Below are 44,713 nucleotides of genomic sequence, written 5' to 3'. Positions count from 1 at the left end.
TTTTCCGGTCGGTTTTGCTTCGTAAACAAATTTGATCATGAATTCGTATGCACTTCAATTCTTTTCTCGTCCTTATTGAGCAAACCTTAAAAACATAACTGCTCAATTAAATGACAGGATTCCTCAGCGCCTGCGCGGGGAGGACAGTTTAATATACAAAGGTTCCTGAAAATCGTTTCAGGGAGCTAAGCGTCGGCAAACCCACTGTCCTCCCTGCTGTCTGAAGTGTAGACGATCATGTAATCGGTTATCTCTCCCCTGCCAGAACTCAAACTCATCAGGAAGTACCAGATAACCACCCCAATTGCGAGGACGGATAACAGGCTCCTGACTATGCTTTGCCAGCAAATCATTAAACGCTTTTTCAAGCTGCATGCGTTCAGTGATTTCCGCGCTTTGTGGTGAAACCACGGCGCTTATCCGGCTGGCAAGAGGACGGCTGTTAAAATACTCATCAGACTGTTCGGGGGAATTTCTTTTAACCCGTCCGCGAATACGGACCTGGCGCACTAGCTGCGGCCAGAAAAAATTCAAGGCTGCATAAGGGGTTCGATTTAATTGCATCGCTTTCGCGCTGTCATAGTTGGTATAAAATAAAAAAGAATCCTGTTCCAGCCCTTTTAGCAGGACCACTCTTGAGTCAGGTAATCCGTTTTCATCCGTAGTGGACAGCACCATCGCAGTCGGATCACTGATTTCTATCTGTAAAACTTCTTCAAACCAGCGCTGGAAAAGCTCGAAAGGATCTGTCTCCACACGCTCATCTAAGGTCAAATTGCCGTATTCACGGCGAATTTCGGCCAACTTGTTAGGATTCATTTTCGTATTCACTCTAAAACCGTTTAGGAATTATAAACTAGTTTCTTTGAAATTCTATCGAGCCTTTATATTGACCTATATAAATAAAAAAGCATTTTAAGGTTTACTTAATGTTCAACATATATTATGTAGAATATAAATACTGCATAGAGATGAAGCCGTGCTCGATAAGCTAAAAGCCATTTTAGATATATTCTCTAATCCTGTCTTGGAATTTACTGACAAACAGCTAAAAACCCTCGAGTCTTTTAAAGAGAAGCAAGTGGCGGCGTTTCTTCGTGCCCAGCGAGAGCTCATCTGCAAGACGCTGGCAGAAGGCTATGACTTCCCTGCCGGTGATAATCCTAAAGTTTCCATTCGATTTAATGAGAGTTTAAACAGCCATTACTTATCGAACATGTACACAGTGGGCGTTCCTTTCCCTAAATCCTATTTACCGATTTTGCTTGAGCAGGATGCTGATATCAATCAAATGCTAATTGAACCTGGAAAAATTTATTTCTCTATCCAGGATGGCAAGATTGAGTATACTGTAATTGCCCCCCCGGCACAGAAAGTTAGCGCAAGACTAGATCCGCTGAACCTGGGAATCACTCTGAATGACCCTCTGACTATAGAAAATCTGCAAGCGAACTTACCGCTGATTATGCAAGCCACACACAAGGCAGGCCATACGGTTCTGAATTACAGCAGTGAACCGCGGGAAGTGGTACAGATAAAAGATTTGATTAATGCCCTATACCACGGAGAACAGGCATTCCTTGATTTGGAAAGTTTGAATATCAGAGGGGTATATCACCTTGATATCGTTGACGTAAATAAAAAACCGGTCACTGGCAAAATTTATTTGCGAAACCCGTTAGACAGCTTCTCTATTGCAGCATTTCCTCAGGAAGGCGATCTCAGCGCCAATACGCTTTATTTAAAAGAGGAAGGCGAAGAAAACAAAACCCTTCGTTATTCCTTTATTCATCCGATAACTAAACAGCTGTTTGAGGGCAATTTCAGCGCTGATGAATTGAAAACCATGCTGGGTGAAGAAGAAACTCCCCAATTTCTGAGTGCATTGCGAGCAGGAGACTTCTCCACGCTTGAGCTATTCAAGAAGAAACTGGGCAGCTATTTACTCAAAGCCGGTGAATTACCTCTGATTTACTATGTAATCAACACCCGTAATCAACGATTAATTGTCGATAAAATTCCTCTTGAAGAATTAAATAAAATTTTCAGCGAGGAAGAGATTAATCGCCTTTGTTTTGCTCTTGAAGAACATGAAATTGAAAACCTGCAACTGCTAAAAGATGGCATCGTTTCAATAGCCAAAGAAAGACAACAGATAGTTGAAGCACAGGAGCAACGCCAGTTAGATATTCAAAAACTGCTGAATAGTACAATTGATCATGCCTATACGGCCTGCTATCTGGCAACTCACCTTGACTCTGATTTGGTAGAAATGTTTTCCCGCGAATTCACAGTGGGAGAACAACTGCTTTCGGGTATCCAAAACTATGCCGACTCACCGGAAAGAGGGGTAAAGCTGCTTGAACAGGCTAGCCAATTTGCCCGAAATCATGCCTATACTGCCGGTTATGTTGCCGGAGTAGCAGTTGATCAGCTGCAACCCAAAGGCGGAAAAACCGACTACAACTTTTTGACCCATTTATCTGCCAAGTTGCCTGAATATCTGCAGGAATTTACCAAACAGATTAAATCGCATTCTCAGGAACTGATGCAAGCGCTTATCGAGAAAGGCGTTCCTCTGGATCCCAAGGCCATTGAAACCTTACAAGAGATGCAGAGCCTTGATAAAAAAGCAATCGAATCGTTACAGGCCAGTGCCCTGGCAATGCTTAATTCAATTACTCTGCTGCAGGATAATCGACTTTTTTTACCCTTGCAGGTGATTCATTATATTAAAATCCTGCGTAATGTCGTGACCTTGACATCCAGTATTCTTGCGCAATCAATGAATATGAACGAGGCCACTCAGCGAGCAGTCTGTGCCCAGTTATCCAAGCTCAAATATGATCTGCTCCCGCAGCTTTTTGCGCTTGCCGATAAAATAGAAGATCAGTTCCTGTTACAACCAGGCTCTTTATCTGATCCCATAAACACGCAAATCAAGGCACTTTACAGCGCTATTATTGAACACACTGGCAAGCTCGTTAAATTTTCAGAACAGGCGCCGGAACTATCTACTGTAGAAGACAGCAAGCTTCTCGAATTACGAATTCAGGGAACGAGAGCACGAATAGATCATAGCCGACAAAAACTGTATGCCGCTCAGGATGCGAAGGAAGCGTTTCTGAAATTTTACGGGATCATTCAGTCTCCTCAATATCGAGGCATACGCATAATGGACCTGCCTCTGCCCGTGAGAGAGCTTCTGACCAGCTATTTTATGCGTTTCAGGCATTCTGTCGAGCAATACGATGTCAATTTGGCTAACGCGATTGTCTATGGACTGAATGGGGGCGACACAAGCACATTTCAGACAATTAAAGAATATTACGATGGCTGGTGGAAAAAATATGAAGGCGTCGACTGGATTGCCAATCTGCTCAACCATGCAGGCAACATTGGCAGTTTAATTGAGCGAGAATTAAATACACAGAATTTCCACCTCCACTCCAATATCGCTCTGATCGAGTCCATTTATACTAAAGCTGATTTAAGACTCTACCCCTTTGACCCGAGCCGCCAGGTATTGACTTTCGATGAACAAAAAGCGCTGGATATCAGCAAGGAAGCAGCCCCTGCGTATGGGATAAAGACGGACGATAAATGGGGCACGGTCATATCAAAGCCAGAGAATCTGAATGCAAAACAGTGTCTTTCGCTGATGACATACTACGCGGGGATAGAAGACAGATTGCTGAGTGCGAATGCCGCCTATAAAAACTTTATGCTTTCACTGGCCCGCTATAGCACCCTGCCAGGCAATAATGAGGAAGAGAAGTCCGCTTTAGTAGAAGCCAAAACTGAACTGAGGAACTGGTACAACATTTTTCAGCCTTATTTCTGCGTCGCTTTCTCTGATCCAAGAATTCAATTTATAGACAAGGAAAACATTGACTGGCTGAACTCCGATGAGCTGACAATTCCCGACTCAGGTTTTGAGTTTTTGCAGCAACATGAATCGGATATGCATATCTGCTTTGCTGACGCAGCATCCGTTTGCAGAAAACGGGCGCAGTCATATGCCGGACTGACTCATGCAAAACGAAATAAAGAAGTAGTCGATGAAGCGCAATATTCTCTTGTTAAAACGATCCAGGCAAACAGTTTAACTGAGGCACTCAAACTGTATTTTGATAACCAGCGCCATGGTTACACCCATAATTTGACTATGCCTGAGCCAGTAAAGGCAATTCTTGAGCGACTGAAGCTTAAAACCCTGTCCGCACTTCCATTAGGCCCTCTGGTTAAGGGGCGATTTGAACAGCAGATTACCCTTTTATTTAATCTGGATGAGCAGCTGAAATCTTACCCGCTCAGCGCAGAGCAAAAAGCGGCATGCAATCAGTTATTGGCCAAAATCTGTAATCAGTACATACAGCTACTCGAAGCAAGTCTTGCCGCCGACTATCATAAAAACTATTTATCTGTTAAAGAAAAATTGCAGCAGCTGCAAGAAGAACTCATTCCTCAGTTATTGAGCTTGACTGATGAACTGGAGATCCATGCAAAAGCAGAACTGCAAACCTTCACAAAACCACTGCTTGATAATCTGAATGCCTTCCATAATGAAATCATGCCGGTTGTTAGCGGTCGATATCCCGCTCTGGACAATAACCCTCCATTGCATGTGGTTTCGGCTTCAGCAGTGAAAGCACGTCTTGCCCCTGTTTACCAGCGAATCGAGGCTTGTCATTATAACTCCAGCCTGATTGGTCAGGCACAGGATGCACTTGAAGAGTTTTATTTAATCCTTGAGGATGAAGAATTTAAAGACAAACGAATTATTGATTTGTCTGCCGAAACCAAGGAATTATTGAAAAAGCAGTTTGCTTATTTCCGCCCATTTCTCCTGGCGATAAATCCTAACCTGGAAGCCAGCATTGTCAATGGACTTAACTCACAAGGCCGCTCTGTTTTTTATGGCGTGATGAAGCACTGGGATTATCATGTGTATGGTAATCAGACCAATGATTGGGTTGTTCATGTATTAGCTAATAAAGAAAACCTTGCCAAGGCATTACAAGACGCGTCCAACAGGCAGACAGAGCATTACAATGCAGGTTTGAACCTCATTGAGAGCATTGAGAAACAAACAATAACTTTATTAAATCCTGCAGCAAAAGTTAACAATGATCTTATCCTCTTTAATGAATTGGAAGTATTGGGAATTCCAGAAGAAAAATACCAGGCTTACAAACCTAAAAAAGAGGCCTACTGTCGACAAATTACGACCCCTCGCAGGCTTAAGGCAACTCAGGCTCAGCAACTATATGCCTATTATTTAAGCGAACACACCCGTGTAGAACGGGCGGCTACGGCCTTTGAAAATTTTATCCAGCTTCTGGAAGCCTCTCCCGCCGCCTCACTGCTTGAGCTGTCTGAAGCAGATAAACAGGTCGCCAGACAATACTATAACCAATTCCAGCCCTATTTTATGGTGTTCATGGCAGAGGCCTTGCCAAGACAATTGTTTGAACGTCTGGACCAGGATATTGTAGATAATTTAAATGCGGGCTTATTGAATCACAACCCTAATCCAAACAGCATTAGTACAGACTTTTTCAAAGACTCAAGCGCCGCATTTCAGCAGACTTTACGAAAAACCGAGACCCTTTGCCTGCAGCAGCAACTGACTTACCGTAACCTCGGCTTTGATAAACTGGCAGACGCTTTAGCGGCAAACCTTGACTTAGGCGCTGGTCTTTCTGCTCCCGAGTTAACGCTTAAACCACTTGATCAACCGCTATCCAATGCTTTGGCCGCTATTCCAGCTGAGCCTTTAAATTATGGTCATGCCGGAAACCAGGCTATCTATTACGAAATGACTGATAAAGGTCTTGCATATTCGGTTGTTACCGCCACGGGCGAATCGATTAGCGATATTCTCAGCGAAAATGATTTACCTGATTTAAGCAGCCCGGTTTCTGAGCATATTCCTTTCCTGGACTTTGAAAACATCAAAACCCTGGCAGTAACCCCATCCACACTCAGCCAATTGGAACAGGCTTTTTCAATTCTTCAAAAAGCTAAACAGGAGTGGGACAGTTACCCGGTTCCCAGAGAACTTAAAGACGCGGCATCTAAACTGGCTTATAAGTTAACTCGCCAGTCCTTTTATACTCTTCGAGAGTTACTGCAAAATGAGGCCTCAAACCCTCAGTTTATTCGTCATAAGCTGTTGGTAATGAAAGAGGAGAATATTCCTCAGTTGCTGGGTATTGCCGATCAGATTGAGCTTAAAGCCCAATTGGTTCATGGCAAATTAGGCAATCGACTGGAGGAAAGTTTAGAATCCCTGTACCTGGGACTTGTTAAAGAAACTGAGAAGTTCTTCCCAGTGGTTGCTGACAGCCCTGAATTACTCGAGGGGTCCGCAGCTGCCTTTGATAAGCGAAGTCAAGGCCCGAGAGAACGTCAGCAAATAGCTCAGCAAAACTTAAACAAAATAGAGCGTGCACAAGCCGCATTTGAAGCCTTTTATCAGATTATTGAAGACGAGGAGTTGCAGGGTAAACGCTTAATTGACCTGCCCTCCCCGACCAAACTCATATTAAAACAGCATTTCGTATACTTCCGAAGCTATGTGCTCGAAGCCGCTCCCGAACTGGAAGACGCGATCGTTAATGGACTTAATGGTGAAGGTCGTGCGACCTTGTATGGTTTCAAAGCCCTTTATGACCGCTATGTTCACAATTATCAGAATATGGATTGGGTTGCCAATGTACGGAGTAACAAAGAGATCATTGCTAAAGGTATCGCCAGAGACAATGCCTCACAACAGCATATGATGGATCAAAATCGGTCCCTGGAGGAAGAGCTTGCCAGTAAAGCTGAAATCTTCCTGCATCCTGTCAGCATTGAACAGGATTTGGTTCTGTTTAATGAAGCGAAGGCGATTCATTTATCCCCTCAGGCAAGCAGCGAGGCAGATATCCAGGCGATGGATTATGGTAAACAGATTGGCAAACTGGAGAATTTATCCTTCGAGCAATCAGAGGCCCTGCACGCTTACTACTCACTCCGAAAAAACGATCTGCAGAAAGCCGAACTGTATTTTGAACAGTTCACCAATATCCTGCAAGGAGCAAAAACTGAGTTTGTCTGCGATATGTCCGCAGAAGAAAAACTTAATGCTCGCCGCTATTATTATCAATTCCGCCCTTACTTTCTAGCAGCCACGGCAGCAAAATCCAGCGTGGAAAATATGAAAAAACTGGATGCGGCCATTATTGAGAATCTGAATCCTGAATCGGAGCATGGGTTCAGTATAAAAGTAAGGACAAACGACTTTTCAAACAACGCGGCCTGGTTCAAAAAAGTGCTCGCCAGCCTGGATGAAATCTGCGATGGCAAAACGCGGCAATATCAGCAATTAAGCAATAACAAGCTTGAGGAAAGGCTGGACGACAAAATCAGTTATCCTGCGGGCGCTCCAATTGCTGAATTAAAGCTGAGAACAGACATTCAGACTGAAGTTCGTTCCGATTTTGCAGAAGCGTTAGCCAGTCCTTTCCTCCATGACGAGTTAAGAACCCTTTCTTCAAAAATCATGGCGGTTATCGCCAGCCGTGGTCATGCGCCCGCTAAAGTGCAGCCTAATCTGGTTTATGGCAACCGGTCAAGCTATGTGTTTAAACATGATTACTATGCGCAAAAAATTGGTGATTTCCGCGAATCTCTAATGAAGTTGACGCAATTTTTAAATATTTCTGTGAAAACAGAATTGCATCTTGGTACTCAGGAACGCAATAAGCTGCCCTTCCCGGAGCTGGAAGATCCACACAAAGTGCTGGCGCAAAGCCATCAGGTTCTTCATATCAAACAATTGTTTAATGCATTATATCATGTAGAACAAATTATTAAGCAATTACAAAAACTGGATAACAGCAGCACAAAGTTATTGTATGTTTTCTATCTTTTACAGGCTTATGGGCATGTCTCCGAGCTTTTAGAGTTGTGCAAGGCCTTAGCAGCAGATCCCCATCTTTCCATACTGGCCAATGAATTACTCGCCAAAGCCCAGGATATGAAACGCGTGGTGATGGAGCAAAGCGAACCTTATCTGTCAGATGCTAGTAACGTCGACCCAGAGGAAGTCCCCGGAGAAGTACGTTACAACGCGATTTGGTACACACTGCAGGCCTTTTTCATGGTCCCTGCGCAAATTAAGTCAGCACTGGAAGGTCAACCGAATCTTTCTGAGGCCCAGCTTTTAAGCATACAAACCAACACTAAGAAAGTTGTTATCCATATTGAGCGAATTATTGCCAACTCCGACTCTTATTTCAGGCTATTGCTGGAAACACCGGTTATGTACCGGCTCTTCCAGGAACTGCGCGTCAGGCTTGCCGAATTTACTCAGACCACCAATAACTTTACTATTGATCATCTTGAAGAAATCAATACGGTCATCTTCGCCAAAATTCTTCTGGAAACCGATAAATGGGAAGACAAACTCAACCTGGCTCCGGGCACGCTGACAGGCCCGATGAAAGTAATTCTCGATGAGCTTTACAAGGGAATGCTTGAGCCATTAGATCTGGTTTCAGAAAAACACATGCGTCTGGTACACAATTTTTCGCCCATTGTCCAACGTAAAGACGCGGCGTACCTAAGACTTGACGAAGCGGAAAACCAGATAGAGCCAATCAAAAGCAAAATGAAGCCGCTCACGACGTTAATGGGCGCTATGGATCATTATCTGAATCTGGTCAATCAATTGAACTTTATTCAATCTCAGAATAAAGACGCTAAGGATGAGACTGAAGAAAATCCGGCATTGGATAAAATTAACAAAGGAATTGAGAAAGCAAAAACCAGTGTCTTGCAGTCGTATGCAGAGGCTTACCCTTTATTGGAAGAACATCATAAGCAGTTGCCCTTACCTAAAGAAATCAGTGCTGAAAACAAACTGATTGATCAGTTAATTCATAACTCTGAACTTAAAACCGCAGTAAAACTCGCGAATATCAGGGAGCGAGTACGCAGCACCTACAGTTATTACCTTGGAAATCTCTCCACAGCCGAATTAGCAATCAAGTCTGCAGAAGAAAAAATAGCTTATCTTGAGCAGCTCCAAACCTCCCAGGTTCAGGAAAACAGCAATTTCAGACGACAATATACGGAAAATACCTTTGATAAGCGGGTGGAACTGATTATTAACAGGCAAGTGGGCCTGCATATGGTTGATCAGGAATATAAGGCGAAGCTGAAAGAGCATTTGATGTCGTTCAAAAATGATTTTGTTGAGCGGGCTCTGAATGAACAGGACATTAAAAGGAAAATCCGTAAAGAGCTGATGAATAAAGCCCGTCAGTTTCAAACCGAACATTTTGCTGAATACCAGCAACTGGACAAGGTGAAAGCGGCAATTAATGCATTTAAACTCTATTTCGATCATGCCAGTGACGCATTGCAAAAACAGAAATCTTTATATGAAAGTCAGAAAACGCTGACTGCCAAGCAGATTGAAATTAAAAAGCTGGAAACCATTGCCGATGACATCTCAATCCCCATCACCCAACGCCTGGAGAATTTAAAATCAGACGTGGAAAGTCCTGTCTTTAAAACCATCATCACAGCCAGACAACATTTGGATATGTTTAGCCTGGCTTGGGTGAAACGATGCTTTTTCGATCTGCTTGAAGCTCTGCACCTTTATAAACCGGCGCATCTTAGAAAGTATGATCAACTGCATTCCGCAGCCCATACCCCATTTTCCAAAATGGAAAATCCCAATGGTTATGGTCAGAATCCTCATGGCTTATTCAACAAAAAGCAGCATGCTCCTGTAGTTGATGATCCAGTAAACGCACCGCCACTCATCAACCCGCTAACATAACAGGCTGCCATTAGCTTTTTCAAAATGCATTCCAGAGACAGGCGCTTTGGAATGCACACCGCCGGATTAAGAATACAGTAAAGAAAGTAGCTCATTGAGAAAATAATGCTATGATAGTCAGTCTAAAACGGAATCAAAACCAGTCATGTCCTTATTGATTAAAGCTATCATTTTCTTTGGAGCCCTTATGACCAGCACTTCCACTCCGGCCTTAACCATTGTTCACATTGAAGAAGAGGCTTATCAGCCCGTGCTTGGCACTCGTGCCAAGGCGGTTAGTTTCCCCTTATCTGATGAGGATATTAATCTGATTGCTGCGATGAAATCGAAGCTTTACAGCCTTGGAGGGGTTGGTTTGGCGGCGCCGCAGGTCAATCATGCGCGACAGATTATTGCTCTGTATATTCCTGAAAGTGCTGCTCTATTGCGTGACAATGTCGTCACTTATCCCATGCATATTATGATTAATCCTGATTATCAGGCAGTGGGTGATGAGAAGACCGCTGATTTCGAAGCCTGTTATTCAGTGAACAGCAAGGCAGGCAAGGTTCCTCGTTTTAATAAAATTCGGGTCACTTATTATGATGAACAGGGCAGGCAACATGAGCAAATGGCTGAAGGCTTTTATGCCAGAGTGCTTCAGCATGAAATTGATCATTTAAATGGCATTTTAATTATTGATCGTCTGACGCCTGATTGCGTGCAGGGAACTTACGCCGAGATGATGCAGCTAAGACGGGCATCCTTATCGCCTGAAAAGCAGAAACTCTTTGATGAGTTGCTGGAGCAGAAAAAGCAGCCAAACAATTCTCAGGAAACAGATCCGGATTGAGCAATCCGAATCTGTATTCATTCAATCAATCAAAAGAAAAGGGCATCAGCTCTTTTTCCAATTCATCATCGCTGTTATCTTTCTTTTCGGAGCCATAATTTAACTGGTTCCCTGGGTTTTTAAGTGCGTCTGTCAAACTGATAAACTGATACCCATTATCACGGTACATCTTAATGATATCGGGCAAGGCATAACTGTTAAGCAAATTGGCATGAAGCAACAGAATCTGTTTAACCGGTTTACCCTCTGCCTGCTTTTCTGCTCTCAGGGTTTGTTTCCAGATATAGGCAAGATAGCGCGGTTTTAGTTTGTTCACATAACTTTCCCGCATTCGATAAGGCACTCTGTAAAGCTGCTCATTAAACTGAAAATCTTTGCTATCGATGGTGACCGGGGCAATGGTGTAATGATGTTCCTGAAGATAGGCTAATACCTTCGGCTTTGAGTTCTTATTTCCCATTGCCAGATAAGGATAGCGGAAATATTTGGGTTCGGTCATAATCGGCTCAAGCTTTTTATCCGCCTTATCAAGATCGGCAATATACTTGTCCGCGTTCATACTATTTAAGTTGTAATGAGAATAGGTGTGATTTCCCAACATAAAACCGGCATTGCGAAACTCTTCCAGAAACTCCCATTGCCCCTTGGCGATAGCACCCGCGATAATAAATCCGGTTGCAGGTACTTTATTATCCACCAGAGCCTGAACAATTCGATGGAATCGCTCGGTTGAGCGCTGCTGATTGCCCGGGGTATTCATACTCGAGCCGACCAGAGGCAAATCATCAATGGTGATTGCCACCTCTTTGGTTTCTGCAATACAGCTTGAAGAAATTAATAAACAACACAGAAAATTAAATAGTCTCATGATAATCCATTATCAACCGAGGAAGTTTTCAGTGTAGCAGATTTTCGAGTTGTTTCTATAGAGGAGGACTTTTTAAATTTTCTGATCAACAAGGGATGACAAATGCTCTTTCCTGCCACCCTGAATTATTACCGTCTTCATCCTGGATTTCTCCCCATGACGAATTGAAATCGCCGCGAGCGGGATATTCAGGGATTTGCCCAAAAATTTTATCAAGACTTCATTGGCCTTGCCCTCAACAGGGGGCGCGGCTAGTTTAATTTTCAGACTTCGGCCATGTAAACCGCAGACTTCAGTTTTTTTAGCGCCGGGTTGAATATAAAGAAAAAGAGTCAGCTTTCCCTCTTCCAATTGATACCAGGACTCATTCATTACACCACTCGGATCCCCTGCTTCCCAGCCACAATGACCTTGTCAGCCAGCTGTCTTGCGAAAAGCCCATTTTCAACTACCCCGGGTAATAATTTGATGGCTTGTTCCAGTGCCATCGCATCTTCAACCTCAAAGTTATAGACATCGAGAATAATATTTCCATTATCAGTCACAAAACCTTCCCGATACTCCGGGTCACCGCCTAACTTGACTAATTCTCGCGCAACCATACTTCGGGCCATGGGAATGACTTCTACCGCCACAGGAAATGCCCCTAGACGATTTACCAGTTTTGACTCATCCACAATACAGATAAATTGTCTGGATGCAGCTGCCAGGATTTTTTCTCGGGTTAAGGCTCCCCCTCCACCTTTAATCATCTGGTGAGCGGCCGTGACCTCATCAGCGCCATCAATGTAGATAGCCACCTCTCCGGCCACATTGAGATCGACTACAGGAATTCCCAATGCCCGAAGACGTTGTTGTGTGCCCAAAGAGCTGGCCACACAGGCATCAATACGATGTTTAATGACAGCAAGCTGCTCAATAAAAAAATTAACCGTTGAACCCGTTCCGACACCGACAATCATATCATCGTCGATGAAATCCAGGGCAGCTTTCGCAGCCTGTTGCTTTAATGATTCCATAAAAATCCTACCGCCATAAATTATTTTTAACCAGATTTAAAATTTCTGTGCCCTGACCATTAATAATGGCCTTCATCATATAGAGGCTAAATCCTTTAACCTGGGCAATATTGATTGCAGGCGGCATAACCAGCTCATTGCGATTCACCCGCACATCAACCAGTGCCGGCCCCTCATGTTTGAATGCAGCCCCCAAGGCATCACGCAAATCAGCAGGATCTTCGACTCGCAGGCTATGAATCCCAGCCCCTTCAACCATTTGTGCAAAATTGGGATTATGCAGTTCAGTGCCATACTCAAGCATTCCACCGACATGCATTTCCATTTCGACAAAGCCCAGAGTACCATTATTAAAAATCACCATTTTAACCGGTAATTGCTGCTGAACAAGAGTCAGAATGTCGCCCATCAGCATACTGAACCCGCCATCGCCACACAGGGCAACGACCTGACGCTCGGGATAACAGGCCTGCGCGCCAATAGCCTGTGCCAGGGCGTTTGCCATTGAGCCATGATTGAAAGAGCCCAGCAGACGTCGTTTGCCATTCATCATCAGATAACGGGCAGCCCATACCGTTGGAGTTCCTACATCACAGGTGAAGATCGCATCATCGCTGCTTTCTTCATTGATTAGTTTTGCCAGATACTGGGGATGAATCAGCTTCTTGCCAGGCTTGGCACTCGCGAGATCATCCAGCTCTCTGCGAGCATGACGATAATGCTCCACCGCTTTTTCAAGATGGCTGCTATCTGTTTTAGACTTGATTAATGGCAGCAATGCTTCCAGTGTGGCATTCACATCGCCCACCACGCCTAAATCAATGTCGGCTCGTTTTCCTAACTGGCTGCCTTCAATATCAATCTGAATAATTCTGGCATTTTCAGGATAGAACTGCCGGTATGGGAAGCTGGTTCCTAATAATAACAAGACATCGCAGGACTCCATTGCATAATAGCCTGAGGAAAATCCTATTAAACCGGTCATGCCGACGTCATAGGGATTATCATATTCAATGAAGGTTTTGCCGCGCAGCGTATGGACCACCGGGGATTTTAACTTGTCGCATAGAGCCATCAATGGCTGATGCGCGCCTGCTGCGCCAATGCCGCAAAAAATGGTGACTCGCTGGGCATCATTTAATTCTTTAGCCAATTGCTTAAGCAGCGCATTATCCGGTAAAACCACGGGTTTTGGTGCTGGAATCCAGGCTGGTGAGTGCCGGGTACGAATTTCCTGCATAGCGAAATCCCCGGAAATGACGATCACCGCAACCCCACGCTTTGCAATTGCTGTTTGCATGGCAATTTTCAAAATGCGCGGCATCTGCTCCAGAGAAGAGATGATCTCGCAATACACACTGCATTCCTTAAACAGGATCGCGGGATGTGTTTCCTGAAAATAATCCCCTCCAATTTCAGGTGAGGGAATATGCGCCGCGATTGCCAATACCGGCGCGTTACTGCGCTGACAGTCATACAGTCCATTGATAAGGTGAACGTTACCGGGGCCGCAGCTTCCCGCGCAAACGCTTAACTCGCCGGTTAACTGAGCCTCGGCACCCGCTGCGAAAGCAGCGACCTCTTCATGCCTTGTATGAACCCAGGAAATGGTTTTCCTTTTTTGCAAAGCATTGGTCAAACCATTGAGGGAATCGCCTACAATCCCATAAATACGCTTAACACCGGCTTCTTCCAGGGTATCGATAAACACATCAGCAACAGTCGTCATGCCATTTTCCTTGTTAACAGATTATTGACCTACCATCGGACTTGTATTCGGTACAGCTCCGCTTGGCACAGGTTTGGGAGTGGTTGCCGCATTACTGATATCAGCAGGGCTATCGTTTACTGAAGTGACGCTTTGTGCAGCATTTCCTGATTGTCCAGAGGATGAAGAAGAGCTGGAGGGGGAGGAGCTGCTATAGGAACTGGTGTTGGATGAGTTCGACTGGTGAGAGCTGGTATTTTTCTTTTCTGTGCTGGCAGAAGAAGAGCGTTTACCATGATAGTAAGGCTCATTGTGATCAGATCCTCCAAATAAGGAGTCCATTTGCTCACAGCCAGTTAATACCAAAGGGGCGGCCAATATAACCCAAGCGATTTTTCTTTTCATGGTTATTCTTCCTTGCGGTTAGTTAATTCCATACAAGTTGAAATTCTAGCTCTTGTATTTTAACTTGTAAAATCAATATGCTTGAATTTAGGTTGTGGCCCTGGAATTGGGCTAATCATTTTAGCAATTGTTCCTGATAAAATTACTTGTTAAAGTAGAGCACCCTCCTTCTTTAATCTTGAGTTATTCATGATTTATTCAAATATTCTGGAAACGATAGGCCATACTCCGGTTGTGCGGTTAAATAAACTGGGAAAAGAACTCGATTGTGAGCTGTATGCCAAATGTGAATTTTTCAACCCCGGGGGTTCCGTTAAGGACCGTATTGGCTATGAAATGGTAAAAAAAGCGGAGGAGGAAGGCCGTATTAAACCGGGCGATACGCTGATCGAACCCACCTCAGGCAATACTGGAATTGGCATTGCGCTGGCGGGTGCTGTGCTGGGTTATAAAGTCATTATTACCATGCCGGATAAAATGAGTCAGGAAAAACAAGTGGCTCTGGAGCGCTTGGGCGCCGTTATTTACAGAACCCCGACTGAAGCCGCCTGGAATGCACCTGAAAGCCATATTTCGCTGGCCACTCGGCTGCAGAAAGAGATACCCAATTCGCATATTCTTGACCAATACGCCAACCCCAATAACCCCAATGCCCATTACCATGGCACAGCAGAAGAAATCATTGAGGATTTCGGCAAAAGCCTGACAATGGTAGTGGCAGGCGTTGGCACCGGCGGTACGATTAGCGGAATTGCCAGACGTCTGAAAGAATATAATCCTGAAATCCAGGTAATCGGCGTTGACCCGATTGGCTCTATTCTGGGCGGGGGAGATGAAATTAAACCCTATGACGTGGAAGGCATTGGCTATGATTTCTTCCCCGATGTTCTTAATAACCAGCTCATCGACCGTTATGTCAAAATCAATGATGCAGACTCTTTTAATACAGCAAGACGTTTAATTCGCGAAGAAGGCTTATTGGTAGGAGGCTCCAGCGGAGGCGCCGCCTGGGCAGCACTGCAGGCAGCTAAATCCTTAAAAAATGGGGACAAATGCCTGGTCATCCTCCCTGATTCAATTCGCAACTACATGAGTAAATTTGTCAGTGACGATTGGATGCGGCAACAGGGATATTTATAGGCTTGCAGACTTTCAGACGCGCTATGAAGAAAATCCCCTCTCTCTGACTCTCACTGCCATTAAGTTAAGCTCAGTTGTATATAAACTGTCCTCCCCGCGAAGGCGGGGATCCATCTCTAAGTTTGCTATAATGCCAATTGAGGAATGGATTCCAGCCTTCGCGGTAAAGACAAAATTTCCTTAACTTAATGGCAGTATCTCTAACTCTCTCCCCTGAGGGGAGAGAGGATCTCTTAAAGATTAACGTATTCTCATTCCAGGGGAGGACTCTTGCTTTTTATTTTCTGAAGAGTACTTCTTAAGATTAGCAAACACCCTGTCTTCATTAAAAATTCCAAGGGATAATCCCTGGGCAATAGTATGGATGAAATCCAGAGCTGTATGGTCCTGGTAATCTCTCTGCGGTTTAATATTGGTTGCTTCATGCTTGTTGGCAAGCCCGATATTCTTGCGGAAAAACTTCTGAATGCCATGTTCAATACCCGCATAGGGAACACGCAAATGATAATTAAAGCTATGTTTCCATTCCTCGAGTAATGCTTCTCTAAGTCCGGTTTTATCAAAATCCTTTGCTTTATATTGCACTTCCAGATTTTTAACGCGGCGTAAGTAATCCTGCCGCATCAATTGTCTGCTATCTTTGATTTGGGCCTTCAGTTCTTCCATGCCGGGCTCACTGGCTCGGTTTACTTGAGGCAACTCTGGCGCCATCGCTGCATTATATTTTTCAAAGACTGCAATGTTGGCTACAAACGGGCGATAAAGCTTGTCCTCGATTTGCAGTTTAAGTTTCGCAGCAGGCGTCACGCCTTCCGGTGGTGAAGAATGATGAGTAGCATGAAATTCTTTACCTGGCTCCACTTCAAGTATCTTAATGGATAAACTTAAACGTTTTGCCAAGGCATCCCTTACCACATTATCATTGATTCGGGTGTCTGACTGCCTCATTTCTGCCACCGATGAAAGCTGATCAGAAAACGCATCCTGATAAGCAACCGGGTCAGAAACCAACTCATCGACAGTGATCTGGCGAAGGGTAAATCCCAAATCTCTCACAAACTGAGTGATGGGCTGTTGTGCCATTAGCTGTCTTAAACGTTTCACATAAGAATCAGCTCGTTCAAGCTGCTGAGGCTTCGGAAAAAGGGTTTTATGGTATTCAAGGATCTGCTGAATCAGTCCCTCATGCTTTGCTGGATTGTCCAAAGCTTTGCTGATAATCGCGGCCGCTGCAGAACGAAAAAAACAATCGTTCTCTTCACCAACATAAATATATCCTGCCTGCTGCTTGTCAGCGGATTGGATGACAGGCCGGACAAGTGGAGTGATACTTGGGGCTTGTCTAAAAAATGTCGATGTCGCTATGGCCATGACACCTCTCCTCTTACCTGTATGATTCCATTCTAATCAATATAGATTAAGGAAATATTAATTTGTATAGAAAATCCTGTTGTCTTTGCGAACAAAGTGAAGCAATCCAGATTGGCCCCTGAACAAAGTCAGGAGTTGGATTGCTTCGCTGCGCTCGCAAAGACAGTTTTTGTGCAACAACACCGGTTGATCGGCAGGAGCATGGCGGATCTGCGGGCTATCGGCTGCAGTTTTGTTGAATAAATTGAATCACCTTTTGATAAAACGCCTGCCCCCATAAATCATTATGTCCTCTGTTTGGAACCCGGACAAATTCTTTGGGTTCCTTAGCGGCCTCAAAGAGCTCAACCCCCTGAGTATAGGGTACGATGCCGTCCTGGTCTCCATGAAGAATCAGCAAAGGGCTTTTGATGTCCTGAATACGCGACAGGGAATCATATTTATCCCAGGGAGAAATCAATATCAACGGATAATGGTATCTGGCGATAGCGCTTAACGAAGTAAATGGGCTTTGCAGAATTACAGCACATGCGCCATGGTTTGCTGACAGATAGGTAGCGACCCCGGTGCCGAGCGATTCACCGTAAATCACCAGATGTTCATCGGTTACACCCTGCTGCCTTAAAAACGCTCTTGCCGCCTCAGCGTCCTGATAAAAACCCTCCTCTGAAGGAAAACCCGGATTACCCGAATACCCTCGGTACTCTAAAAGGAGGACCCCAAAGCCGTGATTGATCCATTGCCTTGCCATCGGCATGCGCATGCCAATATGGCCGCCATTACCATGCAGGAAAAGAACGGTAGCTTGTCCGGATTTAGCCGCTTTGTACCAGGATTGCAATGTCAGCCCATCGCTTGTCCGCAATAGTACTACCTGCATATCCTTCGCCTGGAAACTCGCAGGACTTGGCATCAGTTTTGCTGGAAAATAGATAAGTTTTCTTTGATAAAAAAAGATAAAAAGCGTTCCCAGCAGAATAAATAAAATGCTAAAGAGGGCAAAATTTTTTAACATGAAGAACCTTTTTACAATGAAAAATTGCAGCGGAACTCTAATATTAACAGGCGTGCCAGTTCTGACAACCAGGAGGGCCTATGGAACTAATGCGAGACCAGGAAATAGCTAAACTGAAAGAGCTGTTACGGCATACTGGTGAATTTATTGCTTATTTTGAACTGGCAGAGACTAAAATGATTGCCTGGCGGCAAGATATTGAAGAACAGGCGCAAAATCAGCATCAGAAAATAGAGCAGAAATTACAAAATCTGCACCAGGAGCTGGAATCCTTGCATGAAGTCCTCACCCAGGCCGGTCTGGCGCGTTTCAGGCTCAGTGCTGAGCAAACTCTAGTACAGGGAGAAAAACATCTTGCTATGCTGGAAAAAGCCAGTCAGCAGATGCTCGTGGAAATAGCCAGTCAGCTGCGGGAATTTAATAAAAGCTTTCACAAACAACTTAATTTAATTGAACAGCACACTCAGCAGGCTATCGCCAAAATTGATCAGCAATTGGCGGATTATGATGCACACTATTTCAAACGGATTGCCAATGAGAGCTGCGTCCAGGTTGAAAAAGTAGCGACTCGCGCCATTCAGAAAAGCACAGGCCTTCTACGCTCATTTCAATGGCGTTCAGTGAGCCTCGCCTTGATTGTCACCTTTATTACCAGCTTGTTTATTGCGCTTTACATCAGTAATGAATTGCCTTGGGAAATGCATCAGCATGCCCGAAACGAGCGTGAGGCGGGTAAAGTCTTGTTAAAAGCCTGGCCTAATCTGTCCCATCAGGAAAAGAACAAGATTCTGAATACTGCCTCGATGAATAAGAGCTGATATGTGGACTCTTCTTGGTATAGCAGCCATCCCTTTTTTGATGATTCATATTAAAAAATGGCGTAAAGGATGGCGGCTGAAGCAATGGCGCCATGACCTTAACCTTGATGCACATGAAAAGGTATTCAAACAACTGTATCAATCGGTCAGCGGATTTCATCTTTCCAAGGAGGCCCGTGCTCACAATGATTCCCCGGAATATGTGTACGGAGAAATTGAATTTCAATCATTTATTGCCTTGCTGTCTTTATGCAAGCCAGGGCCTGCTACCATTTTCTATGATTTAGGCAGCGGTACCGGAAAAACAGTGCTTGCCTGTGCGATGGTGTTTCCAGTTAAAAAAAGCGCGGGAATAGAGCTGTTTGAAAATCTCCATTACAGCGCCCTCCGGCAGCAGGAAAAACTAAAAGCAATGCCTGCCTATCAGGAAAACTATCATCATATTCATTTTGAAAATAATGATATCTTTTCTGCTGACTTTTCCGATGCAAACATAGTCTATATTAATGCCACCGCTTTTTTTGGCGAGCGCTGGCAGCACTTAAGTCATGTACTGGAAGGCATTGCCGCCGGCAGCCTGGTGCTCAGCACCAGCAAAGCACTGCAATCCTCTTTGTTTACTCTGATACGTACGGTCAGAGTGCAAATGAACTGGGGAGAAGTCGATGTTTTTATACAGCAGAGACAGTAATAAAAAGATCTGGCTATTTGCAGACTCATAAAATCTTGTTACAGTTAATTGATAAGATTGAATAATTTTTTTGCGAGTCTATACTGATTAATAGAGTAGTACTTTAAGCTCTTAGCTGAAGCCTTTTGGGCAAGAGCCTTCTGAAACGCGGCCAACCGAGGTAGGTATGATTAAATCGCAACTCATAGCAAACCTAGCTGCAAAAATGACTCACTTGCCCGAAAAGCAAGTCAGTGATGGTATCAATCGTATTCTGGAATTAATGAGTGAAGCACTTATTAGCGGTCAACGGATTGAAATTCGTGGCTTTGGGAGTTTTTCATTGCATTATCGTCCACCCAGAAATGCCCATAATCCGAAAACAGGCGAAAAAGTTATCACTGAGGCTAAATATAGTCCCCACTTTAAGCCGGGAAAAGAGTTACGTGAGCGGGTAGACAGCTCCAGGGAAACCATCCCGTTGCAGGATGAGGAAGACGACGAATAAGGATTAATGCAGCCGTAGCCTCGTTAAGCAAAGCACAACCAGGGAACGGCTATTGGGCATTAACCGCGTGTAAACCTGGACAGGCTTCGCTTACCAGGACTCAGGTTCGCGGCAAAGTAACCCCGGTTTGCCCCTGATACTTGCCGTGACGGTCGCGATAGGAAACAGAACAGACCTCATCAGACTCGAGGAATATCATTTGCGCCACCCCTTCATTGGCATAAATTTTAGCAGGCAGAGGGGTCGTGTTAGAAAACTCCAGAGTGACATGCCCTTCCCATTCCGGCTCAAGCGGTGTGACGTTCACGATAATGCCGCAGCGAGCATAAGTTGATTTACCAAGGCAAATCGTCAGCACATTGCGTGGAATACGGAAATACTCCACAGTCCTGGCTAAAGCAAAGGAATTGGGGGGGATAATACAAACATCCGATTTGACATCAACAAAACTGTTGGCGTCAAATGATTTGGGATCAACGATTGCTGAGTTAATGTTTGTAAAAATTTTAAACTCATCCGCACAACGCACGTCATAACCATAACTGGACACACCAAAGGAAATAATACGGCCGTTGCCGGTGTCTCGTACTTGTTCCGACTGGAACGGGGAAATCATCCCATGTTCCAGTGCCATTCTGGTGATCCACTGATCCGATTTAATTGACATAACTGCCTCGATTCTAAATTCTAAAACTACCTTCTACCATTCTCGCAGGATGGAAGCAAGCGGGATATCAAGCGGCGCCCGCAGCACAAACCAATTCCGGCAGCTCCTGCAGGAAGGTTTTAGTCGTGGCGTCACCTTTCTCAAAGAAACGGTGCTTATTGTAGAGGGCCTTTTCGGCTTCTTCTTCAATTTTGGCCTTCAGATTCAGCTTTGGAGAATCCTCTTCGCTTAGAGCTTTCTTTTGTTTCGCCAGTTGACGCAGCTCCTTCTGGAAGCTGTTCAAACCTTCAGTTTTTTCCTTAACAATTTTTGAATTAAAGGCGGAGCTGAAATGTTTTTTCTGGAAATTATCCACTTTATAGAGTGTATGCTCAATTTCCCAGTCCTCAGAGACAGCTTCAACCGGCTCTTTCAATTCGATAGAGGTTTCTGCTTTTCGCCCTGTTTGCTGATACCAGGCCTGTTTGAAACTTAAGACCTCGCGGGGATTCGTTGGATCATTCGGGTTATTAAACTGGCTTGCTCCCCAGGCGTAAAGCGCTGCCAGTAAAAATACAGGGGAAAGTACGAATTTCAATATCAGGGTAGGCGCATCGTCATTATCATGGCTATGCCCTCCTTTCGCACTCAGACGATCTTTTAAAGCATGTTTTAATTTGAAATCATCATGCTTATGCTCGTGGCTGCCGGGGAAGAAATAATGCCAGTCTTCACCCAATTCACTTATGGTTCCCAAACCTGCAGACACGGTTTCCGGAATCCCGGGCACACGATCCGAAGTGACTCCAATGCTAATCAAATGCCCCAAAAATAAAATCAGGCGCAGAGGGGCCAATAAAATGTTAATGGCCAGACGGAAGGGGTTGATGATCTGTAGCCAGTTTTCCTTCTGACGCAGTTCAGCCCAGCCTTGCTTGATATCGTTTACAAATTCTCTAAACCAGGATTTCTTACTTTTCAGGGCGCCTTCAATAATTTCAAAGGTATTGCTGGTATTTTCCAGATTAAAAAACACTGCAGAAAGGCCTGTGATAATGGGATTTATGATCCCCATTACGAATACGGGGATTTTACCCATCCAGGCAAACAAAGGACGCGAGTTCTTAACCACTGTCCACCAGGTACCAGCCGTACAAATCGTTAAAGCAATGGCCAGCCCCACCAGGAGTACGGAAGTCGCTGCCAGGAAAATACTTCGCCAATTGACTTCTTTGACTAAATTATCACGAATCTTGTAATACCATTGCCGCAAAGTATCATTATTGATCATGTCCGTAATGGCATTATAGGTTAGAAAGCCGTATGCAGCCCCGGCAATGATAGCCATTGGAAGAATGAAGGCCGGTAACACGGAAAACGGTATCGCCGCCAGTAAAGGAATAGCAGCAAATTCTCCAACCAGGAGGTAAGTGGTTCCCGCCCCCATGAAAAGACCAGCAAGAATACTGAATGCACCGGCAAGACGGTAATACAGACGACGTCTTGAAAATAATTCCTGCACGTCATCCTGACCTCTGGCCTTCAACCATTGGCGAAGCTCCTGCTGATAGGGAGTGAGGTCCTCTTCCTCATCATTCTTGGCAAAGAGTTGCTCAGCAAACCATTTTTCCATATCGCTGAGTTTTTTCTCAATCTTTTTCTTTTTGAGACGACCTGCTTCATCCAAAGGGTCCTCGCCAAAGGCATGAAGGCGCTGTAGCATTCTTTTATAATCTCTGAAAAATTCCGGCCCGCCTTCAAGCTCCGCTCCTTCTTTAGGAAAGTTATTAAGTAGAAATTCCCTGGCCAGATGGCGTTCCAGATAATCTCGCTTGAACCCGAGCTTGGCGAGAGCACCGGTGATATTCTGCATGTATATTTCGTATTCGTAAGCGACAGAGAGAAAAAAAGCGCCGAAAGCCAGAGGGAGAACAGGCCAGAGAACAAACATACCGCCAAAACTCAGGAAGCCGAGAATAAGGCTGGCTCCAACAGTTAACAGAAGGAGAAGCAGATAATAGGGTATTTTTTTTGATTTCATTTTTAGCCCGTGTTTACCATCCAAAAGAATTTGCAACTTTATAACAAATGAAAATGATTATCAATAAGGAAACGGGCAATTATGACACATATTGTTCTTAATAAGCGACTTTTACCGGTTAAAAATATAAGGCAAGCTGTTGATTAATCTAGCATGCGGGTGAGTTTGACCGCTTGGATGAATTCTTAGGAAAAATTTAGGATTACAATCTTGAAGTCATCATGTACTATCTGTAGACATCGTAAAGCATTTTCTCAAACAGCCTGTTGAGTGCCTTCCTTTCAGCGCTTGCCGCAGAGATGCTTTATGACGAATTAAGCCATTTATCAATTAAGGAGTAATGATGCGTTTGAATCAATGGATGACTTTTCTTTCCACTGGGTTAATGCTGATAACCAATCCTCTGGCAGCGCAGGGCCAGGCCCACATGGAACAAATACAGGTGCCGCAATGTCTTGCAGCCAAGATGCCTTCACAATTTGAAATCCTTGCGGAGAACAACGAGTTCAAAATTATTAATCTGCCCTCTGATAAGCTTCAAAGTATCAGCTTGCTGGCGGACCAGCTGCACTGCGGTCGATTTGTCAATGTGAGCGGACAGCTGGCAAACAAATCCGGCAACCAAAAAGCAGTGGCTGCTCATCAACTGCTGACAAAACCTGCCTTGAAGCAAAACACTCTCTTAAAGAGCGAGTTTAAAGTCAGGCATCGTTCAGCGGTTATTGAAGCGCTCGAGCAGGTGAAATCCGAGAATATCCTAAAAACTCTGAAACACCTCACTGATTATGAGAATCGTTCCGCGACCAAAAATACCGGAGTTCAAGCCGCTAAATGGCTGAAATCAGAGTTTCTGCAAATGGCAAAAGAGGCAGGACGTACTGATGTGGATGCCTATTTTGTCAAAACAGGCGTGTGGTATAAGCAACCCTCTCTGGTTACGGTAATAAATAAAGACAGCCGATCTCCCGGAATAGTGATTGGCGCGCATATGGACACTCTTGATGGCCGTATGCCTGGAGCCGGTGATGACGGCAGCGGATCGTCAAGCGTCATGGAAATTGCACGGGTGTTGCTGAACTCCCATCAGGAGTTTAACCGTCCAATCTATATCATCTGGTATGCTGCGGAGGAGCGCGGTCTGGTCGGTTCTCAGTATGTAGTCGAGCATTTTGAGCAGGAACATATTCCTGTCCTTGCCGCAGTTCAATTTGATATGACCGGTTTCCGTAATGATCGAAATGATCCTACCATGTGGGTTTTCCGCGATTACACCAATGATATGTTAACGGATTATCTGTCTGAGTTAATCAAGACTTATATTGGTGTTCCTGTGGCTGAATCAGAATGTGGTTATGGCTGTAGCGATCATGCTTCATGGACAGCAGCCGGGGTTCCTGCAGCATTCCCCTGCGAGACTGATTTTGAACACCATAATCAGAAAATTCACACCTCTGGCGATACAATGGATCGTCTGACTCCTGAACATATGGTTAACTTTGCCAAATTAGGCTTGGCTTTTGCCATCGAACTGGCAAGTGATTAAACTGAATTGGGGTAGTTAGACTTCTTCATTTCGCCGCATCCGTCGTGCCTTAATCAGGCGCGGCAGGTGCAGCGAGACTCCAGGCTCTAAAGAATTGCTGTGATGAATTATCTTCTGAGATAATTTCACTTTCCTCAGGATAATTTTCAAAAAACAGCTTGCTTCGTAAAGGTTTCTGAATCGAAGCATGTTCATCCGTTTTTTTGGATTCCTGCTGTTTCCTTACCGTCAAATGTCCCTTTCCCCCCTGCCTTTGTAACGGGGTTTTATAGACAAAGGGAAAATTCAGCGCGTCTTCACCCTCGATTTCAAAATCAAATTTTGTCAACATCTTGACCACTGAAAGCGCCTCGCCAAGAGCAAGTCGAAGTCCCGGGCAACGCCGTCGGCCTGTTTTAAAGGGTAGAAAGCTGCCGTCTTTCTCCTTCTGAGCAGGATGGATAGATTGTGGTGTATCAGCGAACAAGCAGGCATTGTAGTGATTTCCCTGAGAGTCTACAGGCAGCCAGCGCTCAGGAAAGATATCTTTGGCCGTCACTACTTTTTTTCCCAGCAAGGCTTCAGCTTCTTCAGACAAATAAATATCGGGAAAATTGCGGTTATCCTGATGGATTGCTTCAAGCGGCATTAACAAAAGAGCGCCGCGTGGAAGCATGATTGACTGACCATCCTGCTTAAGCTCGAAAGGCTCTTGCACCACTTCAGGGATTGCTGGAGCAGGAGGAAGTATGCGCAATGCCTCTAATATGACTGCCTCGGTATAAGATAGTTTTTCCTCGCCTCCCCAGGTGGAAAGTTTGGAGTGGTCAAAATTAGCGGTGGCTAATTCCTGGCGGACCATTTTTAAAATCCTTGGATCTTGCAGCATAATTCTAAGCGTTGTGATTAGCAGGGTCGCAGTTGCATCAAAACCCAGCAACGGGATAAACAGACTTTCATTAAGCGCATCAATGACCGCGGAGGATAACGCACAAGTATCCCCATGGCATTTTGCAAATTCGATTAAGTTTGAGCAATCACCCCCTGTTAAAGGGCGTTTCGGATCAATCCCTTGGCTTAGCAGGTCCTTCTCCAAAGCATTCTTATCCAGAACATGCGCTGTCATTAAACGATTAAGCCAGCTATCCGTTGCGCAGAGTTCTTGTTTCAGGTCCTCATGCTGCAGAAGTAAGCAGCCAAAATTAAAAATCTTTTCTCGCAGGCTCCATAATTGCATTTTCTCGGTATCGGATATGGGCTCAATATCAAACAAACAGCCCATCAGTTCCTGAGTTAAACTGGGATGATAGAGTTTTTCAAATACCTCAATACTTTTTTTACTAAAATAATTATAAAGCAGCACACGCCTGGACAGCGTATCCATAACCTGGCCGAGTGTTTTTTTATGGGGATTCACATCCGCACTTTGCAATTCAAAAAACTCTTCTATCAAAGTCTCCAGCTCATAGCGATTTTCCTTATTTTTCCGATGAAGCAAGTCCTCATTACGCCGCAAGATAGCTCCTCGCAGATTATCATGACCAGGTGTACCGTTTTTTGAAGACATTAGATTATGCGGACCTAGAATATAATCAAGGCGGTTAAACAAAGGGGTCTGGCCAAATTTGCCCTGTAAGGCTTTATTATTATAAATCTGGTGAATCAGAGCAGGTTTTGCGATGACATACACCCGAGAAAGATTGGGCAAAAGAAAAAGACTGATGCCTTTATGATTGGGCTGTAATGATTTTTTGCCTACATCAACCACGAATTGCATAAAGGTTTCCTGTATTTTTTCTTTACTTAATTCAGGCTTTTCAGTGGATTGTAATTTTTCACTAAACAGTGTGGCCGTTAATTTTAAGTAAGAGACAGGATGAGGGAAGGTTATGGCGGACTGAACTATTCTTCGATAAACATAAGCCACTGTAAGCAGCATTAAACCCAAATATAAAATGAATTGCATAATAGTTTCCTGTTTTATTTGCGTACAGATGAAACGACATACAACGATATCATCTGCAGGTTAAAGCCCTGCAAAAGACCAACATTTAAACATGAAATTCGATTAATGTACAGAAGAGCCTTTTTTTGATCGCTCAAAAGAGCCCACCCTCCTACTGACAATACCTATTTTTAAATAACGCATTGCCAGTTATTTTTTCGCAAAGGAACTGTTTTGAACTATCAATGAGGAGGTTTATTTCCTTTATTTACAGGCGGACAATGATATTCTGCGATAACTTCTCCCTGAGCATCCACAGTTTGCAAAAGAACTGGAAACTTCCAAAGGGTATACAGATGCTTCAATACTTCCTGGGTATTATCCCCCAAGGGCGAGCGGTTTTGCTGGACATAGCGCAATGTAAGGCTTCGGTTCCCTTCGACATCCACAGAGTAGACCTGAATATCAGGCTCCAGAAAACCGAGATTATACTGGCGGGATAAAGCCTCTCGGATTAACTGATAACCTTGCTCATCATGGATTGCTCCAACCATCAAATCGGGCTGGCGATCATCGTCCACGATATGGAACAGTTTGAGATCCCTGATTAACTGCGGTGAAAGGTATTGGGCAATGAAACTTTCATCCTTATAGTTACGCATGGCGGTATCGAGACTGCTTAGCCAATCGGTATTTGCGAGATATGGAAACCATTGCTTGTCTTCCGCGGTAGGATTCTCACAAATTCGTTTGATGTCCTGCATCATGTTATAACCCAGAGTATAGGGGTTAATACCGCTAAAATAAGGGCTGTTAAAGGAGGGCTGCATAATCACATTGGTATGGCTTTGCAAAATTTCCAGCATAAACTCATCAGTGACCAGGTTTTCATCATAAAGTGCATTAATCAGGGTGTAATGCCAAAAACAGGCCCAACCTTCATTCATTACCTTGGTTTGTCCCTGCGGATAAAAATACTGAGCTATTTTTCGTACAATCCGAACAATTTCCCGCTGCCAGGACTTTAAAAGGGGCGCATTTTTCTCAATAAAATAAAGAATATTTTCCTGTGGATCTTCTGGGAAGCGTTTCTTTTGACCATTACTGTCTACCCGCTTGCTTTGCGGGATGGTTCGCCATAATTCATTGACCTGTGATTGCAAGTATACTTCGCGATTCTGCTGACGAATTTTTTCTTCCTGTACCGAGAGGATAGCGGGATGCTTGTAACGGTCGACACCATAATTCATTAATGAATGGCAGGCATCAAGAATCGATTCGACTTCATCAATTCCATAACGCTCTTCGCATTCACTGATATAATTACGGGCGAATACCAGATAATCGATAATAGCGTCAGCGGAAGTCCACATTTTGAAAAGGTAATTGCTTTTAAAAAAGGAATTATGGCCATAGCAGGCATGGGCGATAACCAGCGCCTGCATCGCCATTGTATTTTCTTCCATCAGATAGGCAATACAGGGATTGGAGTTGATAACTAACTCATAGGCCAATCCCATCTGACCTCGCTTGTAACTTTTTTCAACCCCGACAAAATGTTTTCCAAACGACCAGTGGTGATAACCAATCGGCATACCCACCGAAGCGTAGGCATCCATCATTTGCTCGGCGGTAATGACCTCAATCTGGTTGGGATAAGTTTCCAGTTTGAAATCTTTGGCCAGCCGGCCTATTTCGCGATCATAGCTCTGGATTAAGTCGAAGGTCCACTCGGCCCCTTTTGACAGCGGCTCTTTTTTCATGCGGTCTTCCTTTTAAACAGTTCACGAAATACTGGATAAATATCAGCTACATTATCGATATTTTCCATAGCGAAATTAGGATATAGCTCATGCACTTTCTGATAAACCTCCCAGAGGCTCTGATGATGACGCGGCATAATTTCAATATAGGCGAAATATTGCAGTAGCGGCATAATTTTTTCCTGCAACAATTCCTGGCAGTATGGTGAATCGGCATTCCAGTTATCACCGTCAGAGGCCTGGGCCACATAAATATTCCAGGCAGAAACCGGATAGCGCGCCTCAATGATAGTACTGAGTAACTCCAGAGCACTGGAGACTACTGTGCCTCCTGTCTCTCGCGAGTAAAAGAACTCCTCTTCATTGACTTCCTTGGCCGATGTATGATGGCGTATAAACACCAGTTCAATTTTTTCATAATTCTTGGTCAGAAACAGATACAGTAGAATGAAGAATCGTTTGGCAATATCTTTTTTTGCTTCATCCATTGATCCGGAAACGTCCATTACACAAAACATAACCGCCTGCGTTGAAGGGGCCGGAACCTTTACCCGATTGTTATAGCGCAAATCAATGGTGTCGATAAATGGAACCGCTTTCAGTTTTTTCTTTAGAAATTCAATTTCATGCTGCAATTCTAATATCTGAAACTTTTCGGCATCCGGATTCGCCTGCAGGTGCTCCATCTCTTCTTCCGCCTGCCGCAGACGTTTTTTATAAGAGCCGCCCAGGGCCATACGCCGCCCGGTAGCTTGCCGCATTGAGCGGACAACATTGATATTGGTCGGAATACCGCTGCTGGTTACACCGGCTCGAATCGTTTTATAGGTTGTTAACTGCGCCAGTTCTTTTTTAATTAGATCAGGAAGCTCCAGATCTTCAAAATAGAGATCCAGGAACTCTTCACGAGATAACTGAAATACAAACTCATCTTCGCCTTCACCGCTGTTACTGGCCTGACTACCACTGCCGCCGCTGCCGCCGCCATCGGGTCTTCGAATTCGATCACCGGCAATAAACTGATCATTGCCAGGCAAGACTCGTTCAACTCGTCCGCCTCTGCCACGGTGAAATTGCGGCTCAGAAATATCTTTTGCCGGGATGCTTATCATTTCGCCCTGATCAATCTCGGTGATGCTGCGTTTTCCTACAGCATCAGAAACGGCGCGTTTTATTTGGTTTTTATAACGTCTCAGAAAGCGCTGGCGATTGACTGTGCTCTTTTTGCCGGCATTCTGTCGTCGATCAATTAATTGCGACATACGCTCATCCTATTCAAAATACCAGTTTCCAAGCATTAGCTACCTCAACATAGGAACTGCTCATTAAATCTTTTTATTCCCGCGTAAGCAAAAATCCTCTCTCCCTCTGGGAGAGAGTTAGAGAGAGGGATTAAAAACAACCCTTACCCTAGCCCTCACTGCCATTAGTTAAGCTCAGTTGTATATAAACTGTCCTCCCAGCGAAGGCGGGGATCCATCTCTGAGCTCGCTATAATGCCAATTGAGGAATGGATTCCCGCCTTCGCGGGAAAGACAAAATTTCCTTAACTTAATGGCAGTGACCCCAGCCCTCTCCCAACTTGGGAGAGGGGATTTTCTATTATTGCGACTTCCTCACTCTTAAATACCATTCGCATAGCAAGCGAACCTGTTTTCGGGTGTATCCTTTATCAACCATACGTGCAATAAACTCCTCATGCTTCTTCTTGTCATCTTCCGATGCCTTGGCGTTGAAGGAAATAACCGGCAGTAAATCTTCCGTATTGGTGAACATTTTCTTTTCGATTACTGTTTTCAGTTTCTCATAGCTGTTCCAGATTGGATTTTTTCCATGATTATTCGCTCTGGCTCTTAATACGAAATTAACGACTTCGTTACGGAAATCTTTGGGATTGGAAATACCTGCTGGCTTCTCAATTTTCTCCAGTTCCATATTTAAAGAACTGCGATCAAAGATTTCACCCGTATCAGGATCACGATAATCCTGATCCTGGATCCAGAAATCAGCATAGGTGATGTAACGATCGAAAATGTTTTGTCCGTATTCTGAATAGGATTCAAGATAAGCGGTTTGAATTTCCTTGCCAATAAACTCAACATATTTCGGGGTTAAATGCTCTTTGATAAAAGTCAGGTACTTCTCATGCTGCTCCTGGGGAAACTGCTCCTGCTCAATTTGTCTCTCCAGAATGTACAAGAGGTGAACCGGGTTGGCTGCCACTTCGCTGTGATCAAAATTAAATACTTTGGACAGGATCTTGAATGCAAACCGGGTTGAAATACCACTCATACCCTCATCAACTCCGGCAAAATCCCGATATTCCTGATAGGACTTGGCTTTCGGATCGGTATCTTTGAGACTTTCACCATTATACACGCGCATTTTGGAGTAGATACTGGAGTTTTGCGGCTCCTTCAGGCGAGTCAATACGGAAAATTGGGCCAGCATATCCAGGGTTCCTGGAGCGCAAGGCGCATCGGTTAAAGAGCTATGATCAAGCAGTTTCTGGTAAATGCGTTTTTCCTCCGAGACCCTTAAGCAATAAGGTACTTTGACAATGTTAATCCGGTCGATGAAGGCTTCATTATTTTTGTTGTTACGGAAGGTCTGCCACTCTGATTCATTGGAGTGAGCGAGAATTATGCCTTCAAAAGGAATCGCGGAAAGGCCTTCGGTCGCATTATAGTTACCTTCCTGAGTTGCAGTCAGCAAGGGGTGCAGCACTTTAATGGGTGCTTTGAACATTTCCACAAACTCAAGCAAGCCACGGTGGGCCCGGCACAAACCGCCAGAGAAGCTGTACGCATCCGGATCATCCTGTGAAAACTCTTCGAGTTTACGAATATCGACCTTACCGACCAGGGAAGAAATATCCTGATTATTTTCATCCCCAGGCTCGGTTTTGGCGATCGCAATCTGCTTTAGACGCGATGGCTTGACCTTAATAACTTTGAATTTGCTGATGTCGCCATTGAACTCATGGAGGCGTTTGACAGCCCAGGGAGACATCACATAGCGCAGATAACGTGAAGGAATGCCAAATTTCTCATAGAGCAGTTCCGCATCTTCCTGAGGATCAAATAAGGAAAGCGGTGACTCATACACTGGAGAACCTTTGATAGCGTATATCGGCACCTTCTGCATTAAATCTTTCAGTTTTTCAGCCAAGGAGGATTTCCCGCCCCCCACAGGACCCAACAGATAGAGTACCTGCTTGGTTTCTTCCAGGCCTTGAGCGGCATGCTTTAAAAATCCAACGATAAGCTCAATCGAGTCTTCCATGCCAAAAAATTCTTTGAACACAGGATACTGGTGAATAATTTTGTTAGAGAAGATGCGTGACAGTACCGGATCATGGCGGGTGTCAATTACTTCGGGTTCCCCGATAGCCATTAACAGACGCTCTGCCGGGTTCGCATAGGCAGAGGGATCCTGGCTGCATATCTCAAGATATTCGTCGAGTGTGAATTCCTCTTCTTTGTTATCCACATAGCGTTTGGTGTAACCAGCTAAAAAATCGTGCGTATTCATCACTTATCCCCTTTTACAGATCCCTACCGGGAAATCCGCGAGTCTTTCTCATTCTAATTTTGCATTTCGCTGGTAAAAGCGAGACACTATCTTCCTAAATTTAGTATAGGATCAAATAAGGCTTGCCGACTAGGTGCTTTCGATAAAAAATTCCCAAAGAATCAAGCGACTGACCTTACTGACTTGTTATTGAAATGAAAATTATTTCTTAAAGGGAGAAAAGTTTATGTCCAACACTACCATTTACCGTAAAAACTATCAGCCTCCCGTATTTTCTATCGAGAAAATCGATCTGGATTTTGATTTGTACGATGATCATGCAATGGTTGAAAATCACATGCGGCTGAAGCGTCGGGGGCTTGGAGCACTGCGTTTAGACGGCGATGAACTTGAGTTAGTCAGTATAAAACTCAATAATATTCCCTTGAATGAGGGGGCTTATTATCGCAAAGACAATGATCTTGTATTACCGGATTGTCCCGATGAGTTTGAACTTACGATAGTCACCCGCATTCGACCCCAGGATAACACTCAGTTATCCGGCCTTTATCGCTCCAATCATCTCTTTTGCACACAGTGTGAGGCAGAAGGTTTTCGCCGCATTACCTTTTTCCCGGACAGACCTGATGTGTTAACCGTCTTCACCACACGCATAAAAGCGGACAAGGAAAAATATCCGGTTTTATTATCCAATGGAAATCTCGTTGATTCTGGCGAATTACCTGGCGGGCGCCACTGGGCGGTATGGCAGGATCCTTTTAAGAAACCGTCATACCTCTTTGCACTGGTTGCAGGACGTCTGGTGCATATCCAGGATGAATTTATTACGCGCTCAGGTAATAAAGTGGACTGTCGCATTTATGTTGAACCTGGAAACGAAGACAAATGCCAGCACGCGATGAATTCATTGAAAAACGCCATGACCTGGGATGAAGAAGTCTATGGGCGGGAATATGATTTATCGATCTTCATGATTGTGGCCGTCAGTGATTTCAACATGGGGGCTATGGAAAATAAAGGATTAAATATTTTTAATTCCAAATACATTCTAGCCCGTCCGGAAACTGCGACTGATCAGGATTTTGCCGATGTGGAAGGGGTGGTTGGCCATGAGTATTTCCATAACTGGACTGGTAATCGCGTCACCTGCCGCGACTGGTTTCAATTGAGTTTAAAAGAAGGACTAACTGTTTTTCGCGATCAGGAATTTTCTCGCGATATGAACTCAAGAGACGTTAACCGCATCCTTGATGTGAAGATGCTGCGAACCACTCAGTTCCCGGAGGATGCCGGCAGTATGGCGCATCCGGTTCGTCCCGACTCCTATCAGGAAATCAATAATTTCTATACCGCAACTATTTACAATAAAGGGGCGGAAGTCATTCGTATGCAGCACACCATTCTTGGTAAAGAAGGTTTTCGCCGCGGTATGGACTTGTACTTCGAGCGCCATGACGGTCAGGCGGTAACAATTGATGATTTTGTCGCCGCAATGGAAGATGCCAATGGGGTGGATTTGACCCAATTCAAACTGTGGTACAGTCAGGCGGGAACACCCGAGATTGAAATCAAAAGCGTTTATAAGGATGGTGAGCTTAGCCTGCATATGAAACAGCACTGCCCGCCAACGCCTGAATGTGAGCAAAAGCAAGCCTTTCATATTCCCATTCGCATTGCCCTGTTTGATACCCATGGAAAAGAACTCGAGATAGAAAAGGATGTTTTGGAATTAAAAGAAGAGGAACAAACTTTCCGTATTCCCAATCTTCCAGAGAAACCTGTGGTCTCTTTATTGCGGGATTTCTCAGCACCGGTGAAATTAAAGCGAGAAATCAACCGTCGTGAACTGTTGTCATTACTTCGCTTTGAAACCGACGGTGTCGCCAAATGGGATGCGGCACAATGTCTTACTACAGATTGTATCGGCCAGTTTCTGAAACAGGACTCCTCGCAATGGCAAATACCCAATGATTTGATCAATGCCTGCCAGCATGTCCTGCACGATAAATCGCTTGACCGAGCGCTTAAAGCCGAGCTGCTTACCCCTCCAGGCTTCGAGGAAATTATCACCAATTTTCATGATGTTGACGTTGATTTGCTGGAGGCCGCACGCGATGCCTATCGCAGTCAGCTGGGTAAGGCCTTGTATGAATCACTGGTATCTGAATACTTAAGCCTATGGCAAAAAGAAAATCATACGATGAATGCAAGTTCTTACAGCCGCCGCAGGCTCCGTAATACTGTGCTCTGGTTTATGATGAAAGCAGAAGAAGAAACCAGCCTCACGCTTTGCCAGCAGCAATATGCCGGCGCCAGAACAATGAGCGATCAGATTTCAAGTTTCGCCTTATTGGTTAACTCGCATAATCATGAAGCGAAGCAGCAGGCTATTTCACGCTTTTATGAGCAATGGGCAAACAATGAGCTGGTTCTTGATAAATGGTTTGCTATCCAGGCCAGTTGTGAAGACAGAGATACCTTGCAGCATGTACGCAAATTACTGCAGCATCCAGCATTTTCTATCAAAAATCCAAACAAGGTAAGAGCATTAATCGGCAGCTTCTGCCAGGCGAATCCGAGGAATTTCCATGCGATGGATGGCCGCGGCTATGAGTTTCTTACTGAAATGCTGCTGCAAATGGATCAAATCAATCCGCAAATCGCAGCCCGACTGGCTACACCATTTACCCGCTGGCAGCAATATAATCTGCCGCGGCAATCGATGATGCAAAATCAGCTGCATGAGCTTGCCAGGCATAAATTGTCGAATGATTTGAAGGAGCTGGTGACTAAGAGTATGGCTTGAAGGGAGTTTAGTAAAAGTCCTCTCTCCCCCGGGGAGAGAGTTAGAGAGAGGGGTTTAAAATCAACCCTCACCCTAGCCCTCACGGCCATTAAGTTAAGGAAATTTTGTCTTTCCCGCGAAAGGCGGGAATCTATTACTCAGTCGCATTTTGGCTAGCTCAGAGATGGATCCCCGCCTTTCGCGGGGATGACAGTTTAATATACAATTGAGCTTACTTAATTGCACAGACCATTAAACCTATTCCTCATCCATTTGATCAGAAATACCCGGATTCTCCAGACTCAAAATACCCGTATTAAAATCATAGGCAAAAATCTCGGCGTAGCGTCCCCAGTCAATCATTGTTTTTAAGACGCGCTCGGCCTCTTTCTCACTCAGATAATCTTCCAGTTTGCTAAGAAAGCGTTCTTCAGAAACCCGATGTCCGAATTTTTCGTCAAGTATGCGCCGGATATAACGCGCCAGAGGTACTTTATCCAGAAGGCGGCGGGCAAATATCTTCTTCCTTTCCTGTAAATCCGCTTCCGAATATTGATTGCCAAGCTCAGTCAATTGGATATCACCATCCGATACCTTGGCAAAACCGAGGATTTCCAATGTTTCCAGCAAGGGGAACAAATCATCAATGTTCATCATGAGCTCATCGGCCAGCTCAGGAAGATCAATACGCTCTTCGTAGGTTTGCAGAGTGTCGATCAGACCTGAAAGCTCAGAGGGCTCCACATCAGGCAAACGATAACCCAGGCCAATCTGGCGTTCACGCTGCGCCCGCTTGGCTCGCTCTTTCGGTCCTGAAGTCATCAGACGATAGATTTTATCCACCAGCGCGCTAAACTCAGGCGTTTCCGGATCGCGAGGCTGCTGCAGTTCAACCTGTAATTCAGCACGAATATAACCCGGATCGCTGCCAAAAATAATGATGCGATCAGCAAGCATGGCCGCTTCTTCAATATTATGAGTGACCAGCAAAATCCCATTGGTATTGGTTTTCTTTTCCTGCCATAGCTCAAGCAAGTCAGACTTAAGATTTTCCGCGGTGAGCACGTCCAGAGCAGAAAACGGCTCATCCATCAGTAATACGTCGGGGTTGATCACCAGTGCACGTGCAAATCCCACCCGCTGCCGCATCCCCCCTGACAATTCTTTCGGGAAAGCCGATTCAAATCCGTCCAGACCAATAATGTCAATCGCTTCAATTGCGCGGCGGCGACGTTCCTCTCGGCCAACACCCTGCGCTTCCAATCCCAGTTCAACATTTTCGAGAACCGTTAACCAGGGCATCAAGGCGAAAGACTGAAATACCATCGCAATGCCTGCCACGGGTTTGGTCACGGGCTGGCCGCGGTAACTGACCTTGCCCGCACTGGGTGGAACCAGGCCGGCGATAATTCGCAACAGGGTTGATTTACCAGAACCTGATTTTCCCAGCAAGGCGACAATTTCACCTTCGTGCAATTCAAAATTGACATCCTCCAGAACCAGTAAGTCCTGATCTGAAGCTTTTTTAAACGATTTACGACAATTTTCCAGACTAATTATAGTTTTCGACATTAAACAGTCTCAGTTAAAATTAAAACGATTCTCTGCAAGCCGATACAGAGGACGCCATATCAAATGATTAAAGGCCAGCACATAAAGGCACATCATCGAAGTTCCCAAGGCAATTCGAGGAAAATCGCCGGCAATAGTACTGGCGTGAATATATTCACCCAGACCCGTCGCCTTTAGAGTAGTACTGCCCCAGCTGACCCATTCGGCCACAATACTGGCATTCCATGCGCCGCCGGCTGCGGTAATCGCACCGGTGATATAGAAAGGGAAAATACCTGGCAAGGCCAGACGCTTCCACCAAATCCAGCCTTTTAAACCGAAATTATCGGCGGCCAGGTATAAATCCCGAGGTATGGTTGACGCACCTGCAATCACATTAAACAGAATATACCACTGGGTACCCAGAATCATGAGCGGAGTCACCCAGACTTCAACGTTCAGCTGAAAGCGGACAATGGCTATCACAAATAAGGGATAAAACAAATTGGCGGGGAAAGCCGCTGCAAACTGAATAATCGGCTGAATTTTCTGTGCAATACGCGGCCTCAGACCGACCCAGACGCCGACTGGAATCCAGATCACAGAACTTAGCAGAATAAGAATGATCACCCGCGCGCCGGTGGCCGCCCCTAAAAGAAAGGCATGCGTAATATCATGCAACCGCAGTTTGGTCAGGATAAATTCAAGCAGCATCCAGCTGCAGGCAAAAATAATCAGCAGCACAGACCCATTCCATAACCAGTCCAGTTTTTTTTGCCGCCGCGAATCAATTTCTCTAACCACTGAAGGTCCGCGATTCGTTAGCCTGCGCGCATTGACAAAACGCTCCTTTAAAGCAGAAAGCGGCTTGGCCATGCGTTTGATAAGCTGGCTGCTGCGAATCAAATCAATCAGCCAGGATTGATATTCCTCTTCATCCGGCGATTGTTCGACTTTAAATTTTTCCGACCAGGCAATTAATGGTCTGAATAAAATCTGATCGTAAAGAAAGATCACAATCACCATTGTTAATATCGCATAGCCTACGGCGGCTAAATTCTGCTGTTCGATGGCGAGAGCAATATAGGACCCGACCCCGGGTAAAAGGATATCCTGGTGCGCCACTGAAATAGCTTCCGATAGCACCACAAAAAACCAGCTGGCCGACATCGATATCATCATATTCCAGAGCAGACCGGACATGGAAAAGGGCACTTCGACTTTCCAGAATCTTTGCCAGGACGACAATTGAAACATGGCCGCCGCTTCCTTCAAGTCATGCGGCACTGTTTTCAATGATTGATAAAATCCAAAGGTGATATTCCAGACCTGAGCGGTAAAAATTACAAAAATCGACGCACATTCAGGTCCCAGTAAACTATTGGGAAATAAGTGGATAAATCCGGTTACCGTAATGGAAAGAAAGCTCAAGACCGGGACTGATTGCAAAATATCAATCGCCGGCACAATCACCTGCTCCGCTCTTCTGTTTTTTGCAGCGGCGGCACCTACCACAAAAGTAAACAGGATGGATAAGGCAAGTGCGATAAACATACGCAATACGGTACGCAGCGCATAAAAAGGCAAATGAGAAGGGGCCAGGGAGATCGGTAAGGGATCACCCAATTGATAGGGAACCGCCATTTGCTGGCCTGCCCAGCCCAGGAAAAATAACAGCGAAAAGGTCAGGATTAATAACAATAAATCCCAGCGATTAACAAAGCGACCAACATTTTCGCGGTTGGCAAAGTAGAATCGGTTATTGCGCACCAAGCCACCCCTCTCATCAGTTTTTATTACTTATACGGATCTCGTTCATGGTCTTAGCGAACTCCACTTCAACCTATGTTCCGCACAGGCAAATCCATTTGATGGTTCAAGCCATCATAAGAATGACGAGTCAGGATTTTTTTATCCTGTCCGCATTGAAAATGCAATTTTGTACAAGCTTGAATTTTTCAAACTATACGTGTTCAAATCTGAATAAAGATTTAATTTATTGAATGAATCAGGTTAAATTCAACGCCAGGCTCTATGCACTAAAGCCGCAAATGAGCGTAAGGGCCTAGAGTATCATAAATACACATCATTCGATACCGGAAAAAAATCTGAATTTTAAAAAAAGAAATGAACTTTTTCAAATTTGTTACGTCTAACCAAATAAGCAATGTAATTGCTTCGCTTCATCTTCCCTCTTGGATGAGGCGTGCATCCTGGTAACTCCTGATACAGGCAGTTACGTGATGCTATTTAGCCCGGCCTAAGGCCGGGTTTTTTTATGCCATTTAAGGGGGTAACGGAAAATACTTGATGCCAGCAGGCATTGGGTTAAACTATTGCTTTCCCGGTTATAAGCAGCCAAGCGGTACTAATTTAAGGGATTACCATGAGAGCTAAAGTCTGTTTCCTTTCAGTTTCATTATTCTGTTCTGCCTCCTGTCTTGCAGCAGATGAAGACTTCACAGAGCAGGCGGTCTGGGCGAATGAAGCAATTATTGCAACCTATACTTTCAATTATCAGAATTTTATCGATCGTCAAAAACAGATTGCCAAATATTTCAGTTCCAATGGATGGATAGCCTACAGCACAGCGCTTAATGAATCGAAGCTGCCTGATGCGGTAAAAACCAATGCCTATTATGTTAGCGGAGTGGCAACACTTCCCCCGACCGTCAGTGCCTCAGGAAATGGTCACTGGCAGGCCACCATGCCGGTCCTGGTACTTTATAAAAACCCACAATACCAGCAGAAACAGAATTTAAGCGTCACCATAACCTTTGAACAGGCCCCATCAGGGCAAGGAGTAAGAGGACTTGCGATCACCAGTCTGACGTCTAAAACCATCGAACCGCCCTGTGAGTGCCAAAGTAAAGCTGAACATCATGAGGCGGGAAAATCCTGATAAGTAGCACTTAGACCTCTTTGTCATTTCCGCGCGGCATAGTTGCATGGAAGACGATGGGTGCACTAAAACACTGTCTTTGCGAGCGTCAGCGAAGCAATCCACTTCCTAACTTTGTTCAGGATTCGATCTAGATTGCTTCGCTGACGCTCGCAAAGACAACAGATTGCTTGTGTGGTTCTATTTATGCACAAGGCCTGCTGGGAATGACACAGTAGGCAGATAAGTGAATGATATGATTCAGGACGAAAGTGTCGCTTTCTTCTCAGCTGGTTTGGGAGGATTACCCGATTACAGAACATTGCCAACTAGAATGCTTGAGACATGGATGACCAGGAATACACCCAGCAAAATGAGAATAATCGTCAGCTTTAAAGGCACCCGAGTATCCAAAGCAGCTTCCTGGGGGTTCACCGGATTATAAAAAACCGTAATTTCCTCTCCTTTTTCATAAGCCAATGCCGCCTGATAGGCAATACGGCGCGCATAAGCTGATTTTGGAGAGCGAAATCGCTGCTCTATAAACAGACTGTTATTTGTATAACTCACCCCATCAACGACATAGCTGTATTGAATATCTGCCCAGAGAAAATGATCTTTTCTAATCCAGTTCAGCCTGGTAATCTGACCTTTTGTAAAGGGCCAGGCCTGCGACGTTTTAAATTTAGAGCGGTACCGCCAGAAATAACCCAGCATAAATAACAGGACGAGCATCCAGATAACCGCAATAGTACTCTGCCAGGTCACTGTATAAACTCCTCATTAGCAGGCTTGCTCACATTACTAACCTTTGGGGTGAATGCGGGTTAGCAGATAAACACCGGCCACTGTGATGGCCAGGAGTACGAGGGTTATTTCTATTTGTAATGGAGCAATAGCAATAGCAGTAATAAAGCTCCATAAACTTCCGCCAGCGATAGCCGAGACTAGCGTAGTGCCCGGGTGAACCACTTTTCTGGCAAAACTTGCTTTATCTGCAAAAACCATCATGATTTTCAATAGCAGGGAAACACCGGTCACACAAAGCAATAAGCAGAAAAAGCGCAAAAACCAAACAACTCCAGGGCTTCTTTCCCGTGCCTTTTCAAACATTCGCTCTTTTGATACATCACCAGGAGCAACCAGCAGAATTGAATCACCGGTGGCAGTCTGGTAAGCCTGCAAGGTATTTCCATTCTGTTGGGCAATCACGCTTATTTTCTGTGGAAAAACTGCGGTCACCTGTATCCGCATATCCCCTACCTGCGGAGCTTCAGGATTCGCTCCGAGATAGATCTCATTATTAATCAGATGAGCAGGCTTATTGACTTTTTGCTGCAGTGACAGCAGATCCACTTTGGATAAATCAACATTGGATACATCGGGGATGGCGTCAATAACAGTGCTCGGCAGCACAAAATCTCCCAAGGCCGCATCTTCAGCATATTGATACAGGGACTCGATTGGCAAGGTAGTCGGGTTAGGGTGTGAATTCGCCTCCTGAAAACTGCTGCTAAGAATTAATTTTTCAGCCCAGCCGGTAAAATATCGGTAACGGGGTTGTTCATGATCTGTATCGATCCCTTCCTGCCATTGATAAATCAGCACCTGACGTTTTAAAGCCAGACCATCGACTGTAATATTCAATTGCAAATCGCTAAGTGATCGATTGGTTGTCGCATCGCCCTGAACATAGACGACATTTTGATTGTTATCATTGTTCACCGGACGATCAGGGATTGAAGTAACCAGCGATTGCGTCTGGTCGAGCGAGTAGTCGTAACGATAACCTGTTCTTTCGTTCCAGAAAATCAGGTAGCTGGCCAATCCAATACACAGCAATCCGCAAATGAGCCCTACCAACGTGTCTTTCAGCCGGCTTCCCCAGGATTGAGGGGGCAAATCCTGAACCATTCTTAAAGCTCCTTTTTATTTCTTCCTATAATGTTGGCATGTGATTGAAACCACAGCAAGTATCGATGCTATATTCTTTATAAGACAGCCTCTTATGTACAAACAAGCAGCAGATAGAAGAGTTAATTAGACTTGTCCTCATGACTTAACCGAGTATAATCAGACCCACACCTGCGAATTAAAGGATTAGAAATGGTAGCTAAAACACCCCTGCACTCCTTGCATCTGGAACTGGGTGCAAAAATGGTTAACTTTCATGACTGGGATATGCCTTTGCATTATGGTTCACAGTTGGAAGAACACCACATCGTGCGTAAGGCCGCGGGGATTTTTGATGTTTCGCATATGACGGTAGTCGACATCCTGGGAGCAGGAGGTCGTCAGTTCCTGCGCAAATTGCTGACCAATGATGTGGATCAGTTAGCTCACACCGGCCGGGCCTTATATAGCTGTATGTGCAATGAGCATGGCGGTATCATCGATGATTTGATTGTTTACCAGCGCGCTTCAGATAATTACCGCATCGTTCTCAATTCCGCTACCCGCGACAGGGATCTGGCCTGGATACGCGAAAAAAGTGCAGGCTTTTCCATTGGGCTGCAGGAAAGAACCGAGTTATCCATGCTGGCAGTGCAGGGTCCACAAGCCCTGGCCAAAACCCTGTCGGTTCTCACACCAGCACAGGCAGATGCTGTTTCCACACTCACCTGTTTTGAATGTGTCGATGTCAATGAATACTTTTTTGCCCGCACCGGCTATACCGGTGAAGAAGGTCTGGAGATCATTCTTCCTCCTGAAAACGCCAGAGCGTTATGGACATCATTAATACAGGCAGGGGTTAAACCTTGCGGCCTTGCAGCCCGGGATACTTTAAGACTGGAAGCAGGCATGTTGCTTTATGGGCAGGATATGGATGAAACCACCACACCTCTTGAATCGGGACTCGGCTGGACCGTTAAATGGCAACCCGAGGATCGCGATTTTATTGGCATGGGGGCCTTAATATCTCAAAAACAACATGGTGTTAAACGCAAACTGGTCGGCTTGATTCTCGAAGACAAAGGCATCATGCGTACCGGACAACGGGTTGCTGTACAAGGTGAGAATGACGGTATCATCACCAGCGGAACCTATTCCCCCACACTTGAAAAGTCAGTCGCTCTGGCCAGAGTACCTGCAGGTACTGGGGACGAGGTGCAGGTAGAGATCAGGGGTAAGTTGTTAAATGCAAAAGTGGTTAAGCCCCGATTTGTTAAAAATGGAGCACCTCTTTAATATGCATCTGTTTAGTCAGAAGTTTAACTGAAGTCTTTCAACATTAATAAAAGGATATCATGATGGTTATGAAATTTACTCCCACCCATGAATGGCTACAATTAGAAGAAGATGAATGCGTTGTTGGAATTACCGATCACGCACAGCAGCTATTGGGTGATATGGTTTTTGTTGAGTTGCCTGAAGAGGGAGATGAAGTCTCAGCAGGAGATGAAATCGGTGTAGTTGAATCAGTGAAAGCCGCTTCTGATTTCTACGCGCCAATCAGTGGTGTCATTGTAGCAGTCAACCATCAGGTCAGTGAAAATCCCGCGATAGTGAATGCCGATCCCTTTGGGGCTGGTTGGCTGGTGCGGATTAAAGCCAGTAATCCAGACGAATTAAACGGGCTCCTGAATCAAGCCGAATATGAGCAAGAGATTGCTGAGGACCATTAATTATGCCTTACATTCCCCATACAGAAGATGATATACAAGCCATGCTCGCCGAGATTGGCGTAAGCCAGACGCAGCAGTTATTCGACGAAATTCCCAAGGAGTTGCTGTATAACGAACTTAAAAATATGCCATCAGGCATCAGTGAAATGGCGATGCTAAAAAAAGCACAGCATATTGCCAATTTGAATGATAATGGCATTTGTTTCATCGGGGCTGGCAGCTATGAACATCATATTCCAGCCGCAGTATGGGATATTGCCTCACGTGGTGAGTTTTTAACAGCGTATACGCCTTATCAGGCAGAAGCCAGTCAGGGCACCCTGCAGCTGCTCTATGAGTTTCAGACAATGATAGCCGAGCTCACCGGCATGGAAGTGGCCAATGCCTCCATGTACGATGGGGCCACCGCCCTGGCAGAAGCCGTGCTGATGGCCGTTCGCATCAAAAAGCACAAGCAAACCAGCCGGGTATTGATCGCTGGAAGCGTCCATCCATTTTATCGACAGACACTGGAAACCATTGTTTGTAATCAGCACATTGAAGTAATCACGCTGCCTTTGGATATGGAACAGGGTATTACCGCCCTTTCCATTCTTGAACAATACAGCGGTCAGGATATCACTGCGCTGGTTGTATCCCAGCCTAACTTTTTTGGCTGCCTCGAGGAAGTGGATGCCATGACTGATTGGGCGAAAGCCAATCAGGTTATTAGCATTGCCTGTGCAAATCCCATTTCTCTGGGCTTACTCAAACCACCAGGACAATGGGGAGAAAGCGGTGTGGATATCGCTTGCGGCGAAGGCCAGCCCTTAGGCTGTCCAATGGCTTCCGGCGGTCCCTATTTTGGATTTTTCAGCACGCGGATGGAACATGTTCGCCAAATGCCTGGCCGCATTATCGGGCGAACGCTGGACAAAGAAGGTAAAACCGGATTCGCGCTGACTTTGCAGGCCAGAGAGCAGCATATTCGCCGGGAAAAGGCTACGTCCAACATTTGTACCAATCAGGGCTTACTGGTAACCGCCGCAACCATTCATCTGAGTTTACTGGGCGCCGAGGGACTTGAGCAGGTAGCGGCACATTGCCATGCCAATACGCAGTCTCTTGTTCAGGGTTTAAGCGCAATAGACGGTGTGCGCATTGCTTTCAAAGCACCGGTTTTCCATGAGTGTCTGCTGCAACTGGATAGTCCGGTGGAAGAAGTTCTTAAACGGCTGCATCAGGCAGGAATAGCTGGGGGCTATGCTGTTGAGTCGCATTATCCGGCCTTGAAAAACAGCCTGCTCATCTGTGCAACTGAAATGCGCTCGGCAGAAGAAATTGATCACTTCATTAATACGATGAAATGCATTATGGCTAAGTGAGGAAGTAATGGTCATCATTCAATTAACCTATAAAACGCCGCTGAGTGAGGTAGATAAATACCTTCAGGCTCATCGGGAATTTCTCGATTATTACTATAAACAGGGCCTTTTGGTTGCTTCAGGACCTATGAAACCGCGTACCGGCGGGATCATTATTGCCGCGACAACTGATCGTAAGTATCTCGAGTCAGTAATGGAAAAGGATCCTTATTACATGGCGGAAATTGCAGATTATAACTATATCGAATTTACACCAGTGAAACACTGCGCTGCACTCAAAAATTTAATTCAGGATACGGAGGGCAAATTATGTTGATTTTTGAACGCTCACAAGCCAAACGTCGTGCAGCAGCCCAGATCCCCTCATCCTGCACGAAAAGTTCTGGAATACCGGAAAAATTTTTGCGCCAGAAACCAGCCCGCTTGCCGGCATGTTCTGAGCTGCAGGTCATTCGGCACTTTACCCGTCTCTCGCAAAAGAATTTTTCGATTGACACCAATGTTTATCCTCTCGGCTCCTGCACGATGAAATACAATCCAAGAGGTGTTCACAAGGCAGCGTCAATTAATGGCTTTCTGAGCAGACACCCTTTGTCTGGTGAAGAATATAGCCAGGGTTATCTCCAGACGATGTATGAGCTGCAATCCTATCTGGCAGAAATTACCGGAATGGCAGGGGTTTCCCTGACCCCAATGGCCGGTTCACAAGGCGAATTTGCCGGTGTTGCCATGATTAAAGCCTATCACCAGTCCAGAGGAGACAGTGCGCGAACCGAGATGCTTATTCCGGATGCAGCACACGGCACTAATCCCGCCTCTGCAGTGATGTGCGGGTTTAAAGTCATCGAGATCAGCACGGC

32 protein-coding genes (1 of these 32 only partly in view) are annotated in these 44,713 nt (G+C 45.0%); 14 read left to right on the top strand and 18 right to left on the bottom strand.

Annotation, left to right across the window (positions count from 1 at the left end; translation table 11 throughout):
• Positions 1-177 precede the first annotated feature (177 nt).
• Positions 178-819, bottom strand: coding sequence for a pyridoxamine 5'-phosphate oxidase (gene pdxH / locus E1O89_RS09565; RefSeq protein ID WP_133139968.1), 642 nt, complete (start codon positions 817-819; stop codon positions 178-180).
• 160 nt (positions 820-979) lie between these two features.
• On the opposite strand from pdxH, the gene E1O89_RS09560 reads away from it, so the two are divergent.
• Both E1O89_RS09560 and E1O89_RS09555 read left to right on the top strand, forming a co-directional pair.
• Positions 980-9,841, top strand: a complete 8,862-nt coding sequence (locus tag E1O89_RS09560) for a hypothetical protein (protein ID WP_133139967.1) — start codon at positions 980-982, stop codon at positions 9,839-9,841.
• A gap of 187 nt (positions 9,842-10,028) precedes the next feature.
• Positions 10,029-10,673 (top strand): peptide deformylase, encoded by a 645-nt coding sequence (locus tag E1O89_RS09555; RefSeq protein WP_262337483.1) that lies wholly within the window; start codon positions 10,029-10,031, stop codon positions 10,671-10,673.
• A gap of 25 nt (positions 10,674-10,698) precedes the next feature.
• On the opposite strand, the gene E1O89_RS09550 is transcribed toward E1O89_RS09555, so the two are convergent.
• From E1O89_RS09550 to E1O89_RS09530, 5 genes are all read right to left on the bottom strand, one after another.
• On the bottom strand, positions 10,699-11,541 hold the full coding sequence (locus tag E1O89_RS09550; RefSeq protein WP_133139965.1) for a polysaccharide deacetylase family protein: 843 nt from the start codon (positions 11,539-11,541) through the stop codon (positions 10,699-10,701).
• 72 nt (positions 11,542-11,613) lie between these two features.
• Positions 11,614-11,913: a DUF167 domain-containing protein gene (locus E1O89_RS09545; protein ID WP_133139964.1), complete on the bottom strand. Its 300-nt coding sequence runs from the start codon at positions 11,911-11,913 to the stop codon at positions 11,614-11,616.
• Positions 11,913-12,560 carry a ribose-5-phosphate isomerase RpiA gene (gene rpiA, locus E1O89_RS09540; protein ID WP_133139963.1) on the bottom strand — a complete coding sequence of 216 codons (648 nt, stop codon included), beginning with the start codon at positions 12,558-12,560 and terminating at the stop codon, positions 11,913-11,915. Before rpiA ends, E1O89_RS09545 begins: the two co-directional genes overlap by 1 nt.
• A gap of 7 nt (positions 12,561-12,567) precedes the next feature.
• On the bottom strand, positions 12,568-14,289 hold the full coding sequence (gene poxB, locus E1O89_RS09535; protein WP_133139962.1) for a ubiquinone-dependent pyruvate dehydrogenase: 1,722 nt from the start codon (positions 14,287-14,289) through the stop codon (positions 12,568-12,570).
• Between the two features lie 21 nt (positions 14,290-14,310).
• Entirely contained in the window at positions 14,311-14,673 is a 363-nt protein-coding gene (locus E1O89_RS09530; RefSeq protein ID WP_133139961.1) for a hypothetical protein, read from the bottom strand.
• A 189-nt stretch (positions 14,674-14,862) separates the two neighbouring features.
• Between E1O89_RS09530 and E1O89_RS09525 the strand changes: the two genes are divergently transcribed.
• Positions 14,863-15,813 (top strand): pyridoxal-phosphate dependent enzyme, encoded by a 951-nt coding sequence (locus tag E1O89_RS09525; protein WP_133139960.1) that lies wholly within the window; start codon positions 14,863-14,865, stop codon positions 15,811-15,813.
• Between the two features lie 240 nt (positions 15,814-16,053).
• Here the strand turns inward: E1O89_RS09525 and E1O89_RS09520 are convergent, their stop codons facing one another.
• Positions 16,054-17,184, bottom strand: a complete 1,131-nt coding sequence (locus E1O89_RS09520) for a hypothetical protein (RefSeq protein ID WP_133139959.1) — start codon at positions 17,182-17,184, stop codon at positions 16,054-16,056.
• 217 nt (positions 17,185-17,401) lie between these two features.
• Positions 17,402-18,199 (bottom strand): alpha/beta hydrolase, encoded by a 798-nt coding sequence (locus tag E1O89_RS09515; protein ID WP_133139958.1) that lies wholly within the window; start codon positions 18,197-18,199, stop codon positions 17,402-17,404.
• A gap of 80 nt (positions 18,200-18,279) precedes the next feature.
• On the opposite strand from E1O89_RS09515, the gene E1O89_RS09510 reads away from it, so the two are divergent.
• From E1O89_RS09510 to E1O89_RS09500, 3 genes are all read left to right on the top strand, one after another.
• The gene (locus tag E1O89_RS09510; protein WP_133139957.1) at positions 18,280-19,017 is read left to right on the top strand and encodes a hypothetical protein; all 738 of its coding nucleotides are present in this window, start codon (positions 18,280-18,282) and stop codon (positions 19,015-19,017) included.
• A gap of 1 nt (position 19,018) precedes the next feature.
• Positions 19,019-19,708, top strand: a complete 690-nt coding sequence (locus E1O89_RS09505; protein ID WP_133139956.1) for a methyltransferase — start codon at positions 19,019-19,021, stop codon at positions 19,706-19,708.
• A 115-nt stretch (positions 19,709-19,823) separates the two neighbouring features.
• Complete coding sequence (locus E1O89_RS09500) at positions 19,824-20,195, top strand: integration host factor subunit beta (RefSeq protein WP_367379936.1); 372 nt, start codon at positions 19,824-19,826, stop codon at positions 20,193-20,195.
• Between the two features lie 100 nt (positions 20,196-20,295).
• Here the strand turns inward: E1O89_RS09500 and dcd are convergent, their stop codons facing one another.
• Both dcd and E1O89_RS09490 read right to left on the bottom strand, forming a co-directional pair.
• Positions 20,296-20,862: a dCTP deaminase gene (dcd, locus tag E1O89_RS09495; RefSeq protein WP_058507148.1), complete on the bottom strand. Its 567-nt coding sequence runs from the start codon at positions 20,860-20,862 to the stop codon at positions 20,296-20,298.
• A gap of 67 nt (positions 20,863-20,929) precedes the next feature.
• The gene (locus E1O89_RS09490; RefSeq protein WP_262337481.1) at positions 20,930-22,882 is read right to left on the bottom strand and encodes a hypothetical protein; all 1,953 of its coding nucleotides are present in this window, start codon (positions 22,880-22,882) and stop codon (positions 20,930-20,932) included.
• A gap of 343 nt (positions 22,883-23,225) precedes the next feature.
• Here E1O89_RS09490 and lapA point away from each other — a divergent pair, with 343 nt between their 5' ends.
• Positions 23,226-24,425, top strand: a complete 1,200-nt coding sequence (lapA, locus tag E1O89_RS09485; protein WP_133139971.1) for an aminopeptidase LapA — start codon at positions 23,226-23,228, stop codon at positions 24,423-24,425.
• A 49-nt stretch (positions 24,426-24,474) separates the two neighbouring features.
• On the opposite strand, the gene E1O89_RS09480 is transcribed toward lapA, so the two are convergent.
• The 4 genes from E1O89_RS09480 to E1O89_RS09465 form a co-directional block, all read right to left on the bottom strand.
• Positions 24,475-26,370, bottom strand: a complete 1,896-nt coding sequence (locus tag E1O89_RS09480; protein ID WP_133139954.1) for a cytochrome P450 — start codon at positions 26,368-26,370, stop codon at positions 24,475-24,477.
• A gap of 221 nt (positions 26,371-26,591) precedes the next feature.
• Positions 26,592-28,112: a SpoVR family protein gene (locus tag E1O89_RS09475; RefSeq protein WP_133139953.1), complete on the bottom strand. Its 1,521-nt coding sequence runs from the start codon at positions 28,110-28,112 to the stop codon at positions 26,592-26,594.
• Positions 28,109-29,374, bottom strand: coding sequence for a YeaH/YhbH family protein (locus tag E1O89_RS09470; protein ID WP_112219434.1), 1,266 nt, complete (start codon positions 29,372-29,374; stop codon positions 28,109-28,111). Before E1O89_RS09470 ends, E1O89_RS09475 begins: the two co-directional genes overlap by 4 nt.
• Positions 29,375-29,714: 340 nt before the next feature.
• On the bottom strand, positions 29,715-31,646 hold the full coding sequence (locus E1O89_RS09465) for a PrkA family serine protein kinase (protein WP_133139952.1): 1,932 nt from the start codon (positions 31,644-31,646) through the stop codon (positions 29,715-29,717).
• Between the two features lie 226 nt (positions 31,647-31,872).
• On the opposite strand from E1O89_RS09465, the gene pepN reads away from it, so the two are divergent.
• Positions 31,873-34,452, top strand: coding sequence for an aminopeptidase N (pepN, locus tag E1O89_RS09460; RefSeq protein ID WP_133139951.1), 2,580 nt, complete (start codon positions 31,873-31,875; stop codon positions 34,450-34,452).
• Positions 34,453-34,689: 237 nt separating this feature from the next.
• Here pepN and E1O89_RS09455 read toward each other — a convergent pair whose 3' ends face one another.
• Entirely contained in the window at positions 34,690-36,003 is a 1,314-nt protein-coding gene (locus E1O89_RS09455; protein WP_133139950.1) for an AAA-associated domain-containing protein, read from the bottom strand.
• A gap of 9 nt (positions 36,004-36,012) precedes the next feature.
• Positions 36,013-37,752, bottom strand: coding sequence for an ABC transporter permease (locus E1O89_RS09450; RefSeq protein WP_133139949.1), 1,740 nt, complete (start codon positions 37,750-37,752; stop codon positions 36,013-36,015).
• Positions 37,753-38,368: 616 nt separating this feature from the next.
• Between E1O89_RS09450 and E1O89_RS09445 the strand changes: the two genes are divergently transcribed.
• Complete coding sequence (locus tag E1O89_RS09445) at positions 38,369-38,884, top strand: DotI/IcmL family type IV secretion protein (protein ID WP_133139948.1); 516 nt, start codon at positions 38,369-38,371, stop codon at positions 38,882-38,884.
• A 291-nt stretch (positions 38,885-39,175) separates the two neighbouring features.
• Here E1O89_RS09445 and E1O89_RS09440 read toward each other — a convergent pair whose 3' ends face one another.
• Complete coding sequence (locus E1O89_RS09440; RefSeq protein WP_133139947.1) at positions 39,176-39,631, bottom strand: DUF3592 domain-containing protein; 456 nt, start codon at positions 39,629-39,631, stop codon at positions 39,176-39,178.
• A 36-nt stretch (positions 39,632-39,667) separates the two neighbouring features.
• Complete coding sequence (locus E1O89_RS09435; protein WP_133139946.1) at positions 39,668-40,777, bottom strand: TMEM43 family protein; 1,110 nt, start codon at positions 40,775-40,777, stop codon at positions 39,668-39,670.
• A 192-nt stretch (positions 40,778-40,969) separates the two neighbouring features.
• Here E1O89_RS09435 and gcvT point away from each other — a divergent pair, with 192 nt between their 5' ends.
• The 5 genes in view from gcvT to gcvPB are tightly spaced (at most 59 nt apart) and all read left to right on the top strand, a layout consistent with a single transcriptional unit that may run on beyond the window.
• Entirely contained in the window at positions 40,970-42,052 is a 1,083-nt protein-coding gene (gene gcvT, locus E1O89_RS09430; protein ID WP_133139945.1) for a glycine cleavage system aminomethyltransferase GcvT, read from the top strand.
• Positions 42,053-42,111: 59 nt separating this feature from the next.
• Positions 42,112-42,489 carry a glycine cleavage system protein GcvH gene (gene gcvH, locus E1O89_RS09425; RefSeq protein ID WP_112219443.1) on the top strand — a complete coding sequence of 126 codons (378 nt, stop codon included), beginning with the start codon at positions 42,112-42,114 and terminating at the stop codon, positions 42,487-42,489.
• 2 nt (positions 42,490-42,491) lie between these two features.
• A complete protein-coding gene (gcvPA, locus tag E1O89_RS09420) occupies positions 42,492-43,853 on the top strand; it encodes an aminomethyl-transferring glycine dehydrogenase subunit GcvPA (protein ID WP_133139944.1) in 1,362 nt (453 codons plus the stop codon).
• 7 nt (positions 43,854-43,860) lie between these two features.
• Complete coding sequence (locus E1O89_RS09415) at positions 43,861-44,169, top strand: YciI family protein (protein ID WP_133139943.1); 309 nt, start codon at positions 43,861-43,863, stop codon at positions 44,167-44,169.
• A protein-coding gene (gene gcvPB, locus E1O89_RS09410) for an aminomethyl-transferring glycine dehydrogenase subunit GcvPB (RefSeq protein ID WP_133139942.1) crosses the window boundary here: on the top strand, positions 44,163-44,713 show its 5' portion. The gene runs 913 nt beyond the window's last position; only the first 551 of its 1,464 coding nucleotides appear in the window; the start codon lies at positions 44,163-44,165; the stop codon falls past the right edge of the window. Before E1O89_RS09415 ends, gcvPB begins: the two co-directional genes overlap by 7 nt.

The organism is Legionella genomosp. 1 (genome assembly GCF_900640215.1).
GTDB classification, from domain to species: Bacteria; Pseudomonadota; Gammaproteobacteria; order Legionellales; family Legionellaceae; genus Legionella_C; species Legionella_C quinlivanii_A.
Note: the sequence above shows the minus strand (reverse complement) of the source record. Positions and strands in the feature narration are given on the sequence as shown.

Bases quoted from the DNA above. Each gene is read 5' to 3' on its own strand.
- E1O89_RS09505 (WP_133139956.1), top strand. From the start codon at position 19,019: ATGTGGACTCTTCTTGGTATAGCAGCCATCCCTTTTTTGATGATTCAT.
- E1O89_RS09490 (WP_262337481.1), bottom strand. From the start codon at position 22,882: ATGAAATCAAAAAAAATACCCTATTATCTGCTTCTCCTTCTGTTAACT.
- E1O89_RS09545 (WP_133139964.1), bottom strand. From the start codon at position 11,913: ATGAATGAGTCCTGGTATCAATTGGAAGAGGGAAAGCTGACTCTTTTT.
- E1O89_RS09550 (WP_133139965.1), bottom strand. From the start codon at position 11,541: ATGAGACTATTTAATTTTCTGTGTTGTTTATTAATTTCTTCAAGCTGT.
- lapA (WP_133139971.1), top strand. From the start codon at position 23,226: ATGCGTTTGAATCAATGGATGACTTTTCTTTCCACTGGGTTAATGCTG.
- E1O89_RS09520 (WP_133139959.1), bottom strand. From the start codon at position 17,184: ATGGCCATAGCGACATCGACATTTTTTAGACAAGCCCCAAGTATCACT.
- E1O89_RS09530 (WP_133139961.1), bottom strand. From the start codon at position 14,673: ATGAAAAGAAAAATCGCTTGGGTTATATTGGCCGCCCCTTTGGTATTA.
- pepN (WP_133139951.1), top strand. From the start codon at position 31,873: ATGTCCAACACTACCATTTACCGTAAAAACTATCAGCCTCCCGTATTT.
- E1O89_RS09555 (WP_262337483.1), top strand. From the start codon at position 10,029: ATGACCAGCACTTCCACTCCGGCCTTAACCATTGTTCACATTGAAGAA.
- E1O89_RS09470 (WP_112219434.1), bottom strand. From the start codon at position 29,374: ATGTCGCAATTAATTGATCGACGACAGAATGCCGGCAAAAAGAGCACA.
- E1O89_RS09515 (WP_133139958.1), bottom strand. From the start codon at position 18,199: ATGTTAAAAAATTTTGCCCTCTTTAGCATTTTATTTATTCTGCTGGGA.
- E1O89_RS09480 (WP_133139954.1), bottom strand. From the start codon at position 26,370: ATGCAATTCATTTTATATTTGGGTTTAATGCTGCTTACAGTGGCTTAT.
- E1O89_RS09475 (WP_133139953.1), bottom strand. From the start codon at position 28,112: ATGAAAAAAGAGCCGCTGTCAAAAGGGGCCGAGTGGACCTTCGACTTA.
- gcvT (WP_133139945.1), top strand. From the start codon at position 40,970: ATGGTAGCTAAAACACCCCTGCACTCCTTGCATCTGGAACTGGGTGCA.
- gcvPA (WP_133139944.1), top strand. From the start codon at position 42,492: ATGCCTTACATTCCCCATACAGAAGATGATATACAAGCCATGCTCGCC.
- pdxH (WP_133139968.1), bottom strand. From the start codon at position 819: ATGAATCCTAACAAGTTGGCCGAAATTCGCCGTGAATACGGCAATTTG.
- E1O89_RS09465 (WP_133139952.1), bottom strand. From the start codon at position 31,646: ATGAATACGCACGATTTTTTAGCTGGTTACACCAAACGCTATGTGGAT.
- rpiA (WP_133139963.1), bottom strand. From the start codon at position 12,560: ATGGAATCATTAAAGCAACAGGCTGCGAAAGCTGCCCTGGATTTCATC.
- E1O89_RS09525 (WP_133139960.1), top strand. From the start codon at position 14,863: ATGATTTATTCAAATATTCTGGAAACGATAGGCCATACTCCGGTTGTG.
- E1O89_RS09455 (WP_133139950.1), bottom strand. From the start codon at position 36,003: ATGTCGAAAACTATAATTAGTCTGGAAAATTGTCGTAAATCGTTTAAA.
- dcd (WP_058507148.1), bottom strand. From the start codon at position 20,862: ATGTCAATTAAATCGGATCAGTGGATCACCAGAATGGCACTGGAACAT.
- E1O89_RS09445 (WP_133139948.1), top strand. From the start codon at position 38,369: ATGAGAGCTAAAGTCTGTTTCCTTTCAGTTTCATTATTCTGTTCTGCC.
- gcvH (WP_112219443.1), top strand. From the start codon at position 42,112: ATGATGGTTATGAAATTTACTCCCACCCATGAATGGCTACAATTAGAA.
- E1O89_RS09510 (WP_133139957.1), top strand. From the start codon at position 18,280: ATGGAACTAATGCGAGACCAGGAAATAGCTAAACTGAAAGAGCTGTTA.
- E1O89_RS09415 (WP_133139943.1), top strand. From the start codon at position 43,861: ATGGTCATCATTCAATTAACCTATAAAACGCCGCTGAGTGAGGTAGAT.
- poxB (WP_133139962.1), bottom strand. From the start codon at position 14,289: ATGACGACTGTTGCTGATGTGTTTATCGATACCCTGGAAGAAGCCGGT.
- E1O89_RS09435 (WP_133139946.1), bottom strand. From the start codon at position 40,777: ATGGTTCAGGATTTGCCCCCTCAATCCTGGGGAAGCCGGCTGAAAGAC.